Source organism: Demequina lignilytica (genome assembly GCF_030418305.1).
Lineage (GTDB): Bacteria > Actinomycetota > Actinomycetes > Actinomycetales > Demequinaceae > Demequina > Demequina lignilytica.
Window position 1 is genome coordinate 1 of record NZ_JAUHPX010000004.1, and the last position, 55,791, is coordinate 55,791.

A 55,791-nucleotide genomic window follows, 5' to 3' on the forward strand; every position below is an offset into this window, starting at 1 on the left:
CCACCGGCCCGCCCCTTCGGCGTCGCGGCGCTGCTAGGCGCAGGGCGTCGCCGTGAACGTCACGGTGTCCGAGCCCGTGTCGCGGTAGAGGGTCAGCGCGACGAACAGGTCGAAGCAGAGATCGCCCTCGCCGGCGGCGAGCACCCCGATCGGCAGGTCCTCGCCGCGGATCGACGACCCGATCTGGCCGATCGCTCCCCCGCCGTCGTCGCTCGACGCATGCCCCGAGGCGATCAGCCGCCGCGCGTCCCCGGCGCAGCTCACCGTCCCCGACTCGTCGGTCGCCAGCGCGTCCTCACACGAGCGCGACACGGTCCACGCGAGCTCGGCCTGGGTCGACGCGGTCCCGCCGGCCTCTCCGCACACCTCGTGCACGTCGAGCAGCAGCTGCGGGTCGCTCAGCGCCGCGTCGACCTCCGCCCCGCCCGCCGCGGCCTCCCACAGCATCCAGGCCGGGATGTCGCTCTGCTCTCCCGTGAGGGTGCCCTGGAGCGTCCAGTCGACGCAGGCGCCGCCGGGGAGCTCGGCGGTCCCCGAGGCGTCGACGGTCCGGCTCACCGGCTCCGTCGGCAGGGTCGCGGCGATCACCGCGACCGTGCCGATCGCGCCCGCGGCGAGCACCGCGACGGCGGCACCGATCATGACGGGTCGTGACAGCGCCATCGCGGCCTCCAGCCGACCCGTCGCGCGGTGCGGGACGCACCCCCCAGGTACGCGGGTCCTGAGGCGAGGCTAGCGGCTCGGCCCCGTCAGGGCCTGTCCTGGTCGCGCACGGTCGACCGGGCGGTGGTCACCGGGCTGTCGGCGGGCGTGCCCTCGCGCACCTCGGGCGGGGCCGCGCCGGCGTCGCCCGCCACGACTCGCCCGGTGCTGGCGTCGCGATGGTGCGCGCCCAGCCAGGCGGCGCACATCAGCAGCACGCGGTTCACGTAGTCGACGAAGATCAGGAGCGTGAAGATCGCCGCGAACGGCGCGAGCACGGGGTTGTCCGTGACGCTGCCCACCAGCAGGCTGATGGCCTGCCGCAGGATGCCGATCGCGAGCGCGGAGACAAGCACCACCCACAGGAGCCGCTTGGACCAGCGCGCGCCGCCCAGCAGGATCATCGCGAGCGCGACGAACAGCATGTCGGCGATCAGCGCCGCGAAGGCGCCGATGGTGCGGATGCCCCACGTGGGCACCGACAGCCCGACAAGCGACGCGAACCATTCGGCCGCGTTGGACGCGACCACCTGGATCGCGAGCCCGACGACCGCGATGACGACGAGCAGGAGCAGCGCGAGCAGGTCGCGCAGCTTGCCCTTGACCGGGGAGGACACCTCCTGCCCGAGCATCGTCCTCAGGCTGGTGCGGAGCCCGCGCACGTAGCGCGAGGCGGTGTTGATGAGGATGAGGAAGGAGACGATTCCCACGAGCCCGGCGGACACGCCCGTGGCGGTCGACGAGCCGAGCGAGGCGGGGTCGATCAAGCCGGCGGTGTCGTCCGTCTTGATCAGGCCCGGGACCACCTCGCCCAGGTACTCGACCATCGAGGTGCGCAGCTCCTGGTTGCTCGCGACGAACACGGTCGCGACGGTGGTCGCGATGACCAGGCCGGCGGCGACGGAGGTCAGGGAGAAGTAGGCGATCCCCGCGGACAGCACCATGCCGTTCTGGGTGGTGAAGCGGGTCGCGGCGCGCCCCCAGGAGGACCGGTCCCAGCGCCCCTTGAGCATCTTGCCCTGCGAGACGAGCTCGCCGGCCCTCTCCTTGAGATCCGTGTCCTCGCCCGACATGCCCCTCCTTAGCGATGGAGCGGCGGCAGCAGCCCCAGTCGATCGTAGATCCGGTCCAGGGTCACCTGCGCGATGGCGGATGCCTTCGACGCGCCCTGGGCCAGCACCTCGTCCAACCGCTCGGGCGACTCGATCCATTCCATGGCGCGGTCACGGATGGGCGTCAGGTAGTCGACCACGATCTCGGCGAGGTCGACCTTGAGGTGGCCGTACATCTTGCCCTCGTAGTCGGCGACGATCTGATCGATGGCCCGTCCCGAGAACGCCGAGTAGATGGTGAGCAGGTTCGAGACACCTGGCTTGCCCTCGGGATCGAAGCGGATCACGGTGTCCGAGTCCGTCGCGGCGGCCTTGATGTTCTTCGCGACCTTCTTCGGGTCGTCGAGGATCTCGATGAGACCCTTGGGCCCGGAGAACGACTTGGACATCTTCTTGGTGGGCTCCTGCAGGTCGAAGATCTTCGCCGTCGCCTTCACGATGTGCGGCTCCGGCACCACCACGGTGCCCTCGCCGAGCCGCGTGTTGAGCCGCTGCGCGAGGTCGCGCGACAGCTCGAGGTGCTGGCGCTGGTCCTCGCCCACGGGGACCACGTTGGTGTCGTACAGCAGGATGTCGGCGGCCATCAGCACGGGGTACGTGAACAGGCCCACGTTGGTGCCCGACTCCCCCACCTGCGCGGACTTGTCCTTGAACTGCGTCATCCGGCCGGCCTCGCCCATGCCGGTGAAGGTCGACAGCACCCAGGCGAGCTCGGCGTGCTGCGGCACGTGCGACTGCACGAACAGGAGCGACCGGTCCGGGTCCACGCCCGCCGCGAGGAACTGCGCCGCCGTGACGCGGGTGCGCCGCGTCAGCACGTCGCGGTCCGGGGCGACCGTCAGGGCGTGCAGGTCCACCACCGAGTAGATCGCCTCGTGGGTCTCCTGGAGCTTCACCCACTCGACGAGCGCCCCCAGGTAGTTGCCGAGCTGGAGGGAGTCGGAGGTCGGCTGCATGGCCGAGAACACGCGGGTCATGCGCCCATTGTTCCAAACCTCAGGACGACCCCCGCACCCCTGCCCCACCCGACTGTCCGGGAGGACGGGTCGCGTCAGGTCGCGTCGGCGTCGAAGGGCGCCTTGCCCGGCGTCGCGGGGGACGATGCGCGCGGAGCCGCCGCCGCCCGGGGTGCGGGCGACGACGGCTCGGACAGCGCGTCGCGGACGATCCGGCGGGGGTCGTACTGGCGCGGGTCGAGCTGCGACCAGTCGACGTCGTCGCCGATCTCCGCCTTCACCGAGGCCTTGGAGTCGCGCAGCAGGTCGCGGCCGCGCAGCACCCACTCCCGCAGCTGACGCGCGTACTCCGGCATCCGCTCGGGCCCGATCACGACGATCGCGACCAGGACGAGGATGAGGAGCTCGCCGCCGTTGATGTCCAGCATGCGGCCTATTCTGACGGGTCGGGCAGAGATCCGCCAGAATCCTCCGAGCTGTCGGACGATCCGCCCGAGTCGTCGTCGCCGTAGGACACCTGCGTGTTGGCCGTCAGGGTGACCGCGATGTCCTGTGTCGAGCCGTCGCGCTCGACGGTCAGCACCACGGTGTCGCCGGGCGCCTTCGCGCGGATGGCCACCACGAGCTCGTCGCCGCGGGTGACCACGCGGCCGTCGATCGCGGTGATGATGTCGCCGGGCTCGATGCCCGCGAGGTCGGCGGGACCGCCGGCGACCACGGCGTTCGCCGAGTCCGCGGAGTCGACCACCATGACGCCCTCGCCCGTGTAGCGCGAGTCGAGCTGCACGCCGATCACCGGGTACGTCGCCTCACCGGTCGCGATGATCTCCTCCGCGGTGCGGCGCGCCTGGTTGGACGGGATCGCGAACCCGAGGCCCACGGAGCCCGCCTGCTCGGTGCTCGAGCTGGACAGGGACGCGATCGCGGAGTTGATGCCGATGACCTCGCCGGCGGAGTTGATCAACGGGCCGCCCGAGTTGCCCGGGTTGATCGCGGCATCGGTCTGGATCGCGTCGATGTACGCGCTCGAGCTCGTGTCGCCGGCCGTGACGGGGCGGTGCAGCGCCGAGACGATGCCGGTGGTGACCGTGGACTCGAGGCCCAGCGGGGAGCCGACCGCGATGACGTCGTCACCGACCACGAGCGCGTCGGAGTCGCCGAGCACGAGCGGGGTCAGGCCGGTCAGGTCGATCTTGATGACGGCGAGGTCGTAGTCGGCCGTCGAGCCCACCACCGTGGCGGTGTGCTCGGTGCCGTCGCTCATCACCACGTTGACCGTGGCGCCGCTCGCGGCGTCCGCGACCACGTGGTTGTTGGTCAGGATGTAGCCGTCCTCGCGGATGACGAAGCCGGAGCCCTCGGACGCGACCTGGCCGTTCTCGAGCATCTCGATCGACACGACCGACGGCATCACCGCCGCGGCGATCGCGGCCACCGTGTTCTCGTCGGTGCTGGAGATGGTCGAGCTCGACGACGTCGGGAGCGTCGAGGCCGTGCCCGCCGACGTGGTGGTCGCGGCCGCGCCACCGAGGGTCTCCTGGTAGGCCCAGGCACCGCCGAACCCGGCGGCGCCGCCGAGCACCAGGGCACCCGCGGCGATCAGCGCGACGGTGGAGCGGCGGAGCCGGCCCGGCTGGGGCGCGGCCGCCGCCTGGGCGGAGCCGGCCGGGGGCTCGGTCGGCGGGAGGAAGGGGTCCGATGCGGGCGCCGCAGGAGTGCTCCACGCGGAGAAGTCGGGACGATGCGGGGCGGGCGCGGGGGTCGCCGCCGCGGCCGGCGCCGAGGGAACGGCCATGACGGGCTCCGCCGGCGGGTAGGAGGGGCTCGGCGGGAGCTCGACGGTGGCGTTGGTCGCGGGCGCGGATGCCTGCGCACGCGCCTCCCGGTCGAGCTCGACCGTCTTCTCGAGGCCGTCGCGAGGGGTCTCGGCGGGGGTGGCAGACTCCTCGCCGGAGCCGTTCGTTCCGCGCGGAGGCGCGAAGGGGCTGTCGTTCATCTCTACTTCCCTTGGGGCTACTTGCCGGTGAGGGCGTCGACGAAGACGCCCAGGCCGGACATGATCTGGTCGGCGGCACCGGGCTCGCCGTCCTGGGGGAACGCGATCGCGACCTCCTGCAGGGTCCCCTCGGTGCAGTGGCACGTCAGGAACACCACATGCTCGCCCGCCTGCCATACGATGCGAGTGGGGGTGGATCCGATCACGTAGGCGTCGATGCCGTCCAGCTCCAGCACCGGCGCGCCGACGACGGAGGCGGGGTTGAGACGACCCGCGAACTCGACCACCTGGACGCTGGTGGAGCCGGCCAGGAGCGCGGCCGCGAAGTAGGTGATGCCGGACTCCGTCACCTTCTCGCCCCCGCCCACGGGGACGAGGCCCGAGTCCTCCCACTCGGGCTGGAGCCAGCCGTCGACGCCGTCGCCGGAGAGCATCGTCGCCCGGTCGACCTGGGTGACGCTGACCGATCCGTCCTCGGACGAGGCGGAGAGCTCGGTCGTCACGTCCTGCGGTGCACCGGCCACGTACGCGGCGCCGAGCACCGCGACGAGCAGCATCGCGAGGGACATGGTCAGCACGACGGGCCGGCGGTCACGACCGCGGGCGGCACGCGCGGCGCCGGCCGGCTCCTGCTGCGCCATCTGCTGCATCCGCTCGCGGTCCAGCAGCTGCCGCGCGAACGCCATGTCGATCCCGCACTCGGAGGAGTTCAGCGCCTCACGGGCGGTACGCAGCTCGTTCCAGCGGGTGGTGCACTCCTCGCACCCCGAGAGGTGCGCCATCGCCTCCGCCGCCGCAGCGGCGGGGAGCCTGTTGTCGAGCAGGTCGTGGACTCGCTCGCCCAGGTGCTTGGCCGTCACACGGCGCTCCTCGCGGGGGCGCGGTGGGCGAGCGACTCGCGCAGCCGGGCGCGGGCGCGCGAGAGGCGCGAGCGCACCGTGCCCATCTTGATGCCGAGCGTGGCGGCGATCTCCTCGTACGACAGGCCCTCGATGTCGCTCAGGACCACGGCCGCGCGGTACTCGGGCGGCAGGTCGGCGAGCGCCGCGATGATGTCATCGCCCAGGTTCGACATGTCGAAGGCGTCCTCGGGCTGGCCGGAGCGCTCGTGACGGTCGAAGCTGTCCGACGTCGCGACGGTCGCGTCGTCGTCGGCCATGAAGTCGAAGCGGATGCGCTTCTTGCGGCGCATGCGGTCGAGGAACAGGTTGGTGGTGATGCGGTGCAACCAGCCCTCGAACGTGCCGGGCTTGTACTGCGACAGCGAGTTGAAGACGCGGACGAACACGTCCTGCGTGAGGTCCTCGGCATCGTGCTGGTTTCCCGTCAGGTGGTACGCCAGGCGGTAGACCCGCCCGGAGTGCTGCTCGACGATGCTCTCCCAGGTCAGCTCGGGCGCGGCGGCAGGGGCGATCTCGGCGACCTCGATCGCTTCCGTTCCGGTCATCTGAGCCCTCCTCTTGTCTCGCTCAACGGGTCGACGCCCTTCCATGTTCCCACCGCCTCCTGAGAGTTGCCTGAGACCCCCGATACGCTGGTCCCGGAACGGGAGGTCCGATGAGCATCGAGGCAGCGAACTGGGCGTACGCGGAGGACTTCATCGCGGAGGACCGCGTGCTCCTCGAGGCGCGCGACGTCGCCGACGAGCTGGGCTGCGCGCCCGTGCTCCCCGGCGCCGGGCGGGCGATGCAGGTCCTCGCCCGGACGATGCGGGCGGCGACGGCGGTCGAGATCGGCACCGGGGCCGCGGTGTCGACCACCTACCTGCTGCGAGGCATGGCCCCCACCGGGGTCGTGACGAGCATCGACGTCGAGCCGGAGCACCACAAGGCGGCGCGACGGACCCTCACGGCCGCGGGATTCGCACCCGAGCGGGCGCGGCTGATCACCGGCCGCGCTCTCGACGTGCTGCCGCGCCTGACGGACGCCGGCTACGACATCGTCTTCATCGACGCCCGGAAGTCCGAGTACCCCGCGTACCTCGAGCACGCGATGCGGCTGCTCAAGCCGGGCGGGCTGCTGCTCATGGACAACGCGCTGTGGCACGGCCGCGTCGCGGACCCCGCGCAGCGCGACCAGGACACGACGGCGGTGCGCGAGACGCTGCGCACGGTGCGGGAGGACGAGCGGCTCACCACCGCCCTGCTCACCGCAGGCGACGGCCTGCTGGCCGCCGTGAAGGGCTGAGGCGCCCGACTACTGGAGGGCGCCGTGGAGCGCGTCGCCGAGCTCCTTGACCTCGTCCGCCGTGATCTCGACCACGAGACGACCGCCGCCCTCGAGCGGGACCCGCATCACGTAGCTGCGGCCCTCCTTCACGACCTCCATGGGGCCGTCACCGGTGCGGGGCTTCATTGCAGCCATCGTGTGGGTCTCCTCGCGTGGAAAGTGCGCCGCCCCTCGCGACGCTTGTGCAATTCTACGCCGCGCCGGGAGCGTGCCCAAAATCGCCGTGACGAGAACGTCAGGGGTTGTCGCGGGTGAGGGAGACGACGTGCTCGACGGCCTCGAGCGGGTCGTCGGTGACCCGGATGAGGTCGAGGTCGGCCTCGGAGATCTTGCCCTCCGCCGCCATCGTGTCGCGCAGCCATCCGACCAGCCCGCCCCAGTAGTCGCTGCCGAGCAGCACGATCGGGAAGCGTTGCACCGTCCTGGTCTGCACCAGCGTCAGCGACTCGAACAGCTCGTCGAGCGTCCCGAAGCCGCCGGGCAGCGCGATGAAGCCCTGGGCGTACTTCACGAACATGGTCTTGCGGGCGAAGAAGTAGCGGAAGTTGATGCCGAGGTTGACGTACTCGTTGACACCCTGCTCGAACGGCAGCTCGATGCCCAGGCCCACGGAGATGCCGCCGGCATCCGCGGCGCCCTTGTTCGCGGCCTCCATGCAGCCCGGGCCTCCCCCGGTGATGACCGCGTAGCCGGCCTCGACCAGCAGGCGTCCGACCTCGACGCCGGCGCGGTACTCGGGCGAGTCCGGCGCGGACCTCGCCGAGCCGTACACCGTGATCGCGTTGCCGATCTCCGCGAGCGCGCCGAAGCCCTCGACGAACTCGGACTGGATGCGCATCACCCGCCACGGGTCGCCGTGCAGCCAGTCGATGTCCCGCTGCGAGTCGAGCAGGTGGCCCGCGGTGGAGGTGGTGGGGACGTTGCGGCCGCGCAGCAGCACGGGTCCCTTGCGGTACTCCTTCATGTCGCTCCTTGTCGGGGTCGGGTCACGCGGTGAGCCAGGCCTCCAGGCCCGCGCGGCACAGCCGGATCTGATCGGCCGGGCAGCGTTCGTCGTCGGCGTGCGCGAGCTCGGGGTCTCCGGGGCCGTAGTTGACGGCGGGCACACCGAGCTCGCCGAAGCGCGCCACGTCGGTCCAGCCCTGCTTCGCCCGGGGCGCCGCGACCCCGGTCGAGGCGACGGACTCGACGAACGAGGCGGCGAGCGCGGCGTCGAGGCCGGGCCGGGCCGGGCCCGACAGGTCGGTGTAGACCAGCTCGTAGTCGTCGAGGCCGCTGGAGGCGACGAACTCCTCGAGGCGCGCCTGCGCCTCGCCGAGCGTCCAGCACGGGGCGAAGCGGTAGTTCACCGTCACCACGCACGCGTCCGGGATCACGTTGCCCGCGATCCCGCCCGCGATGCGCACGGCGCTGAGGCCCTCCCGGTACTCGAGCCCGTCGACCACGAAAGCCTCGGCGGGACGCGCGGCGAGCGCCGAGAGCAGGGGGGCGGCGCGGTGCACGGCGTTGACGCCCTTCCACGCGCGGGCGGAGTGCGCGGCACGGCCGTTGATGCGGACCTCCGCGCGCATCGTCCCGTTGCAGCCGCCCTCGATCACGCCCTCCGTGGGCTCGCACAGCACCGCGAAGTCCGCCTCGACCAGCTCGGGGCGCTCGCGCACCAGGCGGCCCAGGCCGTTGCGGTCGGCCTCGACCTCCTCCTGGTCGTAGAAGATCCACGTGATGTCGCGGGACGGCGCGGCGACCGCCGCGGCCAGGGACAGCTGCACGGCCACCCCCGCCTTCATGTCGACGGAGCCGCGCCCTGCGAGCTCGCCGTCCTCGGTCCACCAGCCGGGGACGTTGCCCTTGATGGGGACGGTGTCGAGGTGACCGGCGATCGCGACGCGCTCGGCCCGGCCGAGCGCCGTCCGCGCGACGATCGCGTTGCCCTCGCGGATCACCTCGAGGTGCGCGCAGCCGCGCAGCGCCTCCTCGACCGCATCCGCGATGCGGTCCTCGTTGCCGGAGACGGAGGGGATGTCGACGAGCGCCTTGGCCAGCTCCTCGACGGGGGCGCTCAGGTCCAGGTGCGTCATGGTGCCAGCCTAATCAGGGCATCGTCCCCTCCCCGCCTCGACCCACCCCCGCCGGACACTCCGCACGGAGTCCGTCCCGGGTCGACGGCGTGTCGCCGTCGGAGACCGCTCCCACCGCGGCGTGTCGCCCCGAGATCCGTGCGCAGTGATCGGAAACACGGCCGGGCGGGCTGAACTACCCTGGTGGCCATGACTCGACCCGCCTTCGGATTCGGCCTCGCGACCATCGACAACAACGGGACGGTGCTCGACACCTGGTACCCCTCCCCCGCCCTCGGCGAACCGAAGGCCCGCGCGACGGCGCCCGCCCAGCTCAAGGCGGCCGAGCGCACCGACGACCTCCGCGACGTCCAGATCCGGCTGGTGAAGACCGTGATCGACCTGGACGAGGCGCCCGCCTCGGTCGAGGACGCCTACCTCCGCCTCCACCTGCTCAGCCACCGCCTGGTCCAGCCTCACGGGCTCAACCTCGACGGCGTGTTCGGTGCCCTGACCAACGTCGTGTGGACCTCCGACGGCCCCTGCGCCATCGAGGGCTTCGAGCAGGTCCGCCTGCGCTACCGCGCGTTCGGGAAGCAGCTGACCGTCTACGGCGTCGACAAGTTCCCGCGCATGGTCGACTACGTGGTCCCGTCGGGCGTGCGCATCGCGGACTCCGACCGCGTGCGCCTGGGCGCGCACCTCGCGGAGGGCACCACCGTCATGCACGAGGGCTTCTGTAACTTCAACGCCGGCACGCTCGGCCACTCGATGGTCGAGGGCCGCATCTCGGCCGGCGTGGTCGTGGGCGACGGTTCCGACGTCGGCGGCGGCGCCTCGATCATGGGCACCCTGTCGGGCGGCGGCAAGGAGATCATCTCGATCGGCCGGAACTCGCTGCTGGGCGCCAACTCGGGTCTCGGCATCCCGCTGGGCGACGACTGCATCGTCGAGGCCGGGCTCTACGTGACCGCCGGCTCCAAGGTGCTCCTCGTGGGCCAGACCGACGACGACGGGAACCCGCGCTACGTCAAGGCGCGCGAGCTCGCCGGCCAGGACGGCATCCTGTTCCGCCGCAACTCCGTCTCGGGCGCGCTCGAGGCGGTGCAGCGCCAGGGCAAGGGCGTCGAGCTCAACGCCGCGCTGCACGCGAACTGACGTGTCCCGCGGTCGTACCGCGGCGGCGTTCGGGGTGCTGGTCGCGGCCGCGGGGGGCGCCGCGGCAGGCCTCTACCTCTGGTCCGAGCAGCGGCCCGCGGAGCCGCCGACCTTCCGCTGCAGCGCGGTGCTCGGCGAGTCGACCTCGACCCTGACCGCCGAGCAGGCCGGCTACGCCGCGCTGATCGCCGCGGTCTCCGAGGGGCGCGACCTGCCCGCGCGCGCGACCACGATCGCCCTCGCGACCGCGATGCAGGAGTCCTCGCTGCGCAACCTCGACTACGGCGACCGCGACTCGCTCGGCCTGTTCCAGCAGCGGCCCTCGCAGGGCTGGGGCACCGAGGCCGAGGTGCAGGACCCGTACTACGCCACCGGCAGGTTCCTCGACTCGCTGGTGCGCGTCGACGGCTGGCAGGACATGGAGGTCACGGTCGCCGCCCAGCGCGTCCAGCGGTCGGCCTTCCCCGACGCCTACGCGCGCTGGGAGACGCTCGGCCGGATGTGGGCGTCGGCGCTCCGCGGCCAGACCGGCGGCGTCTCCGTCACCTGCGACGTCGGCGAGGGCGACGGCACCACGCCTCAGGACTTCGCCGACCGCATCGACGCCGACTTCGGCGAGGACGTCTACGCGGTGCGGGTGCTCGACGCGACCGACGACGACGTCTGGCTCGACGTCGCGCCCACGGTGGACGATGCGGCGGCACGGGACGCCCTCGCGTCCTGGGCCGTCGCGGTGGCGGCGGAGGAGTCCGTGGCCGCCGTCTCCGTCGGCGGCGAGGGATGGACCGCGGCGGACGGTCTCGGGCCGGTGGACGCCCCGGCGGGCGCGATCGGAGCGGCGATCCGGCTCACGCTGGAGACGCCGCCCGGCTGAGGCGCGTCAGGACCCGCCCAGCTCGCCCTTCATCTTGCGGTACTCGCGCTCGATCCGCTCCTCGCTGGGACGGCCCGCGCCCGGCAGGAACGCGGCGGCCGCGGAGAAGGCGAGACCGATGCCCATGCCGAGGATGGGCCAGGCCGGCCAGAAGTAGCCGCGCCCGTTCATCCACCAGATGAGGATGAACATGGCCCACAGGACCACGCACACGACCAGGAACCAGTAGAAGCCGTTGCGGGCCTCCACCCGGCGCTTCGCCTCGCGCCGGAGAGCAGCGTCATCGACGTCCATGTCACGCTCCTCGCGTCGGAGGGGACTCCCCTCCACAGTGACACGGGACGGCGCGACGTGCAGGTCAGCGGTCCTCGAGGCTCACGTAGTCGCGCTCGACCTCGCCCGTGTAGATCTGGCGCGGGCGGCCGATCTTGGTGCGCGGGTCGTTGAGCATCTCGCGGTAGTGGGCGATCCAGCCGGGCATCCGGCCCAGGGCGAACAGCGGGGTGAACATCGCCGTCGGGAACCCCATCGCCGAGTACAGCAGGCCCGTGTAGAAGTCCACGTTCGGGTAGAGCTTGCGCTCGATGAAGTAGTCGTCGGACAGCGCGATCTCCTCGAGCCGCTGCGCCATCTGGAACGTCTCGTCGGAGCCGCCGAGCTGGGTCAGCAGCTTGTCCGCGGTCTTCTTCACCACGGCGCCGCGCGGGTCGTAGGACTTGTAGACGCGGTGGCCGAAGCCCATGAGGCGGGCGCCCTCGGCCTTGTCCTTGACCTTGGCCACGAACTGCTCGATGGTGTCGCCCGACTCCTTGATCTGGTCGAACATGCGCAGCGCCGCCTCGTTCGCGCCGCCATGGAGTGGGCCCGAGAGCGCGCCGACGCCGGCCGCGACCGAGGCGTAGATGTTGGCGTGCGACGAGCCGACGATGCGCACGGTCGAGGTCGAGCAGTTCTGCTCATGGTCGCCGTGCAGGATCAGCAGCAGGTCGACGGCGCGGCGCACCGCGGGGTCGATCTCGATCTCGCCCGACTCCGGGGAGAAGGCGATGCGCATGAACTCGTCGACGTAGTGGCCGCCGCGGCGCGGCTCGATGAGGTCCCCGCCGCCGGCGCGGCGCTGGAGGTAGGCGATCACGGTCGCCGACTTCGCGAGCAGCAGGACCGTCGCGAGCTCGATCTGCTCGGGGCTGCGACCGACGGACTCCGGGTAGAACGTGCTCAGCGCGCTGATCGCGCCCGACAGCACGGCCATCGGGTGGGCGTCGCGCGGGAAGGCCCCGAGGAAGGTCTTGATGCCCTCGTGGACGTGCATGTGGCGCGCGACGCGGTTGTTGAGAGCCGTCAGCTGGTCCTGGGTCGGCAGCTCGCCGTGGATGAGCAGGTAGGCGACCTCGAGGAACGTCGAGTTCTCGGCGAGCTGCTCGATCGGGTAGCCGCGGTAGCGGAGGATGCCGGCGTCGCCGTCGATGTACGTGATCGAGGACTCGCACGAGGCGGTGTTCATGAAGCCCGGGTCGACGGTCACCAGCCCGGTGTCGCGGAGGAGGGTGGCCACGGAGACGCCGTCGTTGCCCACGGTCGCGCGCTCGATGGGAAGCTCGCGCGTGCTGCCGTCGACAGTGAGCCTTGCGTCTACCACGTGTGCCATATTCTCCCCTTCGAAAAACGCACCCGATCGCCGTTCTTGAGCGTCGGTTTACCGATCGTTTGCGAGCCTACTAGAAGCGGAGGCGACTCCCGAATCACTGGCGGTGAGCGCGATGCGGACGTGCCGCCTCGCGGCCTCGCCGTAGAAGGCACCCGGAGCCGCCAGTATGCCGTGTTCCGCCAGGAAGTCCAGGGTCTGCCAGCAATCCTCGTCGCGGGTGGCCCACAGGTACAGGCCTGCCGTCGAATGGTCCACGCGGAAGCCGGCCGCCTCGACCGCGGGCTTCAGCAGGTCGCGCCGGCGCCGGTAGCGCTCCTTCTGCTCGGCGACGTGCGCGTCGTCGCCCAGGGCCACGGTCATGGCCGCCTGCACGGGCGCCGGCATGATCATGCCGGCGTGCTTGCGCACCTCGAGCAGCGCGGTCACCACCGCGGGATCGCCGGCCGCGAAGGCGGCGCGGTATCCCGCGAGGTTCGACTGCTTCGACAGCGAGTAGACCGCCAGCACGCCCTCGTGCGACGAGCCGCAGACGGCGGGGTCGAGGATCGAGGGCACCGGGTCGGAGGTCCACGCGAGCTCCGCGTAGCACTCGTCGGAGGCGACCAGCGCGCCGATCTCGCGCGCGGCGGCGACCACCTCGGCGAGGTGCGAGGCGCCGGCCACAGCGCCGGTCGGGTTGGACGGCGAGTTCACCCACACGAGCCGCACCGAGGTGTCGCCGCGCCAGTCGTCGACGTCGTCGGTCGCCAACGGCGTCGCGCCGGCGAGCCGCGCGCCCACGTCGTACGTCGGGTAGGCGGCGCGCGGGTGCACCACCACGTCGCCCTCGCCGAGGCCGAGGTACGCGGGGAGCATCGCCACGAGCTCCTTGGAGCCCACGGTCGGGAGCACCGCCGCCGGGTCGACGCCGGGGGCGTGGCGACGCCGCGCGAACCACGCGGCCACCGCCTCGCGCAGCGCGGCCGTGCCGTGCGTGGTGGGGTAGCCCGGCGCGTCCGCGGCGGCCGCGAGCGCCTCGCGCACGATCGCGGGGGTGGGGTCGACCGGGGTGCCGACCGAGAGGTCGACGAGCCCGTCGGGATGCGCGGCGGCGCGGGCGCGGTACGGCGCCAGCGAGTCCCACGGGAAGTCCGGCAGGGAACCCGGGCGCAGCCCCATCGGGCCGGTCAGCCGTTCTGCGCGGGGAGCGACTTGATGAGGTCGTGATCGTGCTCGATCAGGCCCATCTTGGCGGCGCCGCCGGGCGAGCCGATCTCCGAGAAGAACTCGACGTTCGCGTTGTAGTACTCGGACCACTTGTCCGGCACGTCGTCCTCGTAGTAGATGGCCTCGACGGGGCACACCGGCTCGCAGGCGCCGCAGTCGACGCACTCGTCCGGGTGGATGTAGAGCATCCGCTCACCCTCGTAGATGCAGTCGACCGGACACTCGTCGATGCACGCCTTGTCCTTGACGTCGACACACGGCAGAGCGATGACGTAGGTCACGGCGCCTCCTCCATCCTCGGGGTCATCAGGATGCGGTCATCATACAGCCGCGACCGCCGCCACCAGACGCCCCGATACCCCGCACGGTACCGGCATCGTCCCCGCTAGACGCACTTCACGGCGTTGTCCGGACGGTACGTCCAGGTGAGGCTCTTCCTGTCCACGAGCTCGCCGTCGACGTAGCGCTCGCGCGTGTTGGTGATGGTGAAGCCGTCCTCGCCTCCGGGGTAGGCCTCGCAGTCCGGATCGTCCAGCTCGACGGTCGTGATGGGCGTGACATTGGTGCGCGCCGACGCGGACGTCTTCACCGTGTAGTACGGCGTCGACCAGATCTCGACGGTGAGCTTGGCGTCCTCGATGTACGCGCTCATCACCAGCGAGTAGGGGGTCGAGTTCTCGAAGACCATGTTGATCGAGCCGATGAACAGGGTGCTCTCCCGCCCCGCCGGGTAGCGCTGGAAGTACACGGAATGGGGACGATGCGCGATGTCGTCCATGCCCGCGAAGTAGCCGGCGTTGTACGCGGTGGTGGAGACCTGCGACAGGCCTCCGCCGTAGCCCTCGGTGTGGATGCCGTTGACGATCACGCCCGCCTGGTAGAAGCCGTTCTCCCCGTTGATCGGGGACAGCACCTCGGTGAGGTCGAAGCGCTCCCCCGGCTTCACCACGGTTCCCGTGATCAGCTCCGCGCCGCGCGCGAGGTTCTTGGTCCGGATCGGGTCGTACGGGACCGGGGTGCTGAAGGTCGAGACGATCTCCTTGAAGTCGTCGACCCCCAGGTCGTCGCTCGTGACGGTGGCCTCCGTGTCGCGGTACGGCAGCGTGCCGACCCGGTCGGCGGACGTCGCGGCGGCGACGACAGCCTCGCCCAGGGCGTCGGGGTCGATCGCGCGCCCGGTGGTCGAGTCGACCACCGTCAGCTGGTGGTCCGACGTGAAGCTGAAGGAGGCGGCGCTGGGGTCGCTCACGAGCGCGGGGTCCGCGCGCTCGAGCTCGGCCGCGATGGGCGCGCCGTCGATGACGAGCCGCAGCTCGCCTTCCTCCGCGACCACCGTCGCGTTCTCCACCATCTGCTCCGACGTGACGGTCGCGTCGCCGTTCTCGCCCGACATGAGCACGTCGGCGGCCAGCGTGGTCGCGTTGAGGTCGGCGGCGAAGCCCTCCGCCTCGGCTGTGGTGACGGCGGGCTCGAGCGGCGCGGCGACCACCTCGACGGCGTCGACGGGCCACGCCTCCGCCACGATGTCCGCGCTCGCCTCGGTGTCGACTCCCTCGCCGTCGACACCCGGCGTGACCGCGGCGCCGGTGGAGGAGACGGTGACGACCGCGTCCTGAGGCTCCGCCACGAGGTTGTCGGCGACCGCGTCGACGGCCGCGACCAGCGCGTCGCGGTCGACGCCGGTGACGGGATCGACGTCGACCTCGGCGCCGCTGAACGCCCGCATGATGCGCATGGGCGACAGGCTGAAGGACAGCAGGGAGTCGACCGTGGCGGCGGCGTCCGCGCTCAGGCCCGCCTCGGTCGGGTCGATGAGCGTGCCGCGCTCGTCGATCGTCAGCGTCACCGGCGCGTCCTGCACCTCGGCGAAGGCGGGCTCGAGCGCCGCGACCGCGGCGGCGCGCTGGAGCCCGCCGATGTCGACGCCCAGCACCCGTGTGCCGTCGGGCACTCGCGCGGAGGCGTAGAAGGCCGCCACCACGTATGCGCCCGCGACCATCACGAGCAGGCCGAACGCGACCCAGCGACCCCAGTGGCCTGACGCGGCGGGCGGCCCGTCCTCGTCGACCGGCGCCTGGTCCTCGGCGGGATCGTCGTGCCCGACGCCCGCATCGTCCCGCGACGCGCGAGCCTCCACGTCGACGGCATCGTCCTCGGGCGACTCCTGCAGGTACGGCTCGACCTCGGTGTCGCGGTCGCCCCCCTCGCCCCGCGTCATGCGCGGACTGCCTCGTCACGTCCGAGGAGCAGCGACCGCGGGAGGAAGGCCGCGACCACGACAGCGACCGACCCGCCGATCACCCAGCCCAGGCCGAGCGCGTCGACCGCGATCAGCGCCGACCCGCCGGGACCCTCGCCCGCGAGAGGCACCGTGACCAGCATCCAGGCGCCCGCCAGCACGCCCAGCCCGGCGAAGCCTCGCCACGTGCGGGCGAACACGCTCGCCACCCCCACGAGCAGCACGCAGAGCGTCAGCCCGACCCAGCCGTACGAGCGATGCGCGCCGCCTCCCACGAGCGCCACGATGGCACCGAGCAGGGCGATCACGACGTACGAGCCGATGATGCGAGCCATGGAGCCCATGGTAGGGGCGGGGGTCAGGCGTTCTGGCGCTTGGCGCGCGAGGCCGCGCGAGCCCGCTCGGTGCCGTCGAGGATCACCTTGCGGATGCGGACCTTCTCCGGCGTCACCTCGACGCACTCGTCCTCGCGGGCGAACTCGAGGGACTCCTCGAGCGTGAGGCGGCGCGGCGGGGCCAGGCGCTCGAGCTCCTCCGCCGTGGACGAGCGGATGTTGTTGAGCTTCTTCTCCTTGGTGATGTTGACGTCCATGTCCTCGTTGCGCGAGTTCTCGCCGATCACCATGCCCTCGTAGGTGTCCTCGGTGGGACCGACGAAGAAGGTGCCGCGGTCCTGGAGGGCCATGAGCGCGTTCGAGGTGACCGCGCCGGCGCGGTCCGCGACGAGCGAGCCGTTGGTGCGGTACTCGATCAGACCCGCCCACGGCTCGTAGCCGTGCGCGATGGACGAGGCGATCCCCGTGCCGCGGGTGTCGGTGAGGAACTGGCTGCGGAAGCCGATGAGGCCGCGCGCGGGGACGATGAACTCCATGCGGACCCAGCCGGTGCCGTGGTTCGACATCGACTCCATGCGGCCCTTGCGCGAGGCGAGCAGCTGCGTCACGGCGCCGAGGTGCTCCTCCGGCACGTCGATGGTCATGTGCTCCATGGGCTCGTGCAGCTTGCCGTCGACCTCGCGGGTGACCACCTGCGGCTTGCCGACCGTGAGCTCGTAGCCCTCGCGGCGCATCTGCTCCACCAGGATCGCGAGCGCGAGCTCGCCGCGGCCCTGGACCTCCCACGAGTCGGGGCGCTCGGTCGGCAGCACGCGGATCGAGACGTTGCCGATCAGCTCCTTCTCGAGGCGGTCCTTCACCTGGCGGGCGGTGACCTTGGCGCCCTTGACGCGGCCGGCCAGCGGCGAGGTGTTGATGCCGATGGTCATCGAGATCGCCGGGTCGTCGACCTGGATCAGCGGCAGCGGACGGGGGTCCTCGAGGTCCGTGAGGGTCTCGCCGATGGTGATCTCCTCGATGCCGGCGACGGCGACGATGTCGCCCGCCTTGGCGGACTCGGCCGGCACGCGGTCGAGGCCCTTGGTCTCGAGCAGCTCCGTGATCTTCACCTGCTTGATGGAGCCGTCCTTGCGTGCCCACGCGACCTGCTGGCCCTTGCGGATCTCGCCGTTGTAGACGCGCAGCAGCGCGAGGCGGCCGAGGAACGGCGAGGCGTCCAGGTTGGTGACGTGCGCCTGGAGCGGCGCGCCCTCGTCGAAGGAGGGCGCGGGGATGCGCTCCATGATCACCTTGAACAGGGGCTCGACGGAGTCGCCGTCCGGGAGCGTGCCGTCCGCGGGCTGGGCGAGCGAGGCGATGCCGGCCTTCGCGGAGGCGTAGACGACGGGCACCTCGAGCAGCGCGTCGACGTCGAGGTCCGGGACCTCGTCCTCGAGGTCGGAGGCGAGACCCAGGAGCAGGTCGTGCGTCTCCTCGACCACCTCGTCGATGCGGGAGTCGGGGCGGTCCACCTTGTTCACGACGATGATGACGGGCAGCTTGGCCGCGAGCGCCTTGCGGAGCACGAACCGGGTCTGCGGCAGCGGGCCCTCGGACGCGTCCACGAGCAGCACCACCCCGTCGACCATCGACAGGCCGCGCTCGACCTCGCCGCCGAAGTCCGCGTGGCCCGGGGTGTCGATCACGTTGATGGTGACGCCCTCGGGACCGGCGGCCTCGCCGGTGTACCGGATCGCGGTGTTCTTCGCGAGGATCGTGATGCCCTTCTCGCGCTCGAGGTCGCCGGAGTCCATCGCACGGTCCTCGACATGGGCGTGGTCGCCGTAGGCGCCGCCCTGGACGAGCATGGCGTCGACGAGGGTGGTCTTGCCGTGGTCGACGTGGGCGACGATCGCGACGTTGCGCAGGTCGGAGCGCAGGGGCATGCGGGAACTCGTTTCGTGTCTGGGATTCCGGTCCGACGTGGACCGGGGGACATTCTACCGGCGCGAGGCGTCGGCGGCGATGCCCGCGGGCTCGGCGCCCGCGACGGGGCGATCGGCCTCGATCCCTTCCCCGGCGGCAACCTCCGCGAGCACCGCGGCCGGGATCGCGTCGGGCATCGCGTCCGGCACCTGCTGCGGCGTGATCGCGGTGGTCTCCGCGGCGGGCTCGCCCAGCTTCACCAGGATGACCCCACCGAGGATCAGCGCGGCGCCCGCGAACTGGATCGGCGCCGGTGCCTGCCCGAGCAGGAGCCAGGCGAACGTAGCCGCCGCGATGACCTCGGTGAGCGACACGAAGGACCCGAGCCGCGCGCCGAGGCGCCGCGTCGCGGCGATGCCCGCGACGTAGGCGATCGCCGCGGTGACCACCCCGAGGACGCCGGCCGCGACCCACCACGGCACCGCGAGGGGCAGCAGCTGGACCGCGCCGAGCACCGCCGCGAAGGGCACCAGGCCGGTCACGGCGGCGACCGCCAGGACGATGCTCGCGACCACGAGCCCGCCCCACGCCAGCATCACCGGCGGCAGACCCGTCGACGTGTCGCCGCCGATGACGAAGTAGACCGAGGCGCCCACCATCGCGAGCATCGCCCAACCGACGCCCACCAGGTCGACGGCGCCGGCGCCGCCGATCAGGTCGAGCAGCAGCACCATGCCGGCCATGGCGAGGAGCGCGCCGCCGAGCGTGAGCGCGCCCGGGCGGCTGCCCTGCGTGACCCACATCCAGCCGATGACCACCACCGGCGCCATGTACTCGATGAGCAGCGCGACGCCGACGTCCAGGTGGCCGACCGCCATGAAGTAGAAGAGCTGGCAGCCCGCGACGGCGAACACGCCGTACGCGACGATCGTGGGCCACGTCGAGCGCAGCAGATGCCACCGCCCCCGCATGGCCAGCACCGCGGGGACCGCGAGCGCGACGGCCGCGATCGCGACGCGGATCAGCGTGGCGGCGCCCGCCGACCAGCCGGCGTCGAGCAGGCCTCGCGCGAGCGAGCCGGAGGCACCGAAGGACGCCGCGGACACGAGCGCGAAGACGAGGCCCTGCCCGAGGCGGCCCCGCGCGACGTCATGAGTCAAAGCAGTCATGACAGATGACACTAGATGTCGTTTGGTAATGTGTCAAAATGACGTTCGCCAATGACACCGCGGAGGCGCTGGAGTCGGGCGTGTTCCTGTCGAACTCCGAGCTCGAGCCGGACACGCTCACGACGCTCGACGACCTGCTCGAGTTCTTCGAGCGCTTCGAGTACACCGGCAGGCGCCCGACCGCCGCCGACCTCGAGCCCGTCCGCGCGATCCGCACCCCGCTGCGCGAGCTGTTCCTCGCATCGCGGGACCAGGCCGTGCCGCTGGTCAACCGGATCCTCGCGGAGCAGCACGCCGTGCCGCGGCTGGTGCGCCACGGCGACATCGACTGGCACATCCACGCGACGGACGAGCAGGGCCCGTTCCACGCCCGGATCCTGGTCGAGACGGCGATGGCGATGATCGACGTGATCCGCGGTCACGAGACGCAGCGGTTCTCGCGGTGCGCCATGGAGGACTGCGAGGGCGTGGTGCTCGACCTGTCGCGCAACCGCTCGCGCAAGTACTGCACCGTGACGTGCACCAACCGCGCGGCCCAGGCCGCGTTCCGCGCACGCCAGGACTGAGGGACGCCACCGTCCGGAGGGGCGACCCCGGCGGCATGGGACCATGGAGCCCATGCAGACCTATCGCGCCCGTTCCTCGCAGATCTGGGGCTGGACGGCGGTCGGCACGGGTGCCGTGATCGCCGTGTGGCACGTCATCGCCGCGGGGCTGGGGAACGCGCAGGGCGGGCTCGGCGTGGGCGCGGGGATGATCGCGCTCGGCCTCGCGGCGTTCCTGCGGCCGCACGTCGCGGTGACCGACGACCGCGTCGAGATCCACAACATCACCCAGGTCGCCACCGTGCCGTTCTCCCGGCTCGAGGGCCTCGACACCCGCTGGAGCCTCGAGGTGCGAGGAGACGACGGCCGCAAGGCGGGCGCGTTCGCCGCCCCCGCGCCCGGAGCAGCCCAGTCGCGACGGATCGAGAAGCAGGTGGCGCGCGAGTCGGAGTCGGGCGTGCCGCCCCTCGCCGGGCGCGCCGGCGACGCGACCGGGACCCCGTCGGGGGACGCCTCCGCCATGATCAGGGCCCGCTGGGACGCCTGGAGGGCGGCGCACCCGTCGGGCGACCCCGCCGGCGAGGGTCCGTCCGTGCTGCGCCGCATCGACCCCGTGGGCCTCGGCCTCGCGATCGGCGGCCTCGCCGCGGCGGCCTGGGGGCTGCTGCTCTGAGCTAGCCGTCCGCCGGCGTGCCCGGCGAGTGCGACTCGAGGAAGTCGTACAGCTCGCGGTCGTCGATCCCGGGATAGGTCCCCTGCGGCAGCGGGGAGAAGATGTGCGCGTGGACCCGCGCGCTGGCCCACGCGCGCCCGTGCCAGCGCTCGACCGCGCCCGGCTCGGGGCGGCGGCAGCAGGTGAGGTCCGGGCAGCGGGACGATGCGCGGTGCCCGGTCTCGCGCCCGCGGAACCACTTGGACTCCTGGTAGGGCACGCCCACGGTGATCGAGAACTCGTCCGAGTCGCCCTGGCCGGTCTGGGTCGCCTCGAAGAACGTGCCCTTGGGAGTGTCCGTGTACTGGTAGTACTCCGTGGTGCGGGTCGACCGTGAGAACGCGTTGCGCGCGCTCCAGTGGCGGCACACCAGCTGGCCCTCGGTCGAGCCGGTCGCGTCGACGGGCAGCGGCAGCCCGTCGTTCTCGTACGCGCGCATCACCGAGCCGTCCCCGTCGACGCGGAGGAAGTGCACCGGGATCCCGAGGCGCGACGTGGCGAGGTTGGTGAACCGCAGCGCGGCCGCCTCATGCGTGACGCCGAACGCGTCGCGCAGATCCTCGATGGCGATGTTCCGCTCCTGCTTGGCCTCTTCGAGGAACGCGATCGTCGGCCCGAGCGGCATGAGGCACGCGGCCGCGTAGTACGAGGCCTCCTGACGCTGGCGCAGGAAGTCGGCGTAGTCCGTCGGCTCGCCGTGGCCGAGCACCAGGTGGGCCATCGACTGCAGCGCCAGCGACCGCAGCCCGTGGCCGCCGGGGATCGACGCCGGCGGGAGGTAGATCCGGCCGTTCTCCAGGTCGAGCACGCAGCGGGCCGAGTGCGGCAGGTCGCCCACGTGGACCAGGTCGAGCCCCATCCGCTCCGCCATGAGGCTGACGGTGCGGTGGGTAAGGGCGCCGCCGCGGTGACCGACGGCCTCGACGTCCCTGCTCGCGAGGGCCTCGATCTCGGGCAGGTGGCTGTCCACCGCCTGCATCGCGCGCCGCTGCCGCGTGTTCGCGCGGCGCGCCTCCTCGGGGGTGGCGATCGCGAGCCGCGCGCGCCGGTCGAGCTCGCCGTGCAGGCCGACCAGCGCGCGCAGCACGTCGTCCGCCATGCCCTTCGAGGGGCGCACCGTCGGGAGGCCGAGCTCGCGGTACGCCGCGCGCGACTGCGCGCGCTCGAGGTCGATCTCGAGCGCCGAGCGCTCGTCGGGCGGGGACTCGTCGAGCAGGTCGGCGACCGTGACGCCGACGGCGCGCGCGAGGTCCGTCAGCAGGGTGAGCCGCGGCTCCCGCCGCGCGTTCTCGATCAGCGAGAGCTGGCTCGGTGCGACGTCGATCCGCGCGCCCAGCTCCTCGAGGGTCAGCCCGGCGGCGGTCCTGAAGTGACGGATGCGGCGCCCCAGCGTCGGAAGATCGGCCATGAATCTTGACACTAGCGAAAGATCGGCCAAACTTCACGCAAGATTCGACCCTCGAGTGCGGCCAAGCCGCCGTAGCGTGAGTCTCAAGCCGCAAATTTCAGCGGATCCGACCTCGAAGGGGAGCGATGATGACCGTCATCGAGCAGCAGATCCTGGGCCTCGACGGCCTGCCCGCCGGAATCGACCCGTCGATCGCCGCCTGGGTGGGCCGCATCGCACGGCTCACCGACCCGGAGCGCATCGTGTGGTGCGACGGCTCGATGGCCGAGCGCCAGCGGCTCATCTCCACGCTGGAGAAGGCGGGCACGCTGACCCCGCTCAACCCCGAGCTCCGCCCGGGCTCCTACCTCGCGCGCTCGAACCCCGACGACGTCGCCCGCGTCGAGTCCCGGACGTTCATCTGCTCCGAGCATGAGGAGGACGCCGGCCCCACGAACAACTGGATGGATCCCAACCGGATGCGCGCGACCCTGTCCGAGCTGATGGCGGGCGCCATGCGCGGACGCACCATGTACGTGGTGCCCTTCTCGATGGGCCCGGTCGGCAGCCCGCTCGCCCGCTACGGCGTGCAGGTCACCGACTCCCCCTACGTCGTGCTGTCGATGGGCACCATGACCCGCATGGGCGCCGACGCGCTGCGCCGGATCACCCCGGGGACGCCCTGGGTACCGGCGGTGCACTCGGTGGGCGCGCCGCTGCTTCCCGGCCAGGAGGACGTGCCGTGGCCATGCAACGAGACCAAGTACATCGTCCACTACCCCGAGACGCGCGAGATCTGGTCCTACGGCTCCGCCTACGGCGGCAACGCGATCCTGGCCAAGAAGGCCTTCGCGCTGCGCATCGCGAGCGCGATCGGCCAGGACGAGGGCTGGATCGCGGCGCACATGCTGCTGCTCAAGGTGACCAACCCGGACGGCCGCGTGTTCCACGTCGCCGCCGCGTTCCCCAGCGCCTGCGGCAAGACCAACTTCGCGATGCTGCAGCCCACCATCCCGGGCTGGACCGTCGAGACGCTCGGCGACGACATCGCGTGGCTCGCGCCGGGCCCGGACGGCCGCCTGCGCGCCATCAACCCCGAGGCGGGGTTCTTCGGCGTGGCGCCGGGCACCGGGCGCGGCACCAACCCGGTCGCGATGGACACGCTCGAGCACGACGTGGTCTTCACCAACGTCGCGCTCACCGACGAGGGCGACGTCTGGTGGGAGGGCATGACCGACGAGGTCCCCGACCACCTGACCGACTGGCTGGGCAAGGACTGGACCCCCGACGCGTCCACCCCGGCCGCGCACCCGAACTCGCGCTTCACCGTCGCGGCCGCGCAGTGCCCGACCATCTCGGACGACTGGGAGGACCCCGCCGGCGTCGTCGTCGACGCCGTCATCTTCGGCGGCCGCCGCGCGACCAACGTCCCGCTGGTGTCGCAGGCACGGTCCTGGGACCACGGCATGCTGATGGGCGCGACGCTCGCGTCGGAGCGGACCGCCGCCGCCGAGGGCACGGTGGGCGAGCTGCGCCGCGATCCCTTCGCGATGCTCCCCTTCTCGGGCGTGCACATGGCCGACCACTGGAAGCACTGGCTCGAGGTCGGCCACGCCGCCGAGGTCGCCGGCGGCGCCCCCGCGGTGTTCCAGGTGAACTGGTTCCGCAAGGGCGCCGACGGCCGGTTCCTGTGGCCCGGCTTCGGCGAGAACATCCACGCGCTGAAGTGGATCCTGGACCGCATCGACGGCACCGCGGAGGGCGCCGACAGCCCGTTCGGCTACGTCCCGGCCGACGGCGAGATCGACCACGCCGCCGCGGGCGTCGAGGACGCGGACTGGGCCGCCCTGTTCGCGATGGACAAGGACGCCCTGACCGCCGAGGCCGACGACGCCGCCGCCTTCCTCGACTCGTACGGCGGTCGCGTGCCCGCCGAGATCCGGGCCGAGCTCGCGGAGATGCGCGCGCGCATCGACGCGCTCGACTGAGACCCTCCTCCTCGAGGGGCCTGCGGGGGGCGACGCTAGACGTCGCCCCCCGCAGGCGCGTCCGACCCCGCCACGCGCTGACGGATCAGGTCGAGCTGATCGGAGGTGTAGCCGCCGTCGCCGACCACCTGGATCCACGCCTCCAGCGTGGTGGAGCCGTAGCGGTGCCCGTCGCCGTCGGGGCCGGCGAGGTCCTGCATCGAGTCGACCATGGTCTGCAGGCCCGTCACCAAGGGGAACCACTGCATGTCCGGATGGATCCCGTCGTTGCGCTGGCCGTCCTCGAGCCACTCGGGCTGAGACCACAGGATGGGCAGGCCGGCCCACACGATCGGGTCCTTGCCGTGCTGCAGGAAGGCGACGCGCGGGCGCTCCCACGGCCCCCCGGCCTCCGCCAGGTCGATCCCCTCGTTGAACCAGCGGAACGCGATCCCGTCATCGAGGACGGGGCGGCCCACCGGGGAGCCGGCGTCGCGCGAGGCGGTGAGCTCGGCGTTCATCGCCGTGCCGTACGGCGTGCCGGCGAGCACCACGCCGTCGCCGTACGCGCGGAGCGCCTCCGCGTCCTCGAACGAGTCCTGGACGGCCCGCGATCCGAGGCTCAGGCCGTAGACGAACAGCTCGGGACGGTCGGCCTCGGGCACCGCCGCCCACCAGTCGTGCACCGCGTCGAGCAGGGCGGAGGTCGAGTCGCGGTAGGCACCCGGGTGGAAGGTGTACGACTGCCAGCTCTCGGCGACGGAGTACTGCATCGTCACCAGCGCGGTGTCGCCGTGGAGCAGGTACTCGAAGGAGTCGATCGCCTGCCGGTCGAGCCACCCGGTACCAGTGGTCGCGGCGACCAGGATGGCGCCACGGTCGGCGGCGCCCAGGCGATCCAGCTCGGACACCGCGGCTGCGGCATGGTCGTCCCAGCCGCCGGGCTCGTCGACTCCGACGTACACGCGGATCGGCTCCTCCGCCTCGGTCTTCGTGAGCGACCCGATGTCGTGCGCGGAGGGGCCGCCCGCGAGGATCGACCGGCCCTCGTGTCCCGTGAGGTCCCAGGACAGCGCGCTCTCCGGGCCCGCCGAGCGGAACTCGCTCGCCGGCTCCTCCGCCCCGCCCGAGGCGTTGTACCGCTGGTAGCTCCACTCGGTGTAGGTGCCGAAGCCGTAGATCGCGGCGCCCACCACGGCGGCGATCACCACGGTGACCACCACCATCGCCGAGGGCATGCCGAGCCATCGCCAGTGCTCCTCGCCCGGTGCGAGGCGACGGGCGAGGCGACGCGTGACCGCGGTGACCCCTCGCCCGAACGCCAGCAGCGCCGCGGCCGTCATCAGCGCGACGCCGAGCGCGACCAGGCCGTCGACCACCCCGGGCCGGGGCGCGCCGCCCGCGCCGGCCAGATCGCCCTGGGTGCGCGCCCACAGCCGCGCGAGCGGCACCGACCCGCCGACGGCCGCCACGCCCAGGATGATCCACGCGGCCCGCGGGACCCAGCCCTCCGGCGGCACCCTCACCAGGGCGGTGATCGCCACCCCGAGGGCGGTGCCGAGCGCGTACCCGATCGCGAAGCACACACCCGTCAGGACGCCCTGCTCGTACGGGAGCCGCGGGAGCAGGCTCGGGGTGGCGGAGAGTGCCGCGAGGATCAGCCCCGTCGCGGTCCCTGCCAGGCTCAATGCCCTCATGAGCCGGAAACTAGCACGCGGAGGTACGGTGACCTGGGAGCGCGGCCCCGGCCCGCGCATCGTCCAGGCGACCGAAGGAGCGACCCATGGGAGCGGACACGTTCTCCGATGACGAGAAGGCGGCGATGAAGGCCGCGTCGACCGAGGCGAAGCGCCGCCGGTCGACCAGGAAGGAGGAGCTCGCCGCGGCCGACAGGGCGGCCTGCGAGGAGGCCATCGCGGCGATGGAGCCGGACGACCGGGCCCTCGCCGAGCGGGTCCACGGGATCGTCGCCGACGTCGCTCCCGAGCTCGCGCCCAAGACCTGGTACGGGATGCCCGCATATGCGCGCGACGGCAAGGTGGTGGTGTTCTTCAAGCCGGCGCACAAGTTCAAGTCGCGCTACGCGACGCTCGGCTTCGAGGAGCGCGCCACGCTCGACGCGGGGTCGTTCTGGCCCACGTCCTACGCCGTGACGGCCATCGACGACGAGGTGGCCGCGAGCATCGAGGAGATGGTCCGCCGCGCCATGGGGTGAGGACGATGCGCGCCGTCAGGCCGTCGCATCGTCCCCGTCGGGCGCGACGAGCGCGCGCTGACGCGCCGGGTAGAGCGTGCGCACGAGCACCACGGCGATCGCGCCGCCGAGCAGCTGCATCGCGATGAACATCGCCACCGATCCCGGCGCGATCCCCGCGAACGTGTCCGACAGCATGCGCGCCACCGTCACGGCGGGGTTCGCGAAGCTGGTCGACGACGTGAACCAGTACGCGGCGGCGATGTAGCCGCCGACCGCGAACGCGACCGTGCGGCTGCGGTCGCCGCGCACCGAGCCGAAGATGATGAGCACCAGGCCGACGGTGGCGACCACCTCGGCGAGCCACTGGCCCGCTCCCCCGCGCTCGGTGGTCGACACGGAGACGGCCGGCAGCTCGAACATCAGGTTGGCGAGCACCACGCCCGCGGCGCCGCCCGCCATCTGCGCGGCGATCAGCACCAGCGCGTCGCGGGTGCCGATCAGGCCCAGCACGCGCTCCACGAGCGTCACCACGGGGTTGAAGGCCGCGGAGACGGGCTGGAGCGCGATGATGAGGGCGATGAGCGCGGCGCCGGTCGCGATGGAGTTCTCGAGCAGCTGCAGCCCGACGTCGTCCGACAGCCGCGTCGCCATGATCCCGGAGCCGACCACCGCCATCAGCAGGAAAGCGGTACCGACCAGCTCGGCGACGGCCTTCCGGCCCAGGTGCGCGGTCATGCGCACATCCTGCCAGCCGCGCGGGCCGCGTCCGGCGTGTTCACCGGACGTTCACCCGGGCGGGCCGGGCTCAGCGACCGAGCAGCGCGGCGCGCTCGCGCCTGCGCGCGGCCTGACGGTCGGGATCCGGCAGCGGCGCGGCCATCAGCAGCTTCTGGGTGTACGGGTGGACGGGATCGGTGGTGACGCGGTCGGCCGGCCCGGTCTCGACGATCTCACCGTGGTACATGACCGCCACCTGGTGGCTGATGTGCCGCACCACCGCGAGGTCGTGGGTGATGAAGAGGTAGGCGACGCCCGTGCGCTCCTGGATCTCGATGAAGAGGTCGAGGACGCGCGCCTGGGTCGACAGGTCGAGCGCCGAGACGGGCTCGTCGCACACGATCAGGCGCGGGTCGAGCGCGAGGGCGCGGGCGATGGCGACGCGCTGGCGCTGGCCGCCCGAGAACTCGCGGGCCAGACGGTCGCTCGCCGAGTCGGGCAGGCCGACGCGGTCGAGCAGGTCCTTGACGCGGCGCTTGGCCTCGGCGGGCGCGACCCCGGCGATGGTGAGCGGCTCCGCGAGGATCTCGGCGATCGTCATGGAGGGGTTGAGCGAGGAGTACGGGTCCTGGAAGACCACCTGGATCTCGCTGGCGAGCCGGCGGCGGGCGCGGTGGTGCAGGTGCGAGATGTCCTTGCCGTCGTAGGTGACGGCCCCCCCCGAGACCGGGGCGAGGCCCAGCACGGCGCGCCCGAGGGTGGTCTTGCCGGAGCCGGACTCGCCCACGAGGCCCATGGTCTCGCCGGGGCGGATGTCGAGCGAGACGCCCTTGAGCGCGCGGAACGGCGCGGCGCGGAAGCCCTTGCCGGGGTACTCGACCACGAGGTCGACGATGTTGAGGAGCGGCGCGGTCACAGCCGGGCCTCCTTCCTGGTGGTGCCGTATGGGGCCCGCGCGGGGCCCTCGTCGAGGATCGAGTCGAGGAGCGACCGGGTGTAGGGGTGCTCCGGCGTGCGCAGGATCGTGCGCACCGGTCCGGACTCCACGAACAGCCCGTGCTGCATGACGGTGACGCGGTCGCAGAGGTCGGCGACCACGCCGAAGTTGTGGGTCACCAGCAGCATGGCCATGCCGCGCTCCGCCTGCAGGTCGCGCAGCAGGTCGAGGACCTCGGCCTGCACGGTGACGTCCAGCGCCGTGGTCGGCTCGTCGGCGATGATCAGGTCGGGATCGGTGGAGACGGCCCCGGCGATGAGGACGCGCTGGGCCATGCCGCCCGAGACCTCGAACGGGTAGGCGTCGAACGTGCGCTGCGGGTCGGGGATGCCCACCCTCGCGAGCAGCGCGAGCGCCTTGGCCTTCGCCTCGGCCTTGGACATCCCGAGCCCGACACGCAGCGGCTCGACCAGCTGATGGCCGATCGTGAAGGACGGGTCGAGGTTCGACATCGGCTCCTGCGGGATGTAGCCGATCCGCGTGCCGCGGATGGGGGCGTAGGCCTTCTCCGAGCCGCCCGCGAGCGCGGTGCCGTCGAAGTCGATGGTGCCCGCGGTGACACGCCCGCCGCGAGGGAGGAGGCCGAGCACCGAGAACGCGGTCTGCGACTTGCCGGAGCCCGACTCGCCGATGAGGCCGTGGACCTCGCCGCGGCGGATCGCCATCGAGACCCCGTGCACCACCTCGATGCTCGACCCGTCGGGCTGGTCGTAGGCGACGCGGAGCCCCGCGATCTCCAGGAGCCGCTCGTCGGCGATCGCGGCGGTCGCGGCGTCGTCCGCGTGCGCGATGACCTCCGGGGCCGGCGCGGGGTCGACGACGTCCGCCTGGGCCGCCTTGCGGCGGCGCCGGCGCCGCACGGGCGTCGAGCGCTCGAGCTCGTCGCGCATCGCGTTCGCGAGCAGCGTGAGCGCGATGGACGTCAGGGCGATCGCGAGGGACGGCCACAGCATCAGGTGCGGCGCGCGGTAGATGTTGACGAACGCGTCGTTGAGCATCTGGCCCCACGTGGGCACGTTGAGGTCGCCCAGGCCCAGGAACTCGAGGCCCGCCTGCACCGCGATGGTCATGCCCGCGACGATCGCGGACTGCATGATGATGGGGGCGCGCACCACCGAGAGCACATGCCGCGCGATGATGCGCAGGGACCCGAGGCCCGAGACGCGGGCGGCGTCGATGTACAGCTCCTGCCGGACCGCGGTGACGGACGAGTGGACCAGCTTGTAGTAGGCCGGCGAGATCAGGAGGCCGAACACGACCATGGCGAGCCAGATCGAGGACCCCACGACCGCGCGCACCGCGAGCAGCACGACGATGCCGGGCAGCGCCATGACCACCGCGGTGCCCCACGACGCGACCGTGTCGAACCAGCCGCGGTAGTAGCCCGCGATCAGGCCGGCCACCACGCCGAGGATCAGGGCGGTCACGATCGCGACGAGCGCCGCGGCGATGGAGATCTGGGTGGCCGCGAGCAGGCGGGAGAGGACGTCACGTCCCGCGGAGTCGTTGCCGAGGACGTGCTCCGCGCTGGGCGTCGCGAGCACGAGCGAGATGTCGGCCTCGTTGGGGTCGTACGGCGCGATGCGCGCGCCCAGCGCGGCGACGACGACCACCACGGAGAGGACGACGAGCGAGAACAGCGCGACGGGACGACGCACCAGGCGCGCCAGGAGATGCTGCCGCGCGGCGAAGGGCGCGGGGGACGATGCGACGGAGCTCACGAGAGCCTCACCTTCGGGTTCAGCGCGGCCTGGCCGAGCTCGATGAGCAGGTTGACGATGACGACGATCACGGCGGTCGCGACCACCACGCCCATCACCACGGGGATGTCGCCGCCGCCGGTCGCGGTGACGGTGAGCTGGCCGATGCCCGGCAGGGCGAACACCTGCTCGACGATCACGGCGCCGCCGAGCAGTCCGACGAACTGGACGCCGAGGACCGCGAGCGCGGGTCCGCCCGCGTTCCTCAGCACGTGCTCGTAGACCACCCGCGTGAGCCCGAGCCCGCGCGCCCGCAGCGTGCGGACGTAGTCGCGGGACATCGCGTCGATCACCGAGCCGCGCACCTGCTGGGCCACCGCGGCGATCGCGCCCAGCGACAGCGCGATGACCGGCAGGGTGATCGAGTTCACCCACTCCGAGAACGACTCGCCGATCGGCGTGTAGCCGGTGGCTCGGAACCACCCGAGGTCGATCGCGAACCAGATCACGAGGTACAGCGCGACGAGGAAGCCCGGGATGGCGAAGCCGATGACGCCGACGAGCTGCACCACCGAGTCGACCCAGCCGCCGCGGCGCGCGGCGAGCACGCCGAGGCCGACCGACACGACCGCGGCGATGACCGTGGTGCAGATGACGAGCGACAGCGTGACGGCGAGCCTGCTGCCGAGGCTGACCGCCACCGACTGGCTCGTGACCCACGACACCCCCAGGTCGCCCGAGAGCGCCGAGGTGAGCCACCCGGTGTACTGGCCGATCAGCGGCTGGTCGAGACCGAGCTCGTGCGCGAGCTGCGCGACGGTCTCCTCGGTCGCGTTCTGGCCGAGGATGCGCCGGGCGATGTTCCCCCCGCCTGCGTAGAGCAGGGTGAAGGAGATCATCGACACAGCGAGGACCAGGACGGCCCCCGCGAGGAGCCGGCGGACGATGAAGGTGAGCATGGTGTCTTCCCACGGGTCGATTCGAGGCGGACGCGGGATGCACGGTCCGGGACCGCGCCCCATCGCAACTGCGCAAAAACTGTTGTGCGACGTTGCCTATGGAACCAGCGAGATGTTTCGTGACTGTTAATCGGCTGTAAAGATCAAACACGCCCCCCCCTTGCGGCACCGACTGTCAGCAAGTGCCCTGGAAAGATGGCCTATCGGGGCGATGCAAAGGGATTCGGACGCAAATCACCAGGTAGCCGGGCGGTCCCGACTCCCGAGCGCGGCGGGGGCGCGAAACGTAACAACTGCGCAACATAGCGCAATGTATAGTCCTGGTATCGGCACACCACCTCAGGAGCCCTCATGCGCATCGCCATCGCCGGATTCGGCCACGAGTCCACCATGTTCACGACCTACGAGACGCCCTACGAGTACTTCCACCTCCACCGCGGGGCGGAGCTGCTCGCCGAGTACGACCTCGAGGCGATCCTCGGCGACTGGAACGAGGGCATCGAGTGGCTGCCGACGCTGCGCGCGCAGGGCGCGGCGGGCGGCCCCGTGGAGCCCGAGGCCTACGACCGCATCGAGGCGGAGATCCTTGAGGGACTCGCGGCGGCCATGCCGCTCGACGGCGTCTACCTGGACATGCACGGGGCCGCCCACGTGGTCGGCCGCGACCACGCGGAGGAGCGCATGCTGCGCAAGATCCGGGACCTGGTGGGACCCGACTGCATCCTCTCGATGTCGATGGACCCTCACGGCAACCTGAGCGAGGAGCTCGCCGCGATGGTCGACCTCGCGACGTGCCACCGGTACTCGCCCCACACCGACAACCAGGTCTCGCGCGAGCGCTCGATCCGCAACCTGGTCGCCGTGCTGCGCGACGGCCGACGTCCGGTCCGGGCCTGGGTCCGCGTGCCGCTGCTGCTCCCGGGCGAGCGCACGTCGACGCAGGTCGAGCCCGGCGCGACGGTGTACGCGCTGGCGGAGGAGGCCTCCCACCGTCCCGGCATCATCGACGCCGGCATGTGGGTCGGCTTCGCGTGGGCCGACGAGGACCGCAACGGCGCCGCCGTGATGGTGACCGGCGACGACGAGGCCGCGGTGACCGCCACCGCTGCCGAGCTCGCGCAGGCGTACTGGGACGCGCGCGAGCGCTTCGAGATCGTCACCGAGAACGGCAGCTGGGACGAGGCGCTGGACAAGGCGCTCGCCGCGGACACCCCGCGACCGCTGTGGATCGCGGACGCCGGCGACAACATCACGGCCGGCGCCTCGGGCGACCTCACGTTCGCCCTGACGCGCACCCTCGAGCGGGAGGACTTCCTCGCCAGCGGCCTGTCGATCGTGTTCGAGGGCATCTGCGACCCCGACTCCGTCGCGGCGGCCGTCGAGGTCGGCGTGGGCGGCGTGCTCGACCGCGCGATCGGCGCCACGGTCGACCACCGCTTCTCCCCCGCGGTCGCCGGGCCCTGGACGGTGCTCGAGCTGGTCGAGGGCCTCATGGGCGAGGGCGTCGTCGGCGCCGTGGTCGACAACGGCCAGGTGCACGTCTCCCTCCACGTGAGCCGCGTGAAGTTCACCAGCCTCGACGACCCGTCCGCGTGGCGCCGTCCGTACCGCGTGTGGCACGACGTCACCGGCTACGACGTGGTCGTGGTGAAGAACGGCTACATGTTCCCCGGCCAGAAGGCGCTCGCCGCCTCGACCTTCATGGCCCTGACCCCGGGCGGCACCGAGCTCGACTTCTCGCGGCTCGACTTCCAGAAGGTCTGGCGACCGATCTTCCCGCTCGACCATGACTTCGTCCCCGACCTGGCGCCGCGCATCCTGCCCGGCATCACCGCCTGAGATCAGTTCAGCGCGAAGCCGCCCCGGCGGCGCCGCGCCAGCAGAAAGGAACACCCATGAGCAACCCCTGGGGGGTCACCCTCACCACCATCGACCTGCCGGAGTTCGAGCTCCCCCGCGAGATGCCCGAGATCCCGGCCGAGACCTACGCCGCCCGTGTCGAGGCGCTCTACGCCGAGATGGACCGTCGCGGCCTCGACGCCGTCGCGGTCTACGGCGACCGCGAGCACTTCGCGAACACGGCCTTCCTCACGGGCTTCGACCCGCGGTACGAGGAGTCGCTGCTGATCTTCGTTCCCGGCCGCACCCCGACCTTCCTCGTGGGCAACGAGTCCGTCGGGTACGCGAGCAAGACCCCGTACCCGGTCGAGATCATCCGCCAGTCGAAGTTCAGCCTGGTCGGGCAGCCCGACCCCGACGACGTCGAGCTGGTCGACCAGCTCGCGGCCGCCGGCCTGGGCGCGGAGTCGGTGCGCAAGGTCGGCCTCGTGGGCTGGAAGTACTGGACCGGCGCCAGCACCTCCGGCTGGATCGACGTCCCCCACTTCATCGTCTCCGAGCTCGCCACCCTCGCGGGCGAGCTGGTCAACGCGACCGACATCTTCACCGACCCCGACTCCGGTCTGCGCCTGCACAACGACGTGGACCAGCTCGCGTACTTCGAGTTCGCCGCCTCGCACGGCTCGCAGGCGATGCGCCGCCTCATCTCGGGCATCCGGCCGGGCATGACGGAGCTCGAGGCCTCCAGCCTCATGAACCCGATCATGCTGCCGTTCAACTACCACCCGACCATGCTGAGCGGCGACCTCCACACCTCGTGGGGTGTCGCGAGCCCGACCAGCCGGGTGATGTCCGTGGGCGAGCGCGTGTGCGCGGGCCTCGGCTACTGGGGCTCGAACACCGCGCGCGCCGGATACCTCGCCGAGGACGCCTCGCAGATCCCCGCGGACCAGCAGGCCTACGTCGAGAAGATCGTGGCCCCGTACTACGCCACGGCCGCCGCCTGGTACGAGACCATCCGGATCGGCCTGACCGCCGGCGAGCTGTACGACGTCACCGCGAGCCGCATCGGCGACCCGTACTACGGGGTGTTCCTCAACCCCGGCCACAGCATCCACCTCGACGAGTGGCCCGTGTCCGCCGTCAAGGAGGGCTCGACCACGGTCTTCACGTCGGGCAACGCGCTGCAGCTCGACATCATCCCCGGCACCGTCTCGGGCATGCAGAACTCGCAGATCGAGGACGGCATCATCCTCGCCGACGACGCGCTGCAGGCGTCCCTGACCGCCAAGTACCCCGCGATGATGGCGCGCGTGCAGCAGCGCCGCGACATGCTCGCGAACGTGTTCGGCATCACCCTGCACGAGTCGGTGCTGCCGCTGTCGAACACCGCCGGATACCTGCCGCCGTTCTGGCTCTCTCCGACGACGGCGATGGTGCGCGGCTGACCTCAGACCGACCCGCCCCTGCTGCCGCTCCCCCGCATCGTCCACCCGCTCCCGATCCCCAGGAGGCCACCATGCACATCGCCATCGCCGGATTCGGCACCGAGTCGAGCACATTCTCACGCCACGTGATGCGCGCCCAGGACTTCACGATCCACCGCGGCGCGGATCTCGAGGGGCTCTACGACCTCGAGGAGGCTGCCGGCGGGACCGAGGTCCGCTGGACCACCGTCATGCGCGCCTACGGCGGCGCCGGCGGACCGGTGGATCCTGACGCCTACGCGGCGTTCCGCGGCGAGATCGTCGACGGTCTCGCCGCGGCGCACGATGCCCGCCCGCTCGACGGCATCTACCTCGACCTTCACGGTGCCGCGCATGTGCCGGGCATCGAGGGGGCCGAGGAGGACCTGCTGCGCGGGATCCGCGACGCCGTCGGCGACGGCCCCGTGATCTCCGTCTCGATGGACACCCACGGCAACTTCAGCCGCGAGCTGGCCGCGCTGGTCGACCTCGGGATCTGCTTCCGTCACGCGCCCCACATCGACGCCTTCGCGGTGCGCAACCGCGCCGTCCGCAAGCTCGTCGAGGTGCTGCAGGACGGGCGCCGGCCCCTCAAGGCGTACGTGCGCATCCCGCTGCTGCTGCCGGGCGAGCGCACCTCGACCGTGGTCGAGCCCGGGGCGACCGTGTTCGGCGCGATCGAGCCGTCCGCGGACCGCCACGGTGCCGTCGACGCCAGCCTGTGGGTGGGGTTCGCCTGGGCGGACGAGGCGCGGGTCGGGGCGGCCGTCATGGTCACGGGGCATGACGAGGCCGCGATCACGGCCTGCGCGCGGGAGCTCGCGAGCTCCTACTGGGACGCGCGGGAACGGTTCGTGCTGAGCGCCGATCTCCACGGCCCGTGGGACGCGGCGCTCGACCACCTCCTCACCTCACCGCCCGCGCCGATGTTCATCAGCGACTCCGGCGACAACGTCACCGCGGGCTCCGCGGGCGACATCACCTACGCTCTCGAGCGGACGCTCGCGCGTGAGGACGTCCTCGCGAGCGGCGCGCGCATCCTGTTCGCCGGGCTCACCGATCCGGCCGCGGTGGCCGCGGCGGTCGCCGCGGGCCCGGGCGCGTGGCTGCGCGTCGCCGTCGGCGCCGGGATCGACGACCGCTACGGCGCCCCGGTGGAGCGCGACTGGCTGGTGGTGCGCACCGTCGACGGCGTGCTCGGCGAGGGGGCCGCGGGCGCGGTGCTGCGCACGGGCGCGATCGACGTGATGGTCCAGTCCGGGCGGTCCTACTTCGTGGATCCTGCGGTGATCGGCGGCATGACCGGCCGCCGGCTCAAGGACCATGCCTACATCCCGGTCGACGGGTACGACGCCGTGGTGGTGAAGAACGGCTACCTGTTCCCCGATCAGGCCGCGAAGGCGGCGAGCTGGTTCATGGCGATCACGCCGGGCGGCACCGACCTGGACATGGACCGGCTCGCGTTCTCCCGGGTGTCGCGGCCGATGCATCCGCTCGACCGCGACGTGCGCGCGGACCTCACGCCCGAGATCCTGCCGACGCGCAGCTGAAGCCCGGTCCGGCTGACGGGGCGCGCGGCGGGCCCCGTCAGCGGGACGGCGCGGCCGCGGAGCGGCCGATGACCAGGCGCACGGGCACCGTGATGGACGACGCCTCGCGCCCGGGGCTCTCCCACCGGTCGAAGAGCAGCTCGAGCGCGCGCCGCGCGATCAGCTCCGACGCGGTCCGCAGCGTCGTGAGGCGGGGGGAGACGTGGCTGGCGCCGGGCACATCATCGAACCCCACGATCGACAGATCCCCAGGAATCCCGATCCCCAGGTTCCGCGCCCCCGCCATCATCCCCAACGCGATCGCATCCGACGCCGCGAACACCGCCGTCGGACGCTGCGGAGCCGCCAACAGATGCGACAACGCACCGATCCCGAACTCCTCCGAGAAATCCCCCGCCAACGAGAACTGCGCCTCAGGATCCAGACCCGCCCGCACACACGCATCCACGAACCCACGCCGACGCTCCCGCACCGACGCCAACGACTCCGGACCCGTCACCAACGCGATCCGCTCATGACCCAACGCCGCCAGATGAGCCGTCGCCTGATACGCCCCCGCATAGTCATCCACGACCACCGTGTCCACCGGCGGCGCATCCACCAGAGCCTCATCGATCACCACCACCGGCATCCCCGACCCGATCAACCGCGCCAACGCAGCATTCGACGTCGTCGACCCCGCATACACGATCCCCGCCAGCTCCTTCGCCGCGAACAGCTCCACATAATCCGACTGACGGCCCGGCCCTCCGGCCGCGGAGGCGAGCACCACGGACACGCCGTCGGCGTCCGCGAGGCGCACGATCTCGTCGGCGATCCGCCCGAAGTACTGGTCGCCGAGGCTCGGCACGATCACGCCGATCGGGCCGGGACCCGTGGAGCGGGGCGCGGTCGCGACGCGCTCGAAACCCGTGCTCGCGATCGCGTCGCGCACCCGGGCCTCCGTGCCGTCGCTCAGCCGGAGGCGGCCGTTGAGGTACCGCGACAGCGTGGACGTCGCCACGCCGGCCACGGCGGCCACCTCGTGGAGCCTCACGGCCCGGTCCTCCGGCGAGCGCTGCATGGTCCCCCCCTCGTCCGCGCGCCGCGTCAGCGGTACGCGCGGAAGTAGCGCGGCTCGATGGTGGCGGCGCCCGTGAGCTCGCGCTCGGCGCGGCGGGCCCAGTGCGGGTCGCGCAGCATCTCGCGACCGAGCAGGACCACGTCGGCCTCACCCTCGGCGACGATGCGCTCGGCCAGGGCGGGCTCCGCGATCATGCCGACGGCGGCGGTGGCGATCTCCGCGCCGGAGCGCACCGTCGCGGAGCCGGGCACCTGGTAGCCGGGCGACGGGTCGTACTCGACGCCCGCGATCAGCCCGCCGGACGAGCAGTCGATCATGTCGACGCCGCGGTCCTTGAGCCGGCGTGCGAGATCGGCGCTGTCCGCGGCGGTCAGGCCGCCGGGGGCGACGTCGTCGACCGACAGGCGCACGATCAGGGGCATCGAGTCGGGCAGCTGCGCGCGCACGGCGTCCACGACCTTGAGAAGGAGCAGCTCCTTGTCCTGCCCCCACTCGTCCACGCGCGGGTTGGTCACGGGCGAGAGGAACTCGTGGACCAGGTAGCCGTGCGCGGCGTGGAGCTCGACGGCGTCGAAGCCCGCGACCACCGCGAGGCGAGCGGCGTTGCCGAAGTCCGCCACCACCTGCTCGAGGTCCACGGTGGTCCCCTCCCGCGGGATCTTGTAGGAGCCGAACGCCTCGCCCGAGGCGCCGATGGTCTCCCAGCCGCCGTGCGCATCGTCCGCGATCGACCCGCGCTCGTCGCGCGGGTCGATCGCGAGCGCCCGGTACAGGCTGCCCTTGCGGCCGGTGTGCCCGAGCTGGACCGCGATCGCCGCGCCCGCGCGGTGGACCGTATCGGTGACCACCCGCCACGCCTGCGCGTGCTCCTCGGTCCACAGCCCGGCGTCCTTGGCCGAGACCCGGCCCTCGGGGCTGACCCCGGTGGCCTCCGTGATGATCAGGCCCGCGCCGCCCAGGGCGAACTGCCCGTAGTGGGCCGCGTGCCACGCGTTGACGCAGCCCGACTCGTCGTCGACGGCGAACATGCACATCGGCGACACCCCTACCCTGTTGCGCAGCTCGAGATCGCGCAGGCGGAGCGGCGCGAAGAGCGCCGAGGTGCGGGTGACAGCGGTGGTGGTCATGCGGGTGCTTCCTGTTCGTGTGGTGGTCTCGGTGCGGGCCCGCGACGCCAGCGCGGCGCTGGTCCAGGGCCCGGAGGGCAGCATCAGCGGGCGTGGAAGGCGCCCGAGGCGCGCCACTGCTCAAGCGGGTTCGCGGTGCGGAACTCCTCCGCGATGTGGCCCATCGTCGAGAACTGGATGCCGGGCTTGGACTTGATGTGCTCGAGGAGGCCGTCGAGCATGCGGATCGAGCGGCCGCGGCCGATGACCTCGGGGTGCATCGACAGCACCCACATGCCGCCCGGGCACTCGTCGTAGGCGAAGTCGAACTCGGCCTGCCAGATCTCGCGGACGGCGGAGGGCTCGCGCTGCGCGTCCGAGAAGCCGGGCGCGAGCTCGAGCAGCGGGTAGTCGTCGAGCGCCCAGGAGAACGGCAGCTCGACGATGTCGATGCTGGTGCCGAACTGATAGGGGCCGTCGTGCGTCCAGGAGTCGCCCTCGCGCATGTAGTACGGCAGGTAGTCGGAGCCGAGCAGCGAGCTGTCGTAGCGGATGCCGTGCTCCTTGAGCAGGTCGATCGTCGCCGGGCCGAACTCGCCGGACGGGGCACGGTAGCCCGCAGGGGTGACGCCGATGCGGGCGAGCTGCTCGAGGCCCTTGTCGAAGATGCGTCGCTCCTCGGCCTCGGTGGCGTCCTTGAGGTTCTCGTGGACCCAGCCGTGGTGACCGACCTCGTGGCCGGCGTCGACGATCGAGCGGCACAGGTCCGTGTACGCGTGGATGGTGTGGCCGGGGATGAAGAACGTCGCGGTGATGTCGTGCTTGGCGAGCAGGCCGAGCACGCGGGGCAGCGCGTAGGCGCCGAACTCGCCGCGGGAGACGCCCGGCAGCGTGTGCGTGCGGTCCTTGATCCAGCTGGACAGCGCGTCGAAGTCGAACGTCAGCGCGACGTGGAGGCGGGGGGCGGGGCTGTCGGCCATGAGGTGCTCCTTGCGGTGATGAGGGAGTGCGCGATGCCCGATCTGGATCGGCACCGGCGCGCCGGCTGCGCATGACGCAGTGGTGCTGTTTCGCTACAAAACCAGAGCAATGTTGCGCATGATTGCGCGGCTGTTACCGGCATGTAAAAACTTACAGGTGTCCAGCACCCCCGGAACGGCCCGATTGAGGGCCATCTGGGCATGAACGGGCACCGCGATCGGCCAGCGACGGGCACGCGTGATATGGCTTCTTAGCAGGGCTTATATCTGTTCTGCGCCTTGATTTCGGCAGAAAGTGCCCGATGCAGCCGACCGCCACTCAACCTCAAGTGACAACTAGGTTTCTTCGCAAAATCCACACATCATTGCCCTCGTTCTTTGCTACGGTGGCGGCACCCCGGCGGTCAGACCAGGCGACCGCGGGCGATCCCAAGGAGAGAACTGATGTCTCGAATTCACGCAACGATGGCCACGGCCGCCGTCGCTGTGCTGGCTCTGGCCGGCTGCGCGGCGAGCGGATCGGACGCGGGCGACAGCAGCGCGACCACCGATGGCGGCAGCGGCATCACCGAGCTGCGGCTGGGCGTCACCACGCAGCCCGCCACGCTCGACCCCGCGGGCGGCGCCTGGGGCGCGCGCTCGGCCTTCTACCAGGCGGCCTACGACACGCTGATCCGCCAGACCGCGGACGGCGAGCTCGAGCCGATGATCGCGTCGGGCTGGGAGCTCAGCGAGGACAGCCTCACGCTGACCCTCACCATCCAGGACGGCATCACCTTCACCGACGGCACCGACCTCACCAGCGAGGACGTGGTCGCCAGCCTCCAGCGCTTCAAGGACGGCACGTCCGAGAACGCGGGCGACCTCGCCGACGTGTCCGAGATCACCGCGATCGATGACTACACGGTCGAGCTCACGCTCAGCGCGCCCAACCCGGCGATCCTCTACATGCTCTCGCGCACCGCCGGCCTCGTCGCCAGCGCCGACGCGATCGACGAGGGAGTCGACCTCGCGACCGAGACCGTCGGCTCCGGCCCGTACATCCTCGACACCGCTGCCACGGTGTCCGGATCGAGCTACGTCTACACGGCCAACCCCGACTACTGGGCTCCCGAGCTCCAGAACTTCGAGACGCTCGTCATCAACGTCTACGACGAGCAGACGGCCGCGCTGAACGCCATCAAGGGCGGAGACATCGACGTGGCACGCCTCACCAGCAACTCCAACATCCCCGAGATCGAGGCCTCCGGCTGGAGCGTCGTGGGCAACGAGCTCGACGTGTTCGGCCTCCAGCTGTACGACCGCGGCGGCGAGATGAGCGAGGCGCTCGGCGACGTCCGCGTCCGCCAGGCGATCAACTACGCGTTCGACAAGGAGGCGATGCTCCAGGCGCTCGAGTCCGGCTACGGCACCGTCACCGCTCAGGTGTTCCCGTCGACCTCGGAGGCCTTCGACCCGGCGCTCGACGAGTACTACACCTACGACCCCGAGAAGGCCCTCGAGCTCATGGCCGAGGCGGGCTACGCGGACGGCCTGGAGCTCTCGATGATGAGCACCGCGCTGCTTCCGGACGCCCTCTACACGCTGATCGCCCAGCAGCTCGCGGAGATCGGCATCACGGCGGTCTACACCGACCCGGGCGCCAACCTGTTCGCGGACCTGCTCGCCCCGAAGTTCCCGGCCGCGTACTTCGGCCTCGAGCGCAACACCGACTGGCAGCTGATCCAGTTCGCGCTCGCGCCCACCGCGACCTTCAACCCGTTCCACTACGAGGACCCGCAGGTGAACGAGTACATCGAGACCATCCAGTACGGCGACGCCGAGACCCAGGCCGCGACGGCTGCGGAGCTCAACGCGTACATCGTCGAGCAGGCGTGGTTCGCACCGTTCTACACGGTGCAGGGCTCGGTGGCCGTGAGCCCCGACTTCACGGTCGACATGCTCGTGTCGAACTACCTCCCGGCCGTGTACGACATCGCGGCGGCCTGATCCCCCGCTCCTCCCGAGCACGAGGGCCCCGTTCCGATCGGAACGGGGCCCTCGTGGCGTTCAGGGAGCGGTCAGGCGCTCGGGGGCGCCGACGACTCGCCGACGACGAGCACCACCGGCGTCACCGAGCGGCGCACCGGGGCATCCGGGTCGTCGATGCGGGCCGAGAGCATGGACAGCGCGGAGCTCGCCATGCGGTCGAGCGGCGTGCGGATGGTGGTGAGGCGGGGGGAGACGTGGCTGGCGCCGGGCACATCATCGAACCCCACGATCGACAGATCCCCAGGAATCCCGATCCCCAGGTTCCGCGCCCCCGCCATCATCCCCAACGCGATCGCATCCGACGCCGCGAACACCGCCGTCGGACGCTGCGGAGCCGCCAACAGATGCGACAACGCACCGATCCCGAACTCCTCCGAGAAATCCCCCGCCAACGAGAACTGCGCCTCAGGATCCAGACCCGCCCGCACACACGCATCCACGAACCCACGCCGACGCTCCCGCACCGACGCCAACGACTCCGGACCCGTCACCAACGCGATCCGCTCATGACCCAACGCCGCCAGATGAGCCGTCGCCTGATACGCCCCCGCATAGTCATCCACGACCACCGTGTCCACCGGCGGCGCATCCACCAGAGCCTCATCGATCACCACCACCGGCATCCCCGACCCGATCAACCGCGCCAACGCAGCATTCGACGTCGTCGACCCCGCATACACGATCCCCGCCAGCTCCTTCGCCGCGAACAGCTCCACATAATCCGACTGACGGCGGACCTGGTTGAAGGTCGAGGCGATGAGCACGGCGAGGCCGAAGGAGTCGGCGCTGCGCACCACGTTCTCCGCGATGCCGCCGAAGTAAGCGTTGCCGATGCGGGGCACCACCAGGCCGATGACGCCCTTCGAGGACGACGCTCGCGACGACCCGGACGTCCGGGAGTAGCCGACCTCCTCGATCGCCTGCATCACACGCGACTCGGTCTCCGGGCGCAGCTCGAGCTGGCCGTTGAGGAAGCGGGAGACCGTCGAGACCGCGACCCCGGCGCGCTCCGCGACGTCATGGAGGCTCGGTCGCCGCGTGGATCTCAGTGCTTCGTTGGCCATGCGCCCCATCCTTGGAATCGGTATCCGCACAAACGTAACGCACGTGTTGCACGTGTGCGACCAGGCGCGGCGTAGGTCACACAGGTCCGTTTGCCCATTGACTGTTGCGCATTGTTGCGCAATACTCTGATGTCATGTTCCAGAGCGCCTCACACGGTCGCGCACATGTGCGCGAGACCGTTGCGATCGCCGCGGTCGCCTCCAGCGCCCTGCTCGCGTCGCTCCTCCAGACGATCATGACGCCGCTCGTCCCGGTGCTCCCCGGCGTGTTCGACGCGAGCGCCGCCGCGGTCTCGTGGGTGCTGACCGCGGCGCTGCTCGCGGCCTGCGCGACCGCGCCGATGACCGGCCGGCTGGGCGACATCCTGGGCAAGAAGCACGTGCTCGTGGGCCTGCTCGCGGTGATCGCGGTCGGCTCGGTGATCGGCGCGCTCTCGACCTCGCTCGGCGGCGTGATCACCGCCCGCGCCTTCCAGGGCGTCGGCCTCGGGGTGATGGCGCTCAACGTGGGCGTCCTGCGCGACACCGTGTCGCCGCAGCGTCTGACCGGCGCGATCGCCTCGGTGAGCGCGAGCAACGGCATCGGCGGGGCGCTCGGCCTGCCGCTGTCGGCCACCATCGGCGAGCTGTTCGACTGGCACGGGTTGTTCTGGCTCGCCAGCATCCTCGCGACGCTGTGCGGCGTCGCGATCATGGTGTTCGTGCGCGGCGGCAACCGTCGCACGCCGGCCAGGTTCGACTGGGCGGGCGGAGTGGTGCTCGCGGCCGGCCTGACGTCCGTGGTCCTCGCGATCTCGCAGTGGCCCGAGTGGCACGCGCCGGTGTGCGCGCCGCTGCTCGGCCTCGGCCTCGCCACCCTCGGCCTCTGGGCGTGGCTGCAGCTGCGCACCCGCGATCCCCTCATCGACCTCCGGATGGTCTTCCGGGGCCCGGTGCTGATGGTGAACCTCATCACGATCATGAGCGGCTTCACGTGGTTCGCCATCCCCGGCCTGGTGGCCCGCCTGCTGCAGAGCCAGGACGGGTCGGGCCCCGGGCTCGACCTGGACATGATCACCGCGAGCCTCGTGATCATCCCCACCGGCCTCAGCATGCTGCTCGGCGCGCCGCTCGCGCGTCGGCTCATCGTCCGGTTCGGCACCCGCACCGTGATCCGCACCGGGTCGCTGCTCACCGGCGCCGCCTACGTGGTCGGGCTGCTCTGGATGGACCACCCCTGGCAGCTCTCGATCGTCGCCGGCATGGTCGGCATCGGCTCCGTGATGATCTTCACCTCCGCGGCCCTCGCGATCGTCGGCGCGGTGCCCGTGCACGGCACCGGTGCCGCCAACGCTGTCAACTCGGTGCTCCGGTGGCTCGGCTCGACCATCGCCGCCGCGGTGCTCGGCGCGATCCTCGCGGGCATCGCGACCTCGTACGACGGCATCCCCGTCCCCACGGCGCCCGCGTATCATCTGAGCTTCATCCTCGCGGCGGCGGCCGGCCTCATCGGCTGGATCCTCGGCGCCTTCCTGCCCCGGCATCGTCCCCTCCCCCAGCGCGCCTGAGCGCCCGACCACCGGAGTCCCCATGCGCACCCCCCTGAAGGCCCTCCTGTTCGACCTCGACGGCACCCTGGCCGACACGGAGCCCACGTGGCTGGCCGCGAAGGCCGCGGTGGCGCGACGGCACGGCATCGACTGGTCCGAGGCAGACGGCATCGCGTCGATCGGGCAGGCCACCGAGGTCTACAGCGCGGAGTTCGTCCGGCGGGGTGCCACCGGCACGGTGCGAGACATCGGCGATGAGATCTCCGCGGAGGTCGCCCACCGGCTCTCCCAGGGCGTCAGCTGGCGCCCCGGCGCCCTGGAGCTGCTGCTCGCCGCCACCGCGGAGGGCGTCGCGACGGCGCTGGTCACCATGTCGTACCGGGGCATCGCCGAGACCGTCCGCGCACAGGTCCCCGGGCGGGCCTTCGACGTGATCGTCGCGGGCGACGACGTCAGCCGCTCGAAGCCCCACCCCGATCCCTACCTCATGGCGCTCGCCGCGCTCGGCGTCTCTCCCGGCGAGGCGGTCGCGATCGAGGACACGCAGTCCGGGGCGTCGAGCGCCGAGGGCGCGGGACTGCGCACCGTCGTGGTGCCGTCGCACTCGCCGGTGGTCGCGGCGCCCCGGCGGTGGATCACCGACTCGCTGAGCCTGGTCGACCTTCCGATCCTGCGGGCGCTGCTGAGCCAGGAGCAGGAGCTCGCGGAGGTCACCCGCGGTACGCGGTGACCTCGATCTCGATGCGCATCGCCGGGTCGATCAGCCCGCACTCCTGCATGGTGGCCGCGGGCCGCACGTCTCCGAACCACCGGCGCAGCACGGGCCAGCAGGCCTCGAAGTCGGCGGCGTCCGGGAGCAGGTAGCGCACCCGCACCACGTCGGTCATCGCGAAGCCTCCCTCCTTCAGCGACGCCGCGATGATCGCGAGCGCCGCATCGGCCTGCCCGGCCGGGTCGGCGCTTGCGGTGCTGGTGGTGCCCGACACGAAGCACCAGTCGCCCCGGACCACGGCGCGCGAGTACGCGACGCGCTCCTCCCAGGGGCCGCCGGAGCCGATCAGCCTGCGCTCGCTCATGAGGCCGATGCTCTCATGAGCGCGCAGGCCTTCCACGGGTGGAGGCGCTCTGGCAGGGTGAGGCCATGACTGCGGGAGCGCGCGGGGACGGCGGACGGTTCAGGCTGCTGCCGATGAGGCCTCGGGACCCCGGCGAGGAGCACCGCGCCGCCACACCGCTCGAGCTGTTCTTCGACCTCGTGTTCGTGGTCGCCGTCAGCATCGCCGCGTCGGAGCTCCACCACGCGCTCGCGGAGTCGCACATCGCAAGCGGCCTCGCCGGCTACCTGCTGGTCTTCTTCGGGATCTGGTGGGCGTGGATGAACTTCACGTGGTTCGCCACGTCGTTCGCGACCGACGACTGGCTCTACCGCGCGCTCGTGGTGCTGCAGATGGCCGGCGTGCTGGTGCTCGCGGCGGGCATCGGCCCCGCGTTCTCCGACGGCGACCTGGTGCTCCTGGTGCTCGGCTACGTGGTGATGCGCGTGGCGATGATCGCGCAGTGGCTGCGCGCGGCCCGGCGGGCGGGCGACGTCCGCACCACCGCGCTGACCTACGCGGTCGGCATCGGCGTGCTCCAGGTGCTCTGGCTGGCGATGCTGCTCCTCCCGGACTCGCCGCTCCGCGCCGCGGTGGTGGTGACGCTGATCGTCGCGGAGCTCGCCGTACCCGTGGTCGCGGAGCGACGCTCCCCCACCCCCTGGCATCCCCACCACATCACCGAGCGGTACGGGCTCTTCACCATCATCGTCGTGGGGGAGAGCCTGCTGGCCGCGTCGAACGCGATCATCGAGGCGCTGCATGGCGGCGAGGATCTCGCCTCCCTCGCCTCCCTGGCCGTGCTGTCGCTCGTCATCGCCGCCGCGCTGTGGTGGATCTACTTCTGGCCGCCGCACCACCTCGAGATCGGGTCCTTCTGGGGCGCCCTGCGGTGGGGCTACGCCCACTACCTGGTGTTCGCCTCCGCGGCGGCGGTGTCCGCGGGGATCGAGGTCGAGATCGACGCGATGACGGACGAGACGCATCTCAGCGAGGCCGCCGCTTCGTTCACCGTGACGGTGCCGGTCGCGATCTTCATGGTGGTGATCTGGTGGATCACCGTGCGGCACCACGCGAACCGCGCGGTCCACGTCGCGGTGCTCGGCGGGGCGGGGCTGGTGCTCGCGGACCCGCTGCTCCCGCTGCCGTTCGCGGTGACGGCGATCGTGCTGGTCGGGGTCGTGGTGGTGCTGGTGCTCAACCCGCCCGCAACTCGTGACGTCGAGACCGAGCAGCCGCTGGTCGAGGAGGACGCGTAGCGGGCCCGCCTCAGGCGAGGTTGATCTGCCAGGAGACCCCGAAGCGGTCGTTGACCCAGGCGAAGCGGGAGGAGAATCCGTAGCCGTCGAGCGGCATGAGCGTCGCGCCACCGTCGGCGAGCGCCTCGACCAGCCGCTCCTGCTGCTCCGGCGAGCCGGCCTCGATCCAGATCGACAGCGACGGGGTGAAGCCGAACTCATGGTCGATGAAGCTGTCGGAGACGTAGAACTCCTGGCCCGCGATGCGGAACCGGCCGCGCATGATGGTGCCCTCGGGCGCGGGACCGCCCGGCGGGTACTCGTCGAGATCGAGGATCTCGCCGTCCTCGAACAGCGAGGTGTAGAGGGCGACGGCCTCACGGCCGACGCCACCCTGGAACATGAGGAACGGGATCGCCTTGTCGGTCATGCCGCGAGCGTAGCCCGGGCTCGGCGTCTTCACACGGCGGGGCGGAGGGCCCGCCCTACCGGCGTCGAACCCGTGCGCCCGCGCCGGACCTGAGTGCCGCGCGTGTCCCCGGCACGGACACCCATGCCCGGCCGGCGCGCGCGACGGGTCAGACGTTGAACCTGAACTCCACCACGTCGCCGTCCTGCATGACGTAGTCCTTGCCCTCGATGCGGACCTTGCCGGCCGCCTTCGCGGACGCCATCGACCCGGCGTCGAGCAGGTCGCCGAAGTGGACCACCTCGGCCTTGATGAAGCCGCGCTCGAAGTCGGTGTGGATGACACCGGCGGCCTGCGGCGCGGTCCAGCCCTTGCGGATGGTCCACGCGCGGGCCTCCTTGGGGCCGGCGGTCAGGTAGGTCTGCAGGCCGAGCGTGTCGAAGCCGACCCGCGCGAGCTGGTCCAGGCCCGACTCGTCCTGGCCGTTCTCCGCGAGCATCTCGCGGGCCTCGTCCTCGGTGAGCTCGACGAGCTCGGCCTCGAACTTGGCGTCGAGGAAGATCGCCTCGGCGGGCGCGACCTGGGCGGCCAGAGCGGCCTTCTTGTCGGCGTCGAGCAGGCCCGCATCGTCCGTGTTGAACACGTAGATGAAGGGCTTGGCGGTGAGGAGGTTGAACTCCTTGACCTCCGCGAGGTCGAGCTTCGCGTCGGCCGCGCCGGCGCTGAGCGCCTTGCCGGACTCGAGGATCTCCTTCGCGGTGGTCGCCGCCGCGAGCAGGTTGGCGTCGGCCTTCTTGGCGCGCACCTCCTTCTCGAGGCGCGGGACGACCTTCTCCAGCGTCTGGAGGTCCGCGAGGATCAGCTCGGTGTTGATGGTCTCGATGTCGGAGGCGGCGTCGACCTTGCCGTCGACGTGGATGACGTCGGGGTCCTCGAACGCGCGCGTCACCTGGCAGATCGCGTCGGCCTCGCGGATGTTCGCGAGGAACGCGTTGCCGAGACCCTCGCCCTCGGACGCGCCCTTGACGATGCCCGCGATGTCGACGAACGACACCGTCGCGGGCACCTCGCGCTCCGAGCCGAACACCTCGGCGAGCTGGCCCAGGCGGGCGTCGGGAAGCGGGACCACGCCGACGTTGGGCTCGATGGTCGCGAACGGGTAGTTCGCGGCGAGCACCTCCGCGCGGGTCAGGGCGTTGAACAGGGTGGACTTGCCCACGTTGGGCAGGCCGACGATTCCGATAGTGAGAGCCACGGGGGACGAGTCTACCGGCGACAGGTCCCGCACCGTCCCCGGGGCCTAACCTGAGGCCATGACGTTCGACGAGATCTTCAACCCGGGCGCCGGCCACGCGCGCGAGCAGGAGGCCGTCGACAAGGTCCGCCCGGCCACCGAGGTGGTCGGCGAGGCGCCGCCCTTCCCGGACGATGCGGAGCAGGCCGGGGTGGTGATCCCGCCCCTCGGCGCGGTGGCGCCCTTCGAGCCGAAGCGTCGCCGCGCATCGTCCTGACGCCGCCTCCGCATCGGCACGCGACGACGGGACGATGCGCAGATACAGCGCAGCGCCCCCGGCACCGAAGGTCCCGGGGGCGCTGAGAGCGTGTCGCGCTAGTTGCCGAACTCGATGCCCGCGCCGGGGATCGCGTCGAGCAGACGCTGCGTGTACTCCTGCTGGGCGTTCTCGAAGATGTCGTCCGTGGAGCCGGCCTCGACGATCTTGCCGCGCTCCATCACCGCGACCGAGTCGGCCACCACGCGGACCACCGCGAGGTCGTGGGTGATGAAGAGGTAGGTCAGACCGAGCTCCTCCTGCAGGTCCGCGAGGAGCTGCAGGATCTGGGCCTGGACCAGCACGTCGAGGGCGGAGACCGCCTCGTCGAGCACCACGACCTCGGGCTTGAGCGCGAGGGCGCGGGCGATCGCCACGCGCTGGCGCTGGCCACCGGAGAGCTCGTTCGGGTACCGGTGGGCGAGCTCGGCCGGCAGCGCCACCTGCTCGAGGAGCTCCTCGACGCGGGCGTGACGGCTCGCGCGGTCGCCTACCTTGTGGACCTTGAGCGGCTCCGCGATGATCGCGCCGATCGACCGCTGCGGGTCGAGCGAGGCGTACGGATCCTGGAACACCACCTGCATGCGGCGGCGCAGGTCGAACAGCTGCTTGGCGGAGGCCTTCGCCATCGACTGGCCGCCCACGGTGATGTCGCCACCGCTCGGCGGCTCCAGTCCGAGCACCAGGCGCGCGGCGGTGGACTTGCCCGAGCCGGACTCGCCCACCAGCGCCAGGGTGGTGCCCTTGTGGATGTCGAAGGAGATGCCGTCGACCGCGTGCAGCGGCTCCGACTTGAAGCTCCCGCGACGGATCGAGTACGTCTTGCGCAGGTCCTTGACCGAGATCATCACCGGCGCGGCCTCGACGGCGGCCTCGGTGTCCTCGTGACGCTCGGCGAGAGCGGCCATGTCGAGCTCGTCCGCACCCTCGGCGACCGGGAGACCCGCCGTCGAGTGGATGCGGCGCGACGCGAGCGACGGGGCCGCCGCGATGAGCCGCTTCGTGTAGGGGTGCTGCGGGTTCTGCAGGATCTCGAGGCTGGGTCCCGCCTCGACGATCAGGCCCTTGCTCATCACGATCAGCTTGGACGCGCGCTCGGCGGCGAGGCCCAGGTCGTGGGTGATGAACAGCATCGCCGTGTTCTTCTCGCGCGTGAGCGACTCGAGGTGATCCAGGATCACCTTCTGCACGGTCACGTCGAGGGCCGACGTGGGCTCGTCCGCGATCAGCAGCTTCGGGTCCGCGCCCAGGCCGATGCCGATCAGCACGCGCTGACGCATGCCGCCGGAGAACTGGTGCGGGAACTGCTTCATGCGACGCTCGGCGTCGCCGAGGCCCGCCTGCTGCAGGACCTCGATCGCCTTGGCCTCGATGTTCTTCTTGCCGGTCGCGACGCCGTTCGCACGGATCGCCTCCCGGACCTGGAAGCCGACCGACCACACCGGGTTGAGGTTCGACATCGGGTCCTGCGGGACGTAGCCGATCACGCCGCCGCGGACGGCCGCCATCTTGCTCTCGTCGTAGCGGGTGATGTCGGTGCCCTCGACCTTGATCGATCCGCCCGAGATGCGGCCGTTGCCGGCCAGCAGCTTGATGAGCGCCGTCGCGGTGGTCGACTTGCCCGAGCCGGACTCGCCGACGATCGCCACGGTCTCGCCCGGGTGGATGTCGAAGGACACGCCGCGGACGGCGTGCACGTCGCCCGTGCCGGTCTTGAACGTGATCTGAAGGTCGTCGACCTCGACCAGGGGCGCGTTGGGGTCCGCGGCCGGCTTGCCGGTCGTGGTGGTCTCCACGGTGATCTCCTCGGTCATCGGCGCGCCCTCGCCTTCGGGTCGAGCGCGTCACGGATCAGCTCGCCCAGGATGATGAAGGCGAGCACGGTGACGGTCAGGGCCAGCGACGGCCAGAAGAGGGCCATCGGCGCGACGCGGATCGACGACTGCGCCTGCGCGATGTCGTTGCCCCACGACATGGTCGAGGAGCCGAGGCCGATTCCCAGGAAGGACAGGGTCGCCTCCGCCGTGATCGCGGCACCCAGGGCGATCGTGAGGTACACGATCACGGGGGTGAGCGAGTTCGGCAGCACGTGACGGACCAAGGTGGAGAACTTCGACCGGCCCATGGCCTCGGAGGCCATGACGTACTCGAGGTTCTTCACCTGGAGCACCTCGGCTCTCAGGATTCTCGCGAGGGACGCCCACGCGAATCCACCGATCGCGAGCGAGATGACGAGCACGTTGCGCTGCGGCATCACCGACATCACGACGACGGCCGCGAGGAAGTAGGGGATCGCGAAGAAGATGTCGCCCACGCGGGACAGGACCGAGTCGATCCAGCCGCCGTAGAACGCCGCGAGCGCGCCCATCGGGATGCCGATCACGGCGGTGATGAGGACGACGAGCAGGCCCACGGAGAGCGAGGTGCTCGCCCCGTAGACGATGCGCGCGTACACGTCGCAGCCCTGGCGGGTGAAGCCGAGGGGGTGACCCTCGGTGGGCGCGCCGTTCGAGTTGGCGAGCTGGCAGTCGTTGTTCGGCAGCGTGTCCGTGAACAGCGACGGGAACAGCGCCGCGAGGGACACGACGGCGACGATCGCGATCGCGATGTAGAACAGCGGACGGCGGCGCAGGTCACGCCAGGCGTCGAGCCAGAGGTTGGACTTGCGGTCGCTGAGGCGGACCTTGTCGACCTCCCCGCCCTCGTTCGGGTCGGAGGGGGCGACGTAGTGCTCGGTGATGCGGTCAGACATAGCGGATCCTCGGGTCCAGGACGGCGTACAGCAGGTCGACCAGGATGTTCACGATCACGTACATGATCGTGAGGATGGTGACGAAGGTCACCACGGTCGCGTTCTCGCCGCGGGTGATCGCGTCGAAGAGCACCTTGCCGATGCCGGGGATGTTGAAGATCCCCTCGGTGACGGTGGTGCCGGCGATCAGGGCGCCGAAGCTGGCAGCCGTGTTGGTGATCACGGGGATGAGCGAGTTGCGGGCGACGTGGACCCCGACGATGCGGCCGCGCGTCAGGCCCTTGGCCGAGGCGGTGCGCACGTAGTCCGCGTTCTGGGCCTCGATGACCGAGCCGCGCATGAGCCTCATGCCCGTGACGTAGATGGTCAGGGCGATCACGAGGGCTGGGAGGAACATCGCCCCCCACGTCGCGTTCGCGCCCACCGTCACGGGGGCCCAGCCGAGCTTGATCCCGATGAAGTACTGGGCGAGGAACAGCGCCACGAACGGCGGCACCGAGCTCAGCACCAGCGCCACCACCAGGTTGGTGTTGTCGATGATCCCGCCCTTGCGCAGGCCCGAGATCAGGCCGATGATCACGGCGAGCAGGAACTCGATGACCACGGCCATGACGACGAGCTTCAGCGTCACCGGGAAGGCGCGGGCGAAGACCTCGCTGACCTCCTGGCCGGAGAACGTCACGCCCAGGTTGCCGGTCAGCAGATTCTTCAGATACAGCAGGTACTGCACGAAGAACGGCTGGTCGAGGTTGTACTGCGCACGCACGGCCTCGAGGACCGCGGGGTTCGGCGTCTTGTCGCCGAAGAGCGCGAGCACGGGGTCTCCCGGCATCGAGAAGACCATGAAGTAGATGAGGAAGGTCGTACCCAGGAACACGGGGATCGCCTGGAGAAGTCGGCGCACCACGTACATCAGCATGGGCGCGCTCCCTTGAATTCAAGTGTGGAGAACATGAGAAGGCCGATTCTACTGGGACGAGGCTGGGACCCCCGCTCGTGGCAGGATACCCGCCGCGTTCTCCGCTGATGGCGGGACGCGGGCGCTCGTCCGGACGTGCGACGGCCCGCCCCGCGCGAGGCGGGACGGGCCGTCGATCCGCTTAGTTCTTGGTGATCTCGTAGAACAGCGGGACCGAGTGCCAGTCGAACACGACGTTCGACACGGTCTCGGCGTAGCCGCCGGTCACGTTCGAGTACCAGAGCGGGATGGCGGGCAGGTCCTGGAACAGGACCTCCTGCGCCTCCTGGAACTTCTCGATCGCGGTCTCCGGGTCGGAGGCGGTGCGGCCCTCGTCGATCAGCGTGTCGAACGCCTCCGACGAGTAGTCACCGTCGTTCGAGCCGGCGCCGGTGTAGTACAGCGGGCCGAGGAAGTTCTCGAGCGACGGGTAGTCCGCCTGCCAGCCGGTACGGAACGCGGTCTCGATGACACCGTTCGAGATGTCGGTGCGGAACTCGGCGAAGGTCGGGTAGGGCGCGCCCTCCGCCTCGATGCCGAGGGTGTTCTTGATGGAGTTGACCACCGCGTCGACCCAGGTCTGGTGACCACCGTCGGCGTTGTAGCCGAGCTGGAAGGTACCGGTCCAGGCGTTGATCGCGTCGGCCTCGGCCCACAGCTCGGCGGCCTTCTCCGGGTTGTACTCGAGGACCTCGGAGCCCGGGACGGAGTCCGACCAGCCGGAGATGACCGGCGAGGTGAAGTCCGAGGCGGGGGTACGGGTGCCCTGGTAGATCACGTCGGTGATCTCGTCGCGGTTGATCGACATCGACAGCGCCTGGCGACGGAGGTTGCCCTCCTCACCCGAGAAGTGCTCGAGGCGCTCCGGGATGGTGAACGACTGGAAGATCGCGGCCGGCTGGTTGACCGCACGGTCGCCCAGGTCGGTCTCGAACGTGGCGATCGCCGAGTCCGGGATGCCGTCGATCACGTCGACGTTGCCGGCGAGGAGGTCGGCGTAGGCCGCGTCCTGCGTGGCGTAGAAGACGATCTTCAGACCGTCGTTCGCGAGCTCGCGCTCACCCATGTAGTCGGGGTTCACACCGAGCTCGATCTGGACGTCGTGCTGCCAGTCGGCCGCGTCCGCGAGGGTGTAGATGCCGTTGCCGACCGGAGCCGCGCCCCAGGCCGCCTTGTCCTCGGCCTCGAGGAACGAGTCGGGCATCGGGTAGAAGGCCGAGTAGCCCAGCGACAGCGGGAACTCGGCGTTCGCGTTGGCCAGCGTGATGGTGAACGTCAGGTCGTCGACGACCTCGAGGCCCGACATCTCGGGAACCGACTCGTCCCAGCTGAAGCCCTCGATCTGCTCGAAGAAGTAGCTGTTGTAGGCGAGCTCGGCGTTCGCGAGGTCCGCGCCCCAGTTCCACGCGTCCACGAAGTTGTGGGCGAGCACGGGGGTGCCGTCGGTGAACGTCCAGCCCTCCTTGAGGGTGACGGTGAACGTCTGCGAGTCATCGCTGGTGATCGACTCGGCGACCTCGTTGTGCGCGGCGCCGTCGCCGTCGTAGTAGACCAGGCCGGCCCACAGGGCGTCGACGATCTTGCCGCCGCCGGTCTCGTTGGTCGCGACCGGGATGAGCGGGTTCTGGGGCTCAGAGCCGTTGGTGATGATGATGGCGTCGCCGGTCGAGGCGCTGCCGTCGGTGGAGGCCGAGGTGTCGGTCTCCGAGCCGGACGACGAGCAGCCCACGAGGACGAGGGCCGACGCGGTCGCGACGGTGACGCCCCCCAGCACGGACTTGCTGATCTTCACTATTCCTCCTGTTTCGCCCGGCTGCCACCGGGCTGGGATAGGCGGAGGCCCGGGTCTCGGACCGCCGACTGTTGTTGCACGCAGTGAACATGCGACCCCGACAGGGTAAACAATTGCGCGTTAACGAAGTGTTTCGCGGGTGCCCACCATCGGGATTTGTGACCCAATAGTAATCAGCCCACACGTGTAAGCGCTTGCATGTGACGCATCGCACAACATCCCGCCGCGCCCTGCAGGAAACCTGCGCGGGGTCGGAGATGTCAGACCCCCGTGCCAGGCTCCCCTCATGGACCAGATAGTGCTGTTCTCCCTCGGACTCGCTCTCGGAGGCATGGTGGGCGCCGCCGTGATGAGCCGCCTGGCCGCGCGCCGGCAGGATCGCGAGCGCGCGCGCAGCCGTGCCGAGCAGGAGGCGCTCCGCCAGGAGTTCCGGTCCGTGAGCGCGGAGGCGCTGCGCGCCAGCCAGGAGCAGTTCCTCGACCTCGCGCAGGAGCGCCTGAGGCGGTCGGAGCAGGAGGGCGGCGCGGCGCTCGCACGACGGGAGCAGGCCGTGCGGGAGATGGTCGAGCCGCTCTCGCGCAGCATCGAGACGATGCGGGCCCAGACGGTGGAGGCCGACCGCGCCCGGGCGGCGGGACAGGCGGCGCTCGGCGAGCAGGTCCGGCAGATGATGGCGGCGACCGAGCGCGTGGGCCGCAAGGCGGACGACTTCATCAACACGCTCCGCCGTTCCGACGTGCGCGGCAACTGGGGCGAGGTCCAGCTGCGCCGGGTGGTCGAGCTCGCCGGCATGGTCGAGCACGTCGACTTCACCGAGCAGGAGGTGGTCCGCGATGGCGAGGGCCGCAACCTCCGCCCCGACATGACGGTGAGGCTCGCCGGTGGTCGCAGCATCGTCGTCGACTCCAAGGTCGCGCTCGTCGCCCTGCTGGAGGCGTTCGAGACGGAGGACGATGCGGTGCGCGCCGAACGGCTCCAGGCCCACGCCCGGCACGTGCGACGGCACGTGGACGACCTGAGCGCGAAGCGCTACTGGGAGCAGTTCGCCTCGGCACCCGAGTTCGTCGTCATGTTCGTGCCCTCGGAGGCCTTCTACCAGGCGGCGCTCGAGCAGGACGGGTCTCTGCAGGAGTACGCCTACCGGAAGGGCGTGGTGATCGCGACCCCGACCACGCTGGTCGCGATGCTGCGCACGGTCGCGCACGCGTGGCGCGAGGAGGCCCTCGCACGCGACGCGCAGCAGGTGCTCGCGCTGGGCAAGGAGCTCTACGAGCGCCTGTCGACGCTCGCGTCGCACCTGGGCAAGGTCGGGAAGGCGATCGATCAGGCGGGACGCGCGTACAACTCCACGGTCGCGTCGCTCGAGTCGCGCGTCCTCGTGAGCGCGCGGCGGTTCGGCGAGATGCAGCGGCTCAGCGATGAGCTGCCCGAGGTCGACCAGATCAGCACGGACGCGCGCGAGCTGACCGCTCCCGAGCTCGTCTCCGGGGCACCAGGTTCCCCGCAGGAGCCGGCGGCGCGAGAATAGGGGCCGCCACTTCCCCGCACGGGGTGGGGCCGTGACGGTCGGCGCAGCTCAGGCGCGAAGCGCGCGCTCGGCCTCCTTGGCCTTGAGGTCGGCTCGGATCTCGCGAGGAAGGGAGAACATGAGGTCCTCGGTCGCGGTCCGCACCTCCTCGACCGTCTCGTAGCCGCGCGCCGCGAGCGCGTCCAGCACGTCGCGCACCAGAATCTCGGGCACGGAGGCGCCGGAGGTCACGCCGACCGTGGTGACGCCGTCGAACCAGGCCTCGTCGATCTCGCTCGCGCGGTCGACCCGGTACGAGGCACGTGCGCCGGACTGCAGCGCCACCTCGACCAGCCGCACCGAGTTCGACGAGTTCGCCGACCCGACCACGATCACCAGGTCGCACTCCGGGGAGAGCTTCTTCACCGCCACCTGGCGATTCTGGGTCGCGTAGCAGATGTCGTCGCTCGGCGGATCCTGGAGCGCCGGGAACCGGTCGCGCAGACGGCGCACGGTCTCCATCGTCTCGTCGACCGAGAGGGTGGTCTGCGACAGCCACACCACGTTCTCCGGGTCGGGGACCTCGAGGGTGTCGACATCGTCGGGCGAGTTCACCACGATCGTGTGCTCGGGCGCCTCGCCCGCGGTCCCCTCGACCTCCTCGTGACCGGTGTGCCCGATCAGCAGGATGGTCCGCTCGTCGCGCGCGAAGCGGATGGCCTCCTTGTGCACCTTGGTCACGAGGGGGCAGGTCGCGTCGATGGTCTGCAGCGAGCGCCGCTCGGCCGCGGCACGGACCGCGGGCGACACTCCGTGCGCGGAGAACACGACGCGCGCACCCTCCGGTACCTGGTCCGTCTCGTCCACGAAGATCGCGCCGCGGTCGGCGAGGGTCTCCACCACGTACTTGTTGTGGACGATCTCCTTGCGGACGTACACGGGCGCCCCGTGGAGCTCGAGCGCCTTCTCGACGGCGATCACGGCGCGGTCGACGCCGGCGCAGTACCCGCGAGGAGCGGCGAGCAGGACACGCTTGGTGCTGGTCTCGGGCATGGTCTCCATCCTACGTGGCAGGCTGGGGCGCGTGACCGAGACG

At 71.2% G+C, this 55,791-nt stretch carries 53 protein-coding genes (1 of these 53 only partly in view); 17 read left to right on the forward strand and 36 right to left on the reverse strand.

Features of this window, described 5'->3' with window-relative positions:
- Positions 1-33: 33 nt before the first annotated feature.
- The 7 genes from QQX10_RS07250 to sigE form a co-directional block, all read right to left on the reverse strand.
- A complete protein-coding gene (locus QQX10_RS07250) occupies positions 34-663 on the reverse strand; it encodes a hypothetical protein (RefSeq protein ID WP_301118918.1) in 630 nt (209 codons plus the stop codon).
- 86 nt (positions 664-749) lie between these two features.
- Positions 750-1,775 carry a YihY/virulence factor BrkB family protein gene (locus QQX10_RS07255; protein ID WP_301118917.1) on the reverse strand — a complete coding sequence of 342 codons (1,026 nt, stop codon included), beginning with the start codon at positions 1,773-1,775 and terminating at the stop codon, positions 750-752.
- Positions 1,776-1,783: 8 nt separating this feature from the next.
- Positions 1,784-2,791, reverse strand: coding sequence for a tryptophan--tRNA ligase (gene trpS, locus QQX10_RS07260; RefSeq protein WP_301118916.1), 1,008 nt, complete (start codon positions 2,789-2,791; stop codon positions 1,784-1,786).
- Between the two features lie 74 nt (positions 2,792-2,865).
- A complete protein-coding gene (locus tag QQX10_RS07265; RefSeq protein WP_301118915.1) occupies positions 2,866-3,198 on the reverse strand; it encodes a Sec-independent protein translocase subunit TatA/TatB in 333 nt (110 codons plus the stop codon).
- A 5-nt stretch (positions 3,199-3,203) separates the two neighbouring features.
- Positions 3,204-4,766: a S1C family serine protease gene (locus tag QQX10_RS07270; RefSeq protein ID WP_301118914.1), complete on the reverse strand. Its 1,563-nt coding sequence runs from the start codon at positions 4,764-4,766 to the stop codon at positions 3,204-3,206.
- A gap of 17 nt (positions 4,767-4,783) precedes the next feature.
- Complete coding sequence (locus QQX10_RS07275) at positions 4,784-5,626, reverse strand: zf-HC2 domain-containing protein (RefSeq protein WP_301118913.1); 843 nt, start codon at positions 5,624-5,626, stop codon at positions 4,784-4,786.
- The gene (sigE, locus tag QQX10_RS07280) at positions 5,623-6,213 is read right to left on the reverse strand and encodes an RNA polymerase sigma factor SigE (RefSeq protein WP_436968564.1); all 591 of its coding nucleotides are present in this window, start codon (positions 6,211-6,213) and stop codon (positions 5,623-5,625) included. The genes QQX10_RS07275 and sigE overlap by 4 nt, the downstream gene beginning before the upstream one ends.
- 110 nt (positions 6,214-6,323) lie before the next feature.
- Between sigE and QQX10_RS07285 the strand changes: the two genes are divergently transcribed.
- A complete protein-coding gene (locus tag QQX10_RS07285; RefSeq protein WP_301118911.1) occupies positions 6,324-6,953 on the forward strand; it encodes an O-methyltransferase in 630 nt (209 codons plus the stop codon).
- 9 nt (positions 6,954-6,962) lie between these two features.
- On the opposite strand, the gene QQX10_RS07290 is transcribed toward QQX10_RS07285, so the two are convergent.
- The 3 genes from QQX10_RS07290 to dapE all read right to left on the reverse strand — a co-directional run bounded on the left by QQX10_RS07290 (position 6,963) and on the right by dapE (position 9,073).
- Positions 6,963-7,130: a DUF3117 domain-containing protein gene (locus QQX10_RS07290; RefSeq protein WP_082092235.1), complete on the reverse strand. Its 168-nt coding sequence runs from the start codon at positions 7,128-7,130 to the stop codon at positions 6,963-6,965.
- A gap of 100 nt (positions 7,131-7,230) precedes the next feature.
- The gene (locus QQX10_RS07295) at positions 7,231-7,959 is read right to left on the reverse strand and encodes an LOG family protein (protein WP_301118910.1); all 729 of its coding nucleotides are present in this window, start codon (positions 7,957-7,959) and stop codon (positions 7,231-7,233) included.
- A 22-nt stretch (positions 7,960-7,981) separates the two neighbouring features.
- Positions 7,982-9,073 carry a succinyl-diaminopimelate desuccinylase gene (dapE, locus tag QQX10_RS07300; RefSeq protein WP_301118909.1) on the reverse strand — a complete coding sequence of 364 codons (1,092 nt, stop codon included), beginning with the start codon at positions 9,071-9,073 and terminating at the stop codon, positions 7,982-7,984.
- 189 nt (positions 9,074-9,262) lie between these two features.
- On the opposite strand from dapE, the gene dapD reads away from it, so the two are divergent.
- Both dapD and QQX10_RS07310 read left to right on the forward strand, forming a co-directional pair.
- Entirely contained in the window at positions 9,263-10,210 is a 948-nt protein-coding gene (gene dapD, locus QQX10_RS07305) for a 2,3,4,5-tetrahydropyridine-2,6-dicarboxylate N-succinyltransferase (RefSeq protein WP_301118908.1), read from the forward strand.
- 1 nt (position 10,211) lies between these two features.
- Positions 10,212-11,084: a hypothetical protein gene (locus QQX10_RS07310; RefSeq protein WP_301118907.1), complete on the forward strand. Its 873-nt coding sequence runs from the start codon at positions 10,212-10,214 to the stop codon at positions 11,082-11,084.
- A gap of 6 nt (positions 11,085-11,090) precedes the next feature.
- On the opposite strand, the gene QQX10_RS07315 is transcribed toward QQX10_RS07310, so the two are convergent.
- The 8 genes from QQX10_RS07315 to QQX10_RS07350 form a co-directional block, all read right to left on the reverse strand.
- Positions 11,091-11,378, reverse strand: a complete 288-nt coding sequence (locus QQX10_RS07315) for a 2TM domain-containing protein (protein WP_301118906.1) — start codon at positions 11,376-11,378, stop codon at positions 11,091-11,093.
- 64 nt (positions 11,379-11,442) lie between these two features.
- A complete protein-coding gene (locus QQX10_RS07320) occupies positions 11,443-12,732 on the reverse strand; it encodes a citrate synthase (protein WP_301118905.1) in 1,290 nt (429 codons plus the stop codon).
- 48 nt (positions 12,733-12,780) lie between these two features.
- Positions 12,781-13,890 carry a succinyldiaminopimelate transaminase gene (dapC, locus tag QQX10_RS07325; RefSeq protein ID WP_301118904.1) on the reverse strand — a complete coding sequence of 370 codons (1,110 nt, stop codon included), beginning with the start codon at positions 13,888-13,890 and terminating at the stop codon, positions 12,781-12,783.
- Between the two features lie 8 nt (positions 13,891-13,898).
- Positions 13,899-14,219, reverse strand: coding sequence for a ferredoxin (gene fdxA, locus QQX10_RS07330; protein ID WP_301118903.1), 321 nt, complete (start codon positions 14,217-14,219; stop codon positions 13,899-13,901).
- 104 nt (positions 14,220-14,323) lie between these two features.
- Entirely contained in the window at positions 14,324-16,156 is a 1,833-nt protein-coding gene (locus QQX10_RS07335; protein WP_301118902.1) for a VanW family protein, read from the reverse strand.
- The gene (locus QQX10_RS07340) at positions 16,153-16,512 is read right to left on the reverse strand and encodes a hypothetical protein (RefSeq protein WP_301118901.1); all 360 of its coding nucleotides are present in this window, start codon (positions 16,510-16,512) and stop codon (positions 16,153-16,155) included. The genes QQX10_RS07335 and QQX10_RS07340 overlap by 4 nt, the downstream gene beginning before the upstream one ends.
- 23 nt (positions 16,513-16,535) lie before the next feature.
- Positions 16,536-18,437: a translational GTPase TypA gene (typA, locus tag QQX10_RS07345; RefSeq protein WP_301118900.1), complete on the reverse strand. Its 1,902-nt coding sequence runs from the start codon at positions 18,435-18,437 to the stop codon at positions 16,536-16,538.
- A gap of 54 nt (positions 18,438-18,491) precedes the next feature.
- Positions 18,492-19,586 carry an EamA family transporter gene (locus tag QQX10_RS07350; protein WP_301118899.1) on the reverse strand — a complete coding sequence of 365 codons (1,095 nt, stop codon included), beginning with the start codon at positions 19,584-19,586 and terminating at the stop codon, positions 18,492-18,494.
- 38 nt (positions 19,587-19,624) lie between these two features.
- Here QQX10_RS07350 and QQX10_RS07355 point away from each other — a divergent pair, with 38 nt between their 5' ends.
- Both QQX10_RS07355 and QQX10_RS07360 read left to right on the forward strand, forming a co-directional pair.
- The gene (locus tag QQX10_RS07355) at positions 19,625-20,152 is read left to right on the forward strand and encodes a CGNR zinc finger domain-containing protein (RefSeq protein WP_301118898.1); all 528 of its coding nucleotides are present in this window, start codon (positions 19,625-19,627) and stop codon (positions 20,150-20,152) included.
- Between the two features lie 52 nt (positions 20,153-20,204).
- Positions 20,205-20,804, forward strand: a complete 600-nt coding sequence (locus tag QQX10_RS07360; protein WP_301118897.1) for a hypothetical protein — start codon at positions 20,205-20,207, stop codon at positions 20,802-20,804.
- A gap of 1 nt (position 20,805) precedes the next feature.
- Here QQX10_RS07360 and QQX10_RS07365 read toward each other — a convergent pair whose 3' ends face one another.
- Positions 20,806-22,251, reverse strand: coding sequence for a helix-turn-helix transcriptional regulator (locus QQX10_RS07365; RefSeq protein ID WP_301118896.1), 1,446 nt, complete (start codon positions 22,249-22,251; stop codon positions 20,806-20,808).
- Between the two features lie 128 nt (positions 22,252-22,379).
- Here QQX10_RS07365 and QQX10_RS07370 point away from each other — a divergent pair, with 128 nt between their 5' ends.
- Positions 22,380-24,218 (forward strand): phosphoenolpyruvate carboxykinase (GTP), encoded by a 1,839-nt coding sequence (locus QQX10_RS07370; protein WP_301118895.1) that lies wholly within the window; start codon positions 22,380-22,382, stop codon positions 24,216-24,218.
- Between the two features lie 35 nt (positions 24,219-24,253).
- Here QQX10_RS07370 and QQX10_RS07375 read toward each other — a convergent pair whose 3' ends face one another.
- Positions 24,254-25,894: an alpha/beta-hydrolase family protein gene (locus QQX10_RS07375; RefSeq protein WP_301118894.1), complete on the reverse strand. Its 1,641-nt coding sequence runs from the start codon at positions 25,892-25,894 to the stop codon at positions 24,254-24,256.
- An 86-nt stretch (positions 25,895-25,980) separates the two neighbouring features.
- On the opposite strand from QQX10_RS07375, the gene QQX10_RS07380 reads away from it, so the two are divergent.
- The gene (locus QQX10_RS07380; protein WP_301118893.1) at positions 25,981-26,412 is read left to right on the forward strand and encodes an iron chaperone; all 432 of its coding nucleotides are present in this window, start codon (positions 25,981-25,983) and stop codon (positions 26,410-26,412) included.
- Positions 26,413-26,427: 15 nt separating this feature from the next.
- On the opposite strand, the gene QQX10_RS07385 is transcribed toward QQX10_RS07380, so the two are convergent.
- The 4 genes from QQX10_RS07385 to QQX10_RS07400 form a co-directional block, all read right to left on the reverse strand.
- Entirely contained in the window at positions 26,428-27,129 is a 702-nt protein-coding gene (locus tag QQX10_RS07385; protein WP_301118892.1) for an aquaporin, read from the reverse strand.
- A gap of 70 nt (positions 27,130-27,199) precedes the next feature.
- Positions 27,200-28,027 (reverse strand): ATP-binding cassette domain-containing protein, encoded by an 828-nt coding sequence (locus QQX10_RS07390; protein ID WP_301118891.1) that lies wholly within the window; start codon positions 28,025-28,027, stop codon positions 27,200-27,202.
- Positions 28,024-29,829, reverse strand: coding sequence for a dipeptide/oligopeptide/nickel ABC transporter permease/ATP-binding protein (locus QQX10_RS07395; protein WP_301118890.1), 1,806 nt, complete (start codon positions 29,827-29,829; stop codon positions 28,024-28,026). Before QQX10_RS07395 ends, QQX10_RS07390 begins: the two co-directional genes overlap by 4 nt.
- Positions 29,826-30,767 (reverse strand): ABC transporter permease, encoded by a 942-nt coding sequence (locus tag QQX10_RS07400; protein ID WP_301118889.1) that lies wholly within the window; start codon positions 30,765-30,767, stop codon positions 29,826-29,828. Before QQX10_RS07400 ends, QQX10_RS07395 begins: the two co-directional genes overlap by 4 nt.
- A gap of 351 nt (positions 30,768-31,118) precedes the next feature.
- On the opposite strand from QQX10_RS07400, the gene QQX10_RS07405 reads away from it, so the two are divergent.
- From QQX10_RS07405 to QQX10_RS07415, 3 genes are all read left to right on the forward strand, one after another.
- Complete coding sequence (locus QQX10_RS07405; protein WP_301118888.1) at positions 31,119-32,606, forward strand: M81 family metallopeptidase; 1,488 nt, start codon at positions 31,119-31,121, stop codon at positions 32,604-32,606.
- Between the two features lie 56 nt (positions 32,607-32,662).
- Positions 32,663-34,054, forward strand: a complete 1,392-nt coding sequence (locus QQX10_RS07410; RefSeq protein WP_301118887.1) for an aminopeptidase P family N-terminal domain-containing protein — start codon at positions 32,663-32,665, stop codon at positions 34,052-34,054.
- Between the two features lie 71 nt (positions 34,055-34,125).
- The gene (locus QQX10_RS07415) at positions 34,126-35,622 is read left to right on the forward strand and encodes a M81 family metallopeptidase (protein ID WP_301118886.1); all 1,497 of its coding nucleotides are present in this window, start codon (positions 34,126-34,128) and stop codon (positions 35,620-35,622) included.
- A 37-nt stretch (positions 35,623-35,659) separates the two neighbouring features.
- Here QQX10_RS07415 and QQX10_RS07420 read toward each other — a convergent pair whose 3' ends face one another.
- The 3 genes from QQX10_RS07420 to QQX10_RS07430 all read right to left on the reverse strand — a co-directional run bounded on the left by QQX10_RS07420 (position 35,660) and on the right by QQX10_RS07430 (position 38,771).
- Positions 35,660-36,685: a LacI family DNA-binding transcriptional regulator gene (locus QQX10_RS07420; protein ID WP_301118885.1), complete on the reverse strand. Its 1,026-nt coding sequence runs from the start codon at positions 36,683-36,685 to the stop codon at positions 35,660-35,662.
- 26 nt (positions 36,686-36,711) lie between these two features.
- Positions 36,712-37,812 carry an NADH:flavin oxidoreductase/NADH oxidase gene (locus QQX10_RS07425; protein WP_301118884.1) on the reverse strand — a complete coding sequence of 367 codons (1,101 nt, stop codon included), beginning with the start codon at positions 37,810-37,812 and terminating at the stop codon, positions 36,712-36,714.
- Positions 37,813-37,895: 83 nt separating this feature from the next.
- Positions 37,896-38,771 (reverse strand): polysaccharide deacetylase family protein, encoded by an 876-nt coding sequence (locus QQX10_RS07430; protein WP_301118883.1) that lies wholly within the window; start codon positions 38,769-38,771, stop codon positions 37,896-37,898.
- A 444-nt stretch (positions 38,772-39,215) separates the two neighbouring features.
- Here QQX10_RS07430 and QQX10_RS07435 point away from each other — a divergent pair, with 444 nt between their 5' ends.
- Positions 39,216-40,760 carry an ABC transporter substrate-binding protein gene (locus QQX10_RS07435; RefSeq protein WP_301118882.1) on the forward strand — a complete coding sequence of 515 codons (1,545 nt, stop codon included), beginning with the start codon at positions 39,216-39,218 and terminating at the stop codon, positions 40,758-40,760.
- 71 nt (positions 40,761-40,831) lie between these two features.
- On the opposite strand, the gene QQX10_RS07440 is transcribed toward QQX10_RS07435, so the two are convergent.
- Positions 40,832-41,866 carry a LacI family DNA-binding transcriptional regulator gene (locus tag QQX10_RS07440; RefSeq protein WP_301118881.1) on the reverse strand — a complete coding sequence of 345 codons (1,035 nt, stop codon included), beginning with the start codon at positions 41,864-41,866 and terminating at the stop codon, positions 40,832-40,834.
- Between the two features lie 167 nt (positions 41,867-42,033).
- Here QQX10_RS07440 and QQX10_RS07445 point away from each other — a divergent pair, with 167 nt between their 5' ends.
- Together QQX10_RS07445 and QQX10_RS07450 are read left to right on the forward strand one after the other, a co-directional pair.
- A complete protein-coding gene (locus QQX10_RS07445) occupies positions 42,034-43,413 on the forward strand; it encodes an MFS transporter (RefSeq protein WP_301118880.1) in 1,380 nt (459 codons plus the stop codon).
- A gap of 22 nt (positions 43,414-43,435) precedes the next feature.
- Positions 43,436-44,125, forward strand: a complete 690-nt coding sequence (locus tag QQX10_RS07450; RefSeq protein ID WP_301118879.1) for an HAD family hydrolase — start codon at positions 43,436-43,438, stop codon at positions 44,123-44,125.
- Here the strand turns inward: QQX10_RS07450 and QQX10_RS07455 are convergent.
- Positions 44,106-44,471 (reverse strand): RidA family protein, encoded by a 366-nt coding sequence (locus QQX10_RS07455; RefSeq protein ID WP_301118878.1) that lies wholly within the window; start codon positions 44,469-44,471, stop codon positions 44,106-44,108. The two genes, QQX10_RS07450 and QQX10_RS07455, sit on opposite strands and share 20 nt — an antisense overlap.
- 113 nt (positions 44,472-44,584) lie before the next feature.
- On the opposite strand from QQX10_RS07455, the gene QQX10_RS07460 reads away from it, so the two are divergent.
- Positions 44,585-45,748 carry a low temperature requirement protein A gene (locus QQX10_RS07460; RefSeq protein ID WP_301118877.1) on the forward strand — a complete coding sequence of 388 codons (1,164 nt, stop codon included), beginning with the start codon at positions 44,585-44,587 and terminating at the stop codon, positions 45,746-45,748.
- Positions 45,749-45,758: 10 nt separating this feature from the next.
- On the opposite strand, the gene QQX10_RS07465 is transcribed toward QQX10_RS07460, so the two are convergent.
- Positions 45,759-46,157: a VOC family protein gene (locus tag QQX10_RS07465; RefSeq protein WP_301118876.1), complete on the reverse strand. Its 399-nt coding sequence runs from the start codon at positions 46,155-46,157 to the stop codon at positions 45,759-45,761.
- A 148-nt stretch (positions 46,158-46,305) separates the two neighbouring features.
- The gene (ychF, locus tag QQX10_RS07470) at positions 46,306-47,391 is read right to left on the reverse strand and encodes a redox-regulated ATPase YchF (protein WP_301118875.1); all 1,086 of its coding nucleotides are present in this window, start codon (positions 47,389-47,391) and stop codon (positions 46,306-46,308) included.
- A gap of 58 nt (positions 47,392-47,449) precedes the next feature.
- Here ychF and QQX10_RS07475 point away from each other — a divergent pair, with 58 nt between their 5' ends.
- Positions 47,450-47,647 (forward strand): hypothetical protein, encoded by a 198-nt coding sequence (locus tag QQX10_RS07475; RefSeq protein WP_301118874.1) that lies wholly within the window; start codon positions 47,450-47,452, stop codon positions 47,645-47,647.
- Positions 47,648-47,745: 98 nt separating this feature from the next.
- On the opposite strand, the gene QQX10_RS07480 is transcribed toward QQX10_RS07475, so the two are convergent.
- The 4 genes from QQX10_RS07480 to QQX10_RS07495 form a co-directional block, all read right to left on the reverse strand.
- A complete protein-coding gene (locus QQX10_RS07480; protein WP_301118873.1) occupies positions 47,746-49,500 on the reverse strand; it encodes an ABC transporter ATP-binding protein in 1,755 nt (584 codons plus the stop codon).
- Positions 49,497-50,438: an ABC transporter permease gene (locus QQX10_RS07485; RefSeq protein WP_301118872.1), complete on the reverse strand. Its 942-nt coding sequence runs from the start codon at positions 50,436-50,438 to the stop codon at positions 49,497-49,499. The genes QQX10_RS07480 and QQX10_RS07485 overlap by 4 nt, the downstream gene beginning before the upstream one ends.
- Positions 50,431-51,357 carry an ABC transporter permease gene (locus tag QQX10_RS07490; protein ID WP_301118871.1) on the reverse strand — a complete coding sequence of 309 codons (927 nt, stop codon included), beginning with the start codon at positions 51,355-51,357 and terminating at the stop codon, positions 50,431-50,433. The genes QQX10_RS07485 and QQX10_RS07490 overlap by 8 nt, the downstream gene beginning before the upstream one ends.
- Positions 51,358-51,538: 181 nt before the next feature.
- The gene (locus QQX10_RS07495) at positions 51,539-53,188 is read right to left on the reverse strand and encodes a peptide ABC transporter substrate-binding protein (RefSeq protein ID WP_301118870.1); all 1,650 of its coding nucleotides are present in this window, start codon (positions 53,186-53,188) and stop codon (positions 51,539-51,541) included.
- A gap of 286 nt (positions 53,189-53,474) precedes the next feature.
- On the opposite strand from QQX10_RS07495, the gene QQX10_RS07500 reads away from it, so the two are divergent.
- Entirely contained in the window at positions 53,475-54,716 is a 1,242-nt protein-coding gene (locus QQX10_RS07500) for a DNA recombination protein RmuC (RefSeq protein ID WP_301118869.1), read from the forward strand.
- 48 nt (positions 54,717-54,764) lie between these two features.
- Here the strand turns inward: QQX10_RS07500 and QQX10_RS07505 are convergent, their stop codons facing one another.
- Positions 54,765-55,748 carry a 4-hydroxy-3-methylbut-2-enyl diphosphate reductase gene (locus QQX10_RS07505; RefSeq protein WP_367281263.1) on the reverse strand — a complete coding sequence of 328 codons (984 nt, stop codon included), beginning with the start codon at positions 55,746-55,748 and terminating at the stop codon, positions 54,765-54,767.
- 31 nt (positions 55,749-55,779) lie between these two features.
- Here QQX10_RS07505 and xseA point away from each other — a divergent pair, with 31 nt between their 5' ends.
- Positions 55,780-55,791: the 5' end (the start) of an exodeoxyribonuclease VII large subunit gene (xseA, locus tag QQX10_RS07510; RefSeq protein WP_301118867.1), read on the forward strand. The gene runs 1,266 nt beyond the window's last position; the window shows 12 of its 1,278 coding nt (coding positions 1-12); the start codon lies at positions 55,780-55,782; the stop codon falls past the right edge of the window.

Excerpts from the sequence above, each read along its gene's own strand:
- trpS (WP_301118916.1), bottom strand. The coding sequence starts at position 2,791 with ATGACCCGCGTGTTCTCGGCCATGCAGCCGACCTCCGACTCCCTCCAG.
- QQX10_RS07500 (WP_301118869.1), top strand. The coding sequence starts at position 53,475 with ATGGACCAGATAGTGCTGTTCTCCCTCGGACTCGCTCTCGGAGGCATG.
- QQX10_RS07405 (WP_301118888.1), top strand. The coding sequence starts at position 31,119 with ATGCGCATCGCCATCGCCGGATTCGGCCACGAGTCCACCATGTTCACG.
- QQX10_RS07250 (WP_301118918.1), bottom strand. The coding sequence starts at position 663 with ATGGCGCTGTCACGACCCGTCATGATCGGTGCCGCCGTCGCGGTGCTC.
- QQX10_RS07285 (WP_301118911.1), top strand. The coding sequence starts at position 6,324 with ATGAGCATCGAGGCAGCGAACTGGGCGTACGCGGAGGACTTCATCGCG.
- QQX10_RS07270 (WP_301118914.1), bottom strand. The coding sequence starts at position 4,766 with ATGAACGACAGCCCCTTCGCGCCTCCGCGCGGAACGAACGGCTCCGGC.
- QQX10_RS07385 (WP_301118892.1), bottom strand. The coding sequence starts at position 27,129 with ATGACCGCGCACCTGGGCCGGAAGGCCGTCGCCGAGCTGGTCGGTACC.
- QQX10_RS07400 (WP_301118889.1), bottom strand. The coding sequence starts at position 30,767 with ATGCTCACCTTCATCGTCCGCCGGCTCCTCGCGGGGGCCGTCCTGGTC.
- dapE (WP_301118909.1), bottom strand. The coding sequence starts at position 9,073 with ATGACGCACCTGGACCTGAGCGCCCCCGTCGAGGAGCTGGCCAAGGCG.
- QQX10_RS07425 (WP_301118884.1), bottom strand. The coding sequence starts at position 37,812 with ATGACCACCACCGCTGTCACCCGCACCTCGGCGCTCTTCGCGCCGCTC.
- QQX10_RS07340 (WP_301118901.1), bottom strand. The coding sequence starts at position 16,512 with ATGGCTCGCATCATCGGCTCGTACGTCGTGATCGCCCTGCTCGGTGCC.
- QQX10_RS07435 (WP_301118882.1), top strand. The coding sequence starts at position 39,216 with ATGTCTCGAATTCACGCAACGATGGCCACGGCCGCCGTCGCTGTGCTG.
- QQX10_RS07505 (WP_367281263.1), bottom strand. The coding sequence starts at position 55,748 with ATGCCCGAGACCAGCACCAAGCGTGTCCTGCTCGCCGCTCCTCGCGGG.
- QQX10_RS07380 (WP_301118893.1), top strand. The coding sequence starts at position 25,981 with ATGGGAGCGGACACGTTCTCCGATGACGAGAAGGCGGCGATGAAGGCC.
- QQX10_RS07295 (WP_301118910.1), bottom strand. The coding sequence starts at position 7,959 with ATGAAGGAGTACCGCAAGGGACCCGTGCTGCTGCGCGGCCGCAACGTC.
- QQX10_RS07365 (WP_301118896.1), bottom strand. The coding sequence starts at position 22,251 with ATGGCCGATCTTCCGACGCTGGGGCGCCGCATCCGTCACTTCAGGACC.
- QQX10_RS07440 (WP_301118881.1), bottom strand. The coding sequence starts at position 41,866 with ATGGCCAACGAAGCACTGAGATCCACGCGGCGACCGAGCCTCCATGAC.
- QQX10_RS07360 (WP_301118897.1), top strand. The coding sequence starts at position 20,205 with ATGCAGACCTATCGCGCCCGTTCCTCGCAGATCTGGGGCTGGACGGCG.
- QQX10_RS07455 (WP_301118878.1), bottom strand. The coding sequence starts at position 44,471 with ATGAGCGAGCGCAGGCTGATCGGCTCCGGCGGCCCCTGGGAGGAGCGC.
- QQX10_RS07335 (WP_301118902.1), bottom strand. The coding sequence starts at position 16,156 with ATGACGCGGGGCGAGGGGGGCGACCGCGACACCGAGGTCGAGCCGTAC.
- QQX10_RS07255 (WP_301118917.1), bottom strand. The coding sequence starts at position 1,775 with ATGTCGGGCGAGGACACGGATCTCAAGGAGAGGGCCGGCGAGCTCGTC.
- QQX10_RS07315 (WP_301118906.1), bottom strand. The coding sequence starts at position 11,378 with ATGGACGTCGATGACGCTGCTCTCCGGCGCGAGGCGAAGCGCCGGGTG.
- QQX10_RS07490 (WP_301118871.1), bottom strand. The coding sequence starts at position 51,357 with ATGCTGATGTACGTGGTGCGCCGACTTCTCCAGGCGATCCCCGTGTTC.
- QQX10_RS07475 (WP_301118874.1), top strand. The coding sequence starts at position 47,450 with ATGACGTTCGACGAGATCTTCAACCCGGGCGCCGGCCACGCGCGCGAG.
- QQX10_RS07415 (WP_301118886.1), top strand. The coding sequence starts at position 34,126 with ATGCACATCGCCATCGCCGGATTCGGCACCGAGTCGAGCACATTCTCA.
- QQX10_RS07450 (WP_301118879.1), top strand. The coding sequence starts at position 43,436 with ATGCGCACCCCCCTGAAGGCCCTCCTGTTCGACCTCGACGGCACCCTG.
- QQX10_RS07430 (WP_301118883.1), bottom strand. The coding sequence starts at position 38,771 with ATGGCCGACAGCCCCGCCCCCCGCCTCCACGTCGCGCTGACGTTCGAC.
- typA (WP_301118900.1), bottom strand. The coding sequence starts at position 18,437 with ATGCCCCTGCGCTCCGACCTGCGCAACGTCGCGATCGTCGCCCACGTC.
- dapC (WP_301118904.1), bottom strand. The coding sequence starts at position 13,890 with ATGGGGCTGCGCCCGGGTTCCCTGCCGGACTTCCCGTGGGACTCGCTG.
- QQX10_RS07320 (WP_301118905.1), bottom strand. The coding sequence starts at position 12,732 with ATGGCACACGTGGTAGACGCAAGGCTCACTGTCGACGGCAGCACGCGC.
- QQX10_RS07410 (WP_301118887.1), top strand. The coding sequence starts at position 32,663 with ATGAGCAACCCCTGGGGGGTCACCCTCACCACCATCGACCTGCCGGAG.
- QQX10_RS07350 (WP_301118899.1), bottom strand. The coding sequence starts at position 19,586 with ATGACTGCTTTGACTCATGACGTCGCGCGGGGCCGCCTCGGGCAGGGC.
- QQX10_RS07480 (WP_301118873.1), bottom strand. The coding sequence starts at position 49,500 with ATGACCGAGGAGATCACCGTGGAGACCACCACGACCGGCAAGCCGGCC.
- QQX10_RS07485 (WP_301118872.1), bottom strand. The coding sequence starts at position 50,438 with ATGTCTGACCGCATCACCGAGCACTACGTCGCCCCCTCCGACCCGAAC.
- QQX10_RS07370 (WP_301118895.1), top strand. The coding sequence starts at position 22,380 with ATGACCGTCATCGAGCAGCAGATCCTGGGCCTCGACGGCCTGCCCGCC.
- QQX10_RS07465 (WP_301118876.1), bottom strand. The coding sequence starts at position 46,157 with ATGACCGACAAGGCGATCCCGTTCCTCATGTTCCAGGGTGGCGTCGGC.
- QQX10_RS07290 (WP_082092235.1), bottom strand. The coding sequence starts at position 7,130 with ATGGCTGCAATGAAGCCCCGCACCGGTGACGGCCCCATGGAGGTCGTG.
- QQX10_RS07420 (WP_301118885.1), bottom strand. The coding sequence starts at position 36,685 with ATGCAGCGCTCGCCGGAGGACCGGGCCGTGAGGCTCCACGAGGTGGCC.
- QQX10_RS07460 (WP_301118877.1), top strand. The coding sequence starts at position 44,585 with ATGAGGCCTCGGGACCCCGGCGAGGAGCACCGCGCCGCCACACCGCTC.
- sigE (WP_436968564.1), bottom strand. The coding sequence starts at position 6,213 with ATGACCGGAACGGAAGCGATCGAGGTCGCCGAGATCGCCCCTGCCGCC.
- QQX10_RS07375 (WP_301118894.1), bottom strand. The coding sequence starts at position 25,894 with ATGAGGGCATTGAGCCTGGCAGGGACCGCGACGGGGCTGATCCTCGCG.
- QQX10_RS07355 (WP_301118898.1), top strand. The coding sequence starts at position 19,625 with ATGACGTTCGCCAATGACACCGCGGAGGCGCTGGAGTCGGGCGTGTTC.
- dapD (WP_301118908.1), top strand. The coding sequence starts at position 9,263 with ATGACTCGACCCGCCTTCGGATTCGGCCTCGCGACCATCGACAACAAC.
- QQX10_RS07265 (WP_301118915.1), bottom strand. The coding sequence starts at position 3,198 with ATGCTGGACATCAACGGCGGCGAGCTCCTCATCCTCGTCCTGGTCGCG.